The sequence below is a fragment of the Haladaptatus sp. ZSTT2 genome (assembly GCF_037081775.1).
GTDB lineage: Archaea > Halobacteriota > Halobacteria > Halobacteriales > Halococcaceae > QDMS2.
The window spans coordinates 1,925,746-1,979,046 of record NZ_JBAMHQ010000001.1 but is presented as its reverse complement, the minus strand read 5'-3'; the positions used below and the strand labels follow the sequence as shown (position 1 = coordinate 1,979,046).

Annotated in this window: 62 protein-coding genes (2 of these 62 cut by a window edge); 37 read left to right on the top strand and 25 right to left on the bottom strand. The window is 61.7% G+C overall.

The genetic code is table 11. From position 1 onward, the window contains the following. Positions 1-356, bottom strand: partial view of a hypothetical protein gene (locus V5N13_RS10865; RefSeq protein ID WP_336360774.1) — the 5' portion only. 40 nt of this gene lie to the left of the window's left edge; the window shows 356 of its 396 coding nt (coding positions 1-356); its start codon is at positions 354-356; its stop codon lies beyond the left edge, outside the window. A 193-nt stretch (positions 357-549) separates the two neighbouring features. Here V5N13_RS10865 and V5N13_RS10860 point away from each other — a divergent pair, with 193 nt between their 5' ends. The 15 genes from V5N13_RS10860 (at position 550) to V5N13_RS10790 (ending at position 14,204) form a co-directional block, all read left to right on the top strand. Next, entirely contained in the window at positions 550-1,377 is an 828-nt protein-coding gene (locus tag V5N13_RS10860) for a hypothetical protein (RefSeq protein WP_336360773.1), read from the top strand. A 97-nt stretch (positions 1,378-1,474) separates the two neighbouring features. After that, positions 1,475-2,308 carry a hypothetical protein gene (locus tag V5N13_RS10855; protein ID WP_336360772.1) on the top strand — a complete coding sequence of 278 codons (834 nt, stop codon included), beginning with the start codon at positions 1,475-1,477 and terminating at the stop codon, positions 2,306-2,308. A gap of 103 nt (positions 2,309-2,411) precedes the next feature. Then, positions 2,412-3,173: an HTH-type transcriptional regulator GlpR gene (gene glpR / locus V5N13_RS10850; RefSeq protein WP_336360771.1), complete on the top strand. Its 762-nt coding sequence runs from the start codon at positions 2,412-2,414 to the stop codon at positions 3,171-3,173. Further along, positions 3,170-4,081: a 1-phosphofructokinase gene (gene pfkB, locus V5N13_RS10845; protein ID WP_336360770.1), complete on the top strand. Its 912-nt coding sequence runs from the start codon at positions 3,170-3,172 to the stop codon at positions 4,079-4,081. Before glpR ends, pfkB begins: the two co-directional genes overlap by 4 nt. A 137-nt stretch (positions 4,082-4,218) precedes the next feature. After that, complete coding sequence (locus V5N13_RS10840; protein WP_336360769.1) at positions 4,219-5,343, top strand: PTS fructose transporter subunit IIC; 1,125 nt, start codon at positions 4,219-4,221, stop codon at positions 5,341-5,343. A gap of 34 nt (positions 5,344-5,377) precedes the next feature. Next, positions 5,378-5,842 carry a PTS sugar transporter subunit IIA gene (locus V5N13_RS10835; RefSeq protein ID WP_336360768.1) on the top strand — a complete coding sequence of 155 codons (465 nt, stop codon included), beginning with the start codon at positions 5,378-5,380 and terminating at the stop codon, positions 5,840-5,842. Further along, a complete protein-coding gene (locus tag V5N13_RS10830) occupies positions 5,842-6,108 on the top strand; it encodes an HPr family phosphocarrier protein (protein ID WP_336360767.1) in 267 nt (88 codons plus the stop codon). The genes V5N13_RS10835 and V5N13_RS10830 overlap by 1 nt, the downstream gene beginning before the upstream one ends. Positions 6,109-6,112: 4 nt before the next feature. Next, the gene (ptsP, locus tag V5N13_RS10825) at positions 6,113-7,795 is read left to right on the top strand and encodes a phosphoenolpyruvate--protein phosphotransferase (protein WP_336360766.1); all 1,683 of its coding nucleotides are present in this window, start codon (positions 6,113-6,115) and stop codon (positions 7,793-7,795) included. Next, positions 7,792-8,241: a PTS fructose transporter subunit IIB gene (locus tag V5N13_RS10820; protein ID WP_336360765.1), complete on the top strand. Its 450-nt coding sequence runs from the start codon at positions 7,792-7,794 to the stop codon at positions 8,239-8,241. Before ptsP ends, V5N13_RS10820 begins: the two co-directional genes overlap by 4 nt. A 167-nt stretch (positions 8,242-8,408) precedes the next feature. After that, entirely contained in the window at positions 8,409-9,110 is a 702-nt protein-coding gene (locus V5N13_RS10815) for a helix-turn-helix domain-containing protein (RefSeq protein ID WP_336360764.1), read from the top strand. A 179-nt stretch (positions 9,111-9,289) separates the two neighbouring features. After that, a complete protein-coding gene (locus V5N13_RS10810; protein ID WP_442905098.1) occupies positions 9,290-10,573 on the top strand; it encodes an ABC transporter substrate-binding protein in 1,284 nt (427 codons plus the stop codon). Positions 10,574-10,624: 51 nt separating this feature from the next. After that, positions 10,625-11,566, top strand: coding sequence for a branched-chain amino acid ABC transporter permease (locus V5N13_RS10805; RefSeq protein WP_336360762.1), 942 nt, complete (start codon positions 10,625-10,627; stop codon positions 11,564-11,566). Then, positions 11,559-12,722 carry a branched-chain amino acid ABC transporter permease gene (locus V5N13_RS10800; protein WP_336360761.1) on the top strand — a complete coding sequence of 388 codons (1,164 nt, stop codon included), beginning with the start codon at positions 11,559-11,561 and terminating at the stop codon, positions 12,720-12,722. Before V5N13_RS10805 ends, V5N13_RS10800 begins: the two co-directional genes overlap by 8 nt. 1 nt (position 12,723) lies before the next feature. After that, positions 12,724-13,473, top strand: coding sequence for an ABC transporter ATP-binding protein (locus V5N13_RS10795; RefSeq protein WP_336360760.1), 750 nt, complete (start codon positions 12,724-12,726; stop codon positions 13,471-13,473). Next, positions 13,470-14,204 carry an ABC transporter ATP-binding protein gene (locus V5N13_RS10790; protein WP_336360759.1) on the top strand — a complete coding sequence of 245 codons (735 nt, stop codon included), beginning with the start codon at positions 13,470-13,472 and terminating at the stop codon, positions 14,202-14,204. Before V5N13_RS10795 ends, V5N13_RS10790 begins: the two co-directional genes overlap by 4 nt. On the opposite strand, the gene V5N13_RS10785 is transcribed toward V5N13_RS10790, so the two are convergent. The 3 genes from V5N13_RS10785 to V5N13_RS10775 form a co-directional block, all read right to left on the bottom strand. Beyond that, on the bottom strand, positions 14,205-15,845 hold the full coding sequence (locus tag V5N13_RS10785; protein WP_336360758.1) for an AMP-binding protein: 1,641 nt from the start codon (positions 15,843-15,845) through the stop codon (positions 14,205-14,207). 71 nt (positions 15,846-15,916) lie between these two features. Beyond that, positions 15,917-17,227: a ribonuclease R family protein gene (locus V5N13_RS10780; protein ID WP_336360757.1), complete on the bottom strand. Its 1,311-nt coding sequence runs from the start codon at positions 17,225-17,227 to the stop codon at positions 15,917-15,919. Positions 17,228-17,284: 57 nt separating this feature from the next. After that, the gene (locus V5N13_RS10775; RefSeq protein ID WP_336360756.1) at positions 17,285-17,581 is read right to left on the bottom strand and encodes a DUF7562 family protein; all 297 of its coding nucleotides are present in this window, start codon (positions 17,579-17,581) and stop codon (positions 17,285-17,287) included. Between the two features lie 92 nt (positions 17,582-17,673). Between V5N13_RS10775 and V5N13_RS10770 the strand changes: the two genes are divergently transcribed. Further along, positions 17,674-18,153, top strand: a complete 480-nt coding sequence (locus tag V5N13_RS10770; RefSeq protein ID WP_332897922.1) for an RNA-binding protein — start codon at positions 17,674-17,676, stop codon at positions 18,151-18,153. 15 nt (positions 18,154-18,168) lie between these two features. Here the strand turns inward: V5N13_RS10770 and V5N13_RS10765 are convergent, their stop codons facing one another. Continuing rightward, the gene (locus V5N13_RS10765; RefSeq protein ID WP_336360755.1) at positions 18,169-19,344 is read right to left on the bottom strand and encodes a S8 family peptidase; all 1,176 of its coding nucleotides are present in this window, start codon (positions 19,342-19,344) and stop codon (positions 18,169-18,171) included. 136 nt (positions 19,345-19,480) lie between these two features. Between V5N13_RS10765 and V5N13_RS10760 the strand changes: the two genes are divergently transcribed. Further along, complete coding sequence (locus V5N13_RS10760; protein WP_332897920.1) at positions 19,481-19,840, top strand: cell division protein SepF; 360 nt, start codon at positions 19,481-19,483, stop codon at positions 19,838-19,840. Between the two features lie 204 nt (positions 19,841-20,044). Here the strand turns inward: V5N13_RS10760 and V5N13_RS10755 are convergent, their stop codons facing one another. Continuing rightward, positions 20,045-20,428: a DUF5611 family protein gene (locus V5N13_RS10755; protein ID WP_332897919.1), complete on the bottom strand. Its 384-nt coding sequence runs from the start codon at positions 20,426-20,428 to the stop codon at positions 20,045-20,047. Between the two features lie 25 nt (positions 20,429-20,453). Further along, entirely contained in the window at positions 20,454-21,188 is a 735-nt protein-coding gene (locus V5N13_RS10750) for a DUF7093 family protein (RefSeq protein WP_336360754.1), read from the bottom strand. A gap of 158 nt (positions 21,189-21,346) precedes the next feature. Here V5N13_RS10750 and V5N13_RS10745 point away from each other — a divergent pair, with 158 nt between their 5' ends. Then, positions 21,347-21,643 carry a DUF6432 family protein gene (locus tag V5N13_RS10745; protein ID WP_332897917.1) on the top strand — a complete coding sequence of 99 codons (297 nt, stop codon included), beginning with the start codon at positions 21,347-21,349 and terminating at the stop codon, positions 21,641-21,643. A gap of 39 nt (positions 21,644-21,682) precedes the next feature. Next, a complete protein-coding gene (gene ygfZ, locus V5N13_RS10740; protein WP_336360753.1) occupies positions 21,683-22,759 on the top strand; it encodes a CAF17-like 4Fe-4S cluster assembly/insertion protein YgfZ in 1,077 nt (358 codons plus the stop codon). Here ygfZ and V5N13_RS10735 read toward each other — a convergent pair whose 3' ends face one another. The 3 genes from V5N13_RS10735 to uvrA all read right to left on the bottom strand — a co-directional run bounded on the left by V5N13_RS10735 (position 22,760) and on the right by uvrA (position 28,013). Beyond that, the gene (locus V5N13_RS10735; RefSeq protein ID WP_336360752.1) at positions 22,760-23,851 is read right to left on the bottom strand and encodes a geranylgeranyl reductase family protein; all 1,092 of its coding nucleotides are present in this window, start codon (positions 23,849-23,851) and stop codon (positions 22,760-22,762) included. A 169-nt stretch (positions 23,852-24,020) separates the two neighbouring features. Then, positions 24,021-25,019: a WD40/YVTN/BNR-like repeat-containing protein gene (locus V5N13_RS10730; protein ID WP_336360751.1), complete on the bottom strand. Its 999-nt coding sequence runs from the start codon at positions 25,017-25,019 to the stop codon at positions 24,021-24,023. Positions 25,020-25,061: 42 nt separating this feature from the next. Beyond that, on the bottom strand, positions 25,062-28,013 hold the full coding sequence (gene uvrA, locus V5N13_RS10725; protein ID WP_336360750.1) for an excinuclease ABC subunit UvrA: 2,952 nt from the start codon (positions 28,011-28,013) through the stop codon (positions 25,062-25,064). Between the two features lie 135 nt (positions 28,014-28,148). Between uvrA and V5N13_RS10720 the strand changes: the two genes are divergently transcribed. From V5N13_RS10720 to V5N13_RS10710, 3 genes are read left to right on the top strand one after another with little or no spacing between them, the layout of a single operon-like run. After that, positions 28,149-28,598 (top strand): universal stress protein, encoded by a 450-nt coding sequence (locus V5N13_RS10720; protein ID WP_336360749.1) that lies wholly within the window; start codon positions 28,149-28,151, stop codon positions 28,596-28,598. 55 nt (positions 28,599-28,653) lie between these two features. Then, the gene (locus V5N13_RS10715; protein WP_336360748.1) at positions 28,654-29,334 is read left to right on the top strand and encodes a TIGR00266 family protein; all 681 of its coding nucleotides are present in this window, start codon (positions 28,654-28,656) and stop codon (positions 29,332-29,334) included. A 53-nt stretch (positions 29,335-29,387) separates the two neighbouring features. Beyond that, the gene (locus V5N13_RS10710; RefSeq protein WP_336360747.1) at positions 29,388-30,872 is read left to right on the top strand and encodes an LVIVD repeat-containing protein; all 1,485 of its coding nucleotides are present in this window, start codon (positions 29,388-29,390) and stop codon (positions 30,870-30,872) included. Here the strand turns inward: V5N13_RS10710 and V5N13_RS10705 are convergent. From V5N13_RS10705 to V5N13_RS10695, 3 genes are read right to left on the bottom strand one after another with little or no spacing between them, the layout of a single operon-like run. Next, positions 30,869-32,248, bottom strand: a complete 1,380-nt coding sequence (locus tag V5N13_RS10705) for a DUF402 domain-containing protein (protein WP_336360746.1) — start codon at positions 32,246-32,248, stop codon at positions 30,869-30,871. The two genes, V5N13_RS10710 and V5N13_RS10705, sit on opposite strands and share 4 nt — an antisense overlap. Further along, positions 32,245-32,619 carry a DUF7532 family protein gene (locus V5N13_RS10700; protein ID WP_336360745.1) on the bottom strand — a complete coding sequence of 125 codons (375 nt, stop codon included), beginning with the start codon at positions 32,617-32,619 and terminating at the stop codon, positions 32,245-32,247. Before V5N13_RS10700 ends, V5N13_RS10705 begins: the two co-directional genes overlap by 4 nt. A gap of 45 nt (positions 32,620-32,664) precedes the next feature. Continuing rightward, complete coding sequence (locus tag V5N13_RS10695) at positions 32,665-32,817, bottom strand: hypothetical protein (RefSeq protein ID WP_336360744.1); 153 nt, start codon at positions 32,815-32,817, stop codon at positions 32,665-32,667. Positions 32,818-32,932: 115 nt separating this feature from the next. On the opposite strand from V5N13_RS10695, the gene V5N13_RS10690 reads away from it, so the two are divergent. Next, a complete protein-coding gene (locus V5N13_RS10690) occupies positions 32,933-33,967 on the top strand; it encodes a PrsW family intramembrane metalloprotease (RefSeq protein ID WP_336360743.1) in 1,035 nt (344 codons plus the stop codon). Here the strand turns inward: V5N13_RS10690 and V5N13_RS10685 are convergent. Beyond that, positions 33,964-34,539 carry a riboflavin synthase gene (locus V5N13_RS10685; protein WP_336360742.1) on the bottom strand — a complete coding sequence of 192 codons (576 nt, stop codon included), beginning with the start codon at positions 34,537-34,539 and terminating at the stop codon, positions 33,964-33,966. The two genes, V5N13_RS10690 and V5N13_RS10685, sit on opposite strands and share 4 nt — an antisense overlap. 83 nt (positions 34,540-34,622) lie before the next feature. Between V5N13_RS10685 and V5N13_RS10680 the strand changes: the two genes are divergently transcribed. Further along, positions 34,623-34,862 carry a DUF7533 family protein gene (locus V5N13_RS10680; RefSeq protein WP_332897904.1) on the top strand — a complete coding sequence of 80 codons (240 nt, stop codon included), beginning with the start codon at positions 34,623-34,625 and terminating at the stop codon, positions 34,860-34,862. On the opposite strand, the gene V5N13_RS10675 is transcribed toward V5N13_RS10680, so the two are convergent. The 5 genes from V5N13_RS10675 to V5N13_RS10660 form a co-directional block, all read right to left on the bottom strand. Beyond that, positions 34,863-36,698 carry an ATP-dependent helicase gene (locus tag V5N13_RS10675; RefSeq protein WP_336360741.1) on the bottom strand — a complete coding sequence of 612 codons (1,836 nt, stop codon included), beginning with the start codon at positions 36,696-36,698 and terminating at the stop codon, positions 34,863-34,865. It lies immediately after the preceding gene. 73 nt (positions 36,699-36,771) lie between these two features. Beyond that, positions 36,772-36,930: a DUF7563 family protein gene (locus V5N13_RS17170; RefSeq protein ID WP_442904954.1), complete on the bottom strand. Its 159-nt coding sequence runs from the start codon at positions 36,928-36,930 to the stop codon at positions 36,772-36,774. A 99-nt stretch (positions 36,931-37,029) separates the two neighbouring features. After that, positions 37,030-37,209 (bottom strand): HVO_0416 family zinc finger protein, encoded by a 180-nt coding sequence (locus V5N13_RS10670; protein WP_332897902.1) that lies wholly within the window; start codon positions 37,207-37,209, stop codon positions 37,030-37,032. A gap of 125 nt (positions 37,210-37,334) precedes the next feature. Continuing rightward, positions 37,335-38,834 carry a carboxypeptidase M32 gene (locus V5N13_RS10665; RefSeq protein ID WP_336360740.1) on the bottom strand — a complete coding sequence of 500 codons (1,500 nt, stop codon included), beginning with the start codon at positions 38,832-38,834 and terminating at the stop codon, positions 37,335-37,337. 48 nt (positions 38,835-38,882) lie between these two features. After that, complete coding sequence (locus tag V5N13_RS10660) at positions 38,883-39,950, bottom strand: M20 family metallopeptidase (protein ID WP_336360739.1); 1,068 nt, start codon at positions 39,948-39,950, stop codon at positions 38,883-38,885. Between the two features lie 105 nt (positions 39,951-40,055). On the opposite strand from V5N13_RS10660, the gene V5N13_RS10655 reads away from it, so the two are divergent. Both V5N13_RS10655 and V5N13_RS10650 read left to right on the top strand, forming a co-directional pair. Next, on the top strand, positions 40,056-41,912 hold the full coding sequence (locus V5N13_RS10655) for a PINc/VapC family ATPase (protein ID WP_336360738.1): 1,857 nt from the start codon (positions 40,056-40,058) through the stop codon (positions 41,910-41,912). A gap of 210 nt (positions 41,913-42,122) precedes the next feature. Next, the gene (locus tag V5N13_RS10650; RefSeq protein ID WP_336360737.1) at positions 42,123-42,557 is read left to right on the top strand and encodes an ester cyclase; all 435 of its coding nucleotides are present in this window, start codon (positions 42,123-42,125) and stop codon (positions 42,555-42,557) included. A 105-nt stretch (positions 42,558-42,662) separates the two neighbouring features. Here V5N13_RS10650 and V5N13_RS10645 read toward each other — a convergent pair whose 3' ends face one another. Further along, entirely contained in the window at positions 42,663-42,941 is a 279-nt protein-coding gene (locus tag V5N13_RS10645; RefSeq protein ID WP_332897897.1) for a MarR family transcriptional regulator, read from the bottom strand. 88 nt (positions 42,942-43,029) lie between these two features. Here V5N13_RS10645 and V5N13_RS10640 point away from each other — a divergent pair, with 88 nt between their 5' ends. Beyond that, the gene (locus tag V5N13_RS10640) at positions 43,030-43,329 is read left to right on the top strand and encodes an EMC6-like membrane protein (RefSeq protein WP_332897896.1); all 300 of its coding nucleotides are present in this window, start codon (positions 43,030-43,032) and stop codon (positions 43,327-43,329) included. 2 nt (positions 43,330-43,331) lie between these two features. Further along, positions 43,332-45,146 (top strand): ribosome biogenesis/translation initiation ATPase RLI, encoded by a 1,815-nt coding sequence (locus tag V5N13_RS10635; RefSeq protein ID WP_332897895.1) that lies wholly within the window; start codon positions 43,332-43,334, stop codon positions 45,144-45,146. Here the strand turns inward: V5N13_RS10635 and V5N13_RS10630 are convergent. Together V5N13_RS10630 and V5N13_RS10625 are read right to left on the bottom strand one after the other, a co-directional pair. Next, a complete protein-coding gene (locus V5N13_RS10630; protein WP_336360736.1) occupies positions 45,134-45,442 on the bottom strand; it encodes a hypothetical protein in 309 nt (102 codons plus the stop codon). The two genes, V5N13_RS10635 and V5N13_RS10630, sit on opposite strands and share 13 nt — an antisense overlap. A gap of 56 nt (positions 45,443-45,498) precedes the next feature. Next, a complete protein-coding gene (locus V5N13_RS10625) occupies positions 45,499-46,020 on the bottom strand; it encodes an archaemetzincin family Zn-dependent metalloprotease (protein WP_332897893.1) in 522 nt (173 codons plus the stop codon). Between the two features lie 39 nt (positions 46,021-46,059). Here V5N13_RS10625 and V5N13_RS10620 point away from each other — a divergent pair, with 39 nt between their 5' ends. From V5N13_RS10620 to npdG, 4 genes are read left to right on the top strand one after another with little or no spacing between them, the layout of a single operon-like run. Further along, positions 46,060-46,467: a UPF0146 family protein gene (locus tag V5N13_RS10620; RefSeq protein ID WP_332897892.1), complete on the top strand. Its 408-nt coding sequence runs from the start codon at positions 46,060-46,062 to the stop codon at positions 46,465-46,467. An 18-nt stretch (positions 46,468-46,485) separates the two neighbouring features. After that, positions 46,486-47,352, top strand: a complete 867-nt coding sequence (locus tag V5N13_RS10615) for a TIGR01548 family HAD-type hydrolase (protein ID WP_336360735.1) — start codon at positions 46,486-46,488, stop codon at positions 47,350-47,352. A gap of 25 nt (positions 47,353-47,377) precedes the next feature. Continuing rightward, a complete protein-coding gene (locus V5N13_RS10610; RefSeq protein ID WP_336360734.1) occupies positions 47,378-47,575 on the top strand; it encodes a DUF7534 family protein in 198 nt (65 codons plus the stop codon). A gap of 51 nt (positions 47,576-47,626) precedes the next feature. Continuing rightward, positions 47,627-48,295, top strand: coding sequence for an NADPH-dependent F420 reductase (gene npdG / locus V5N13_RS10605; RefSeq protein ID WP_332897889.1), 669 nt, complete (start codon positions 47,627-47,629; stop codon positions 48,293-48,295). 31 nt (positions 48,296-48,326) lie between these two features. On the opposite strand, the gene trxA is transcribed toward npdG, so the two are convergent. Beyond that, on the bottom strand, positions 48,327-48,593 hold the full coding sequence (gene trxA / locus V5N13_RS10600; RefSeq protein ID WP_332897888.1) for a thioredoxin: 267 nt from the start codon (positions 48,591-48,593) through the stop codon (positions 48,327-48,329). Between the two features lie 115 nt (positions 48,594-48,708). Here trxA and V5N13_RS10595 point away from each other — a divergent pair, with 115 nt between their 5' ends. The 5 genes from V5N13_RS10595 (at position 48,709) to V5N13_RS10575 (ending at position 51,417) form a co-directional block, all read left to right on the top strand. Next, on the top strand, positions 48,709-48,867 hold the full coding sequence (locus V5N13_RS10595) for a preprotein translocase subunit Sec61beta (RefSeq protein ID WP_332897887.1): 159 nt from the start codon (positions 48,709-48,711) through the stop codon (positions 48,865-48,867). A 51-nt stretch (positions 48,868-48,918) separates the two neighbouring features. Next, positions 48,919-49,506: a pyridoxal 5'-phosphate synthase glutaminase subunit PdxT gene (pdxT, locus tag V5N13_RS10590; RefSeq protein ID WP_336360733.1), complete on the top strand. Its 588-nt coding sequence runs from the start codon at positions 48,919-48,921 to the stop codon at positions 49,504-49,506. A 34-nt stretch (positions 49,507-49,540) separates the two neighbouring features. Then, on the top strand, positions 49,541-49,987 hold the full coding sequence (locus V5N13_RS10585) for a bifunctional nuclease family protein (RefSeq protein ID WP_336360732.1): 447 nt from the start codon (positions 49,541-49,543) through the stop codon (positions 49,985-49,987). Further along, a complete protein-coding gene (gene hisE, locus V5N13_RS10580; RefSeq protein ID WP_332897884.1) occupies positions 49,984-50,271 on the top strand; it encodes a phosphoribosyl-ATP diphosphatase in 288 nt (95 codons plus the stop codon). Before V5N13_RS10585 ends, hisE begins: the two co-directional genes overlap by 4 nt. Before the next feature lie 189 nt (positions 50,272-50,460). After that, positions 50,461-51,417, top strand: a complete 957-nt coding sequence (locus V5N13_RS10575; RefSeq protein ID WP_332897883.1) for an NOG1 family protein — start codon at positions 50,461-50,463, stop codon at positions 51,415-51,417. On the opposite strand, the gene V5N13_RS10570 is transcribed toward V5N13_RS10575, so the two are convergent. Continuing rightward, positions 51,414-52,124 (bottom strand): SIMPL domain-containing protein, encoded by a 711-nt coding sequence (locus tag V5N13_RS10570; RefSeq protein ID WP_336360731.1) that lies wholly within the window; start codon positions 52,122-52,124, stop codon positions 51,414-51,416. The two genes, V5N13_RS10575 and V5N13_RS10570, sit on opposite strands and share 4 nt — an antisense overlap. A 37-nt stretch (positions 52,125-52,161) precedes the next feature. Next, positions 52,162-53,301, bottom strand: the 3' portion of a protein-coding gene (locus V5N13_RS10565; protein WP_336360730.1) for a TIGR00341 family protein. The gene runs 153 nt beyond the window's last position; the window shows 1,140 of its 1,293 coding nt (coding positions 154-1,293); the start codon falls outside the window, past its right edge — the gene reads right to left on this strand; the stop codon is at positions 52,162-52,164.

The following is a 53,301-nucleotide window of genomic DNA, read 5'->3' as shown; positions in this document are numbered from 1 at the left end:
ACGTAGTGCAGTGTCCAGCAATCGGAGCGTTGAGTGCCAACTTCGTGGCCGTTTTCGCAGACGACGTTCGGGTCGTCGAGGCCGTCGAGTCCGCAACAGCCAGCAGTTCGGCTGTGGTTGTGGGACATGACTGTTCCCGGCGCACTCTGGATGTTGACGATGAAATTACCAACGTCGTACTCGCGAGGATTCGTTGTCTCGGTGGCGACGAAATAGACGCCTTCGGGGAGGTATGCTGTGGCGCCGGTTTCGTCAAACGAGACAGAATCGTGGTCGAAGAGACGATCGGTGTCAGTGAGCGTTTTGACGGCGGTTGTAAGTCTCGAACCGCACGACACACACACGAACCGAGTCATTAGCGTTCGTTCAATGAACTGAGATAAAGTGGTTACGGAGGGCGCGATTTGGGCGTAGAGCGGTGTAACAACCCGCCAACGACGAGCTATCACAGAAATAACCAGTTAAACGTGATAATTCGTGAATTATTATCTCCTCATCGGGCAAATCAGCACGGGTAGGTGAATTACAGTGGCAACTTCAGAAACTTCGATGAGTGAAACGGGTGGCATGACGATGAGCAGAATCAAGCTGGGGGCGTTCTACCTCGCGGTACTCATCACACTGGGCATGTTCGTGCTGTTTACGGGTGAGCTGTTCATGCTCCTCGGGCTTGGCTTCGGCCTCGGCCAGGAACTCGGTATCCACCAACTCCACGTCATGGGCATTGCAATCGTCGTGTTCTTCGGGGCACTGACGATGCTCGTTCAGTTGTACAAGCCAGTGACGCGCGTGGCGGCGTTCCAAGCGGGTGCGGTGATGATCGCCATTGCCACGCTCATCCTCGCGCTCACGGGCAACGCCTCGCTGAGTGAGGTGCTCCCGTTCTTCGTCGCGTTCGTCGTGGTCGGGCTGCTCCACCCCGCGGGCAGGAAGCTCCTCACGGTCGGGAAGAAGTACAGCCCGGCGCTGCTCGGGTTGACAATCGTGGCGGCCATCCCGCTGCTCGCGTTCGTTATCAACCAACTCGGACTCCAAACTGGGGCGGGTGACGAGCACGCGCTCATGGGCCACTACGCCATGATGGCGACGCTGTCGCTCACCATCGTCATCGCCGGCCTGCTCGTCGCGTTCGAGTCGATTGGCTTCCGCCTGCTCGCCTGGCTCCTTGGGGTGCTGACAGCATACTTCGGCCTCCTCTCGGTGGTGCTCCCGATTCAGGCGTCGAACGTTGGCGTCCTCTGGGGTGGGCTCGCCATCGTCTGGGCAATCGTGTTCGTCGCCGCCGCGGAGATGAGCGCCCGCGAAGACGCCTCGCCGTACTTCAGCCGCGAACTGCGCGAGCGTGACGACCTGATGCCCGGGAAGCCGGCCGGATAAAAACCAGCCGTTTGTTCCAGAAATAGCATCTTTTTCCAGACAATCGAACCATTATTATCCCCTCACCGGCCGTCCGTACGCCTACTGAGTGATAATAATGACAGTTACAGAATCGTCAGTCGACCAATCCACCACAACCACGATGCAGCGTGCGAAGCGCGTGGCGTTCTACCTCGTCGTTATCGCAACGGTTGGCATATTCGTATTAACCGTCGGTGAGTTGTTGTTGTTCCTCGTCCTTGGTTTCACGATGGGTGCGGAACTCGGCATCCACCAGTTCCACCTCATCGCGCTCGCAAGCCTCGTTGCGTTCATTACGCTCGGCGTCCTCGTCCAGCTCTACAAGCCCGAAACGAGAGTCGCCGCATACCAGGCGACGTTCCTCGCGATGGCGTCTCTGACTGTCCTTCAGGTCATGATGGGCGACCTTGGCGTTGTGGTGTTTTTCATCCCAATCGTACTGATTGGACTCCTGCACCCAGCGGGTCGCAGACTATTCACCGTCGGGGAACGATACAGCCCTGCTCTACTCGTGCTCACCGTCGCAGCGGCTGTTCCGCTGTTGGCCTACGCTGGAAACCAGTTCCAACTCCAAGCCACTGGTGACGAACACGCCTTGTTCGGCCACTACATGCCAATGGTAGCCCTCGCGCTCACCATAATCGCAGCAGGCCTGCTCGTCGCGTTCGAGTCGATTGGCTTCCGCCTGCTCGCCTGGCTGGCTGGGATGTTTGCCGCGTACATAGGTTTCGCTTCGATCGTCCTTCCGACGCTCACGTCGAGCGCGGGGACACTCTGGGGTGCGCTGGCCGTTGTCTGGGCCATCGCCTTCGTCGTGATGACTGAACTGAGCGCCCGTGAAGACGCCTCGCCGTACTTCAGCCGCGAACTGCGCGAGCGCGACGACCTGATGTCCGGGAAGCCAGCCTGAACGCTGTACCCGGTTCCGTCTTTTTTGCACGCACAAACGCACAGAGATACAACACAAGCAATTAACAAGTATGCCCGTTAATGGCTAGTCGAACGACACACGCATGTTACCCGCCGAGCGAAAGCGAAAAATCGTCGAACTGGTCACCGCGCACGATGGCTGTGCCGTCGATGAACTCGCAACGAACCTTGAGTTTTCGAAGGCAACGATTCGGCGTGACCTCCGCGAACTCGAAGAGGAGGGACTCATCGAGCGGTCACACGGCGGTGCGGTTCCGGTGACCGCCGTCGGGCGCGAACAGAGCTACGGCCAGCGCGACGTCCAGCGGTTAGAGGAAAAGGCGGCCATCGCGGAGGTTGCGACGGGTCAGATTCACCCCGGACAGGTCGTGTTTTTCGACGCCGGGACGACGACGATGCAGGTCGCAAAGCGCGCGCCGAAAGACGGCTCGTTTCTCGCGGTGACGAACTCGCCGTTGCTCGCCATGGAACTCATGAGCGACGAAAACGAGGTGAAACTCACCGGCGGGACGCTCCGGCGGCGAACCCGCGCGCTTGTCGGCCCGAGTGCGACGGGCTTCATGGAACGTATGAACTTCGACCTGCTGTTTCTCGGGACGAACGCCATCGACAAAGGAGGCGGTCTGAGCACCCCAAACGAGGACGAAGCGCTCGTCAAAGAGGTCATGATAGCGCGCGCAGAGCGCGTCGTGCTCGTCGCAGACGGGTCGAAACTCGGCAAGCGCAGTTTCATCGAGTTCGCCACGCTCGCGGACATTGACGTGTTCATCACCAATCAGTCGCTCAGTGCAGTACACCAAGAAGCGTTCGACGCGGCAAACGTAGACGTTCTTCAGACACAATGATACTGACCGTCACCCTGAATCCCGCAGTTGACCACACGCTCACGCTCGACCAGCCCCTCCGCCACGGCGAAGTGGCGCGAACAAACGACGCCCAGTACGACGCCGGTGGCAAGGGCATCAACGTCTCGAAATACCTCGGCGAATGCGGCGTCAAGACCTGTGCGACCGGTCTCGTCGGCGGCTTTCTCGGCCAGTTCATCGAGACACGACTCGACGAAACCGGCGTCTCAACAGACTTCGTCGAGATTACGGGACTCACGCGGCTGAACACGACCCTGCACGCGCCAGACGGCGAGTTCAAGGTGAACCAAGACGGCCCGCACGTCGGTGTGGCTGCCATAGAGCACATCATCGACACCGCACAGCAACACGACCCTGAAACGGTCGTTATCGCGGGCAGCCTGCCGCAGGGACTCGATGCGAGCGCGATAGACCGCATCGCGCAAGCGGGCGCGTGGGAGACCGTCGTGGACGTCGGCGGCGACCTGCTCACCGAGCTATCTGCGGAGTACGCACTCTGTAAACCGAACCGAGAAGAACTCACTGTGGCGACTGGGGTGGAGACGGAGTCGCTCGAAGACTGCGTCGCGGCGGCGAAAGCCCTGCGCGAACAGGGCTACGAGCGCGTGGCGGCATCGCTCGGTGACGACGGCGCGCTGCTCGTCACCCCAGAACGCGTGTTCCACGCGGCCGCACTCGACGTGGACGTCGTAGACACCGTCGGCGCGGGCGATGCGTTCCTCGCGGGCATGCTGTCGGCGTTCGCGCGCGGGGTGGGAGACGAAGCAGCTCTCAAAGAGGGAGTCGCCATCGCGTCAGAAGTGGTCACTACCCCCGGCACACAGGTGCCAGTGTTGTCAAACGTGCAACGCAACGCAGGCCGCGTGACTGTTTCTGCACGACAGTAAGAGCCGGGTAAACGGCTTTCTTCCGTGCATTATTTTGTCAATAGAGAGAAGTAGCCAATAAATTCCGTTACTAAATATACATAAATAATCATATTCGAAACATCTTTTGAACACAGTCTCTAGCGTTCGAGCAGACCATGTCATCTAGCGATTCAGTAGAAACGGCGCTCCGAACACACCTCACTTCTGTGAAGGAAGACCTGATGACCGGGGTCTCGTTCATGATTCCGTTCGTCACGATTGGTGGTATTTTCCTCGCCCTCGGGTTCGCCGTTGGCGACACACAGACTGTGTTCGACAACACGGGTTCACTCGGTTGGTTCCTCGCCCAGATTGGCGTGGCCGGGCTGACCCTGATGGTTCCGGTGCTCGGTGCCTACATCGCGTACGCAATCGCAGACCGCCCCGCACTCGCTCCCGGGTTTGTGCTCTCATATCTGCTCCAGCAGGGCACGGTCGTCACCGAGGCAGGCAAGTTCATCGGCTTAGACGCCGGTGGCCTCGGTGCTGGCTACCTCGGCGCGCTCGTGGCCGGACTGCTCACCGGCTATGTTGCACGCTTCTTCAAGAACCTGAACGTCCCGAAAGAGATTGCTCCGATGATGCCGGTGCTCATCATCCCCGTCCTCACGACGGCGGTGCTCGCCCCGGTCGTCCTCTTCGGCATCGGCGCACCCGTCGCCATCGCAAACCAGTCGCTCACTGCCTTCCTCAAAAGCTTACAGGGCGGACAGGCGCTCGTCATCGGTCTCATCCTCGGCGGGATGATGGCGTTCGACATGGGTGGACCCGTCAACAAGGTGGCCTACCTATTCTCGGTCGGCCTCATCAGCGAGGGCGTGTACGCCCCGATGGCCGCCGTCATGATCGCTGGCATGACGCCGCCGCTCGGCATGGCGATTTCGAACTTCATCGCCCCACAGAGGTACGCTACCGAGATGAAAGAGAACGCGAAAAACGGCGTCCTGATGGGCCTGTCGTTCATCACGGAAGGTGCGATTCCCTACGCTGCCGCAGACCCACTTCGGGTGATTCCCGCCCTCGTCGCCGGGAGCGCCGTCGCCGGTGGTGCCTCAATGTCTCTCGGCGTGACGATGCCCGCCCCACACGGCGGCATCTTCGTCGTCCCGCTCTCGAACCAACCCCTGCTGTTCATCGGCTGTGTCCTGCTTGGCTCGCTCGTGACCGCGGGCATGGCAACCGGCCTCAAGGCAACTGTTGGCGAGTCTGCCACAGGAACTACATCACAATCGTCCGATTGAGCACACACAGAACGCGTCCACCTTTTCATCAACAATGCACTCAGAAACCATTGACACCCTGCTTCCGGAGACGCACATCTCGCTTTCCGGAGCCCCGACAGAGAAGCGCGCATGCATCGAATACCTCCTCGACCTCGCGGTCTCCGGCGGCCGCGTAACCGACCGCGATGCAGCCCTCACAGCCCTCCTCGAACGCGAAGAACAGACGACGACCGGCGTCGGCATGGGCATCGGCATCCCCCACGCGAAAACCGACGCCGTAGACGAGCCTCTCGTCGCCTTTACCCGCTCTGAGGCGGGAATCGACTTCGGCGCGATGGACGACGAACCGGCCCACCTCATCTTCATGATTCTCGTCCCGGCCGAGGGCAGCGACGACCACCTCCAGATTCTGAGTTCGCTCTCTCGGGCGCTCATGCACGAGGAAGTGCGCGAATCGCTGTACGACGCAGAGACAGAGGCGACCGTCCGCGAGACGCTCAAGGAGGCGGTGGCGTAATGGAGCGCACCGTCACCGTCGTCCCCGAAGACGGCCTCCACGCCCGCCCCGCCGCGAGCTTCGTCGAGGCCGCGGGAGAGTACGACTCGGAGATTACGATTGCCCCCGCAGACGGCGATGCGGTCAACGCCCAGAGCATGCTCGCGGTGACGAGCCTCGGCGTTGCCTCCGGCGACGACGTGGTGCTCACCGCCGAGGGCGCGGACGCAGAAGCCGCCCTCGACGCGCTCGAAGCAATCCTTACAACCCCCGAAGACAGTGCCTGAACAGATGTCTCGAACCGTCACTGGAACCGGCGCGACGCCGCTTTCCGATGTCGGAACTGTCCGCTGGTATCGCCCAGACGAGAGCCTCCCCGAGACGACCGACGCCGGGACGCCCGAAGAGGAGCGTGCCAACTTCGAGGACGCAAAGGAGACCGCTCGTGAAGAAATCGAAGCAGAGCGCGAACGAACCCGCGACCTGGTCGGTGAGGACGAAGCAGGCGTGTTCGACGCCCACCTCCAGTTCCTCGCAGACCCGCAAATCGAAGCCAGCGTCGAGGACGGTATCGACGACGGCCTCGCTGCGACCGCCGCCGTCCGCGAGGCGTTCGCAGACCCCATCGCACAGTTCGAGTCGATGGACGGGATGATGGCAGAGCGCGCAGACGACCTGCGCGACGTTCGCAACCGACTGGTGCGCATCCTCGCCGGGAGCGAGCGCATCGACCTCTCTGCGCTCCCCGCGGGAACGATTCTCCTCGCAGAGCGCCTCACGCCGAGCGACACGGCCCAGCTCGACCCCTCGCGGGTCGCGGGCTTCGCCACCGTCGAAGGCGGGCGCACCTCACACGCCGCCATCTTCGCTCGCTCGCTTGGCATCCCCGCGGTCGTCGGCGCGGGCGCGGGCATCGAAGATATTCAGGAAGGAACGGAAGTCGTCATTGACGGCAACGCAGGCGAGATCATCGTTGACCCCGACGAGGCCGTGAGAGCCGACGCCGCGAGTGGCCGCGACGTTGAGATCCATACGGACGCCGTCGAGACCACCGACGGCGTGTCCATCGAAGTCGCCGCAAACGTCGGGACGCCCGCAGAAATCGAGAGCGCGGTCGAACACGGCGCAGACGGGATTGGCCTGTTTCGCACCGAGTTCCTGTTTTTCAACCGCGAGTCGCCCCCAAGCGAAGACGAGCAGTACGAGGCAATCGCGGAGACGCTGTCTGCGTTCCCCGACGGCCGCGTCGTCGTCCGGACGCTCGACATCGGTGGGGACAAACCGATTCCGTATCTCGACCAAGCGCCCGAAGAAAATCCATTCCTCGGCGAGCGCGGCATCCGCCGGTCGCTCGACTCCGACGCTGACCTGTTTCGCACGCAACTGCGGGCGCTCATGCGTGCGGCGGCGAGCGAACACGGCGACGGTCTCTCGGTCATGTTCCCCCTCGTCTCGACCGTGGACGAACTCGACCGTGCGCTCGAAGCCGTAGACGAGGTTGCAGCCGACCTTGAGGAAGCGGGCGTCGAGTGGGCGCGCCCCGAGTTCGGCGTCATGGTAGAGACGCCGAGTGCGGTGTTCATGGCAGAAGAACTCGCCACGCGCGTGGACTTCTTCAGCATCGGGACGAACGACCTCACGCAGTACGTGATGGCGACCTCCCGCGAGAACGACCGCATCTCCTACCTCCACGACCCACGCCACCCGGCCGTGCTTCGGGCCATCCACCGCATCGTACAGGTGGGCCACGAACACGACTGCTGGGTCGGGATGTGCGGCGAGATGGCGGGCGACCCAACGCTGCTCAAACTGCTCGTCGGCCTCGGCTTAGACGAGCTATCGATGAGTGCCATCACCATCCCGGATGTGAAAGCGGGCGTCGCCGCAACATCGCACGCAGACGCCGCCACACTCGCCAGCGACGCGCTGGCCGCAACGACTATCTCAGACATCACACAACTGCTCAACCAATGAAATTCGTCGCCGTAACCGCCTGTCCGACGGGAATCGCACACAGCCAGATGGCCGCCGAGAACTTAGAACAAAGCGCCCCCGAGCTGGGCCACGAAATCAAAGTCGAGGTCAACGGGGCCATGGGCACGGAAAACGAACTCACTGCAGACGATATCGCCGCGGCCGACGCAGTCATCGTCGCCGCAGACACCAAGGTTCAGACCGACCGCTTCGAGGGGAAACCGCTCGTAAACGGCACGGTCAAAGACGCCGTGAACGACGCGGGTGCGATGATTGAGGAGGCCGTCTCGATTGCCGGTGACGCGTCCGCAGCGGAGACGGTGGACACCGATTCCGAGCCACCGACCGAGGAAGCGTCCACGGCAGACGGCACAGCAGACACGACCGACGACACCGACGATGACGACGGCGGGCTGTTCGGCAAAGTGAAAAAGCGGTTTTCGTAACGCCGAACTACCGCGCTGCTTGCATTTTTCGTGGGCCAGTGAGACACCACCCAGCGGCGCATTCGACCCGTTTATTGCGGAATCAATCAAGACAATTACCTGTCCAGAATCTGTGACAGGAATTTATACCGAATGACCATGTGAGTAGGCACAGACAGGCTTGGGCCATGATTGACCTCACTCTCGATATGACGCAGTACGACTGCCCGTTCATCGACACCACCGACGACCACCCAGTCTCGTTTACCGCCATGCAGTGGGACTTCAACAACCGCTCTCAAGAATTAGAAACTCGGATGTTGGTCGAAGCACCGGACCGGTCAACGCTCGATGACGGCCTCCACGCCCTCGCAGACCACGACCACATGCACACCCTCGAACTGCTCTCGAAGCGAGGCGACCGCGCGCAAGTGAAAACGACGATTGGCGAGACACAAGCGATGGCGACGGTGCGCGAGTACGACGCCTACATCACCGGCCCGTTCCACATCGAAGACGGCTCTGAGACGTGGCACGTCGGCGTCGATGACGGCGGTCTTGCGGACGATTTTCTCGCGGAGCTCGAACGCCACAACGAGTTCGGCATCGACTCACGGCGAACCTACGAACTCGGCGAGTTGTTCGACTTGCTCAGAAACGCTGGCCCGGCAATCTCGTTGCTCGAAGGCTGTCGCAATCTCTCGACGGTCGAACGTGAGACGCTTTCAACGGCGGTCGAAGCGGGCTACTTCAACAGCCCGCGCGACGCGAATCTCTCGACTCTCGCCGCGGAGTTTGACATCTCGAAAACCGCCGTCTCGAAGAATCTCAGGCGCAGTCAACAGAAACTGCTCGAAAACGTCATCAGGGCGATGGCCGACCTCGAATGAGGCGCACGTTCACATATTAACCCGGTGCTATTTTTCGGTTTATGAGGAACAGTAGTCCGTGACAGTGGCCAGCACGGGAGGCCGTGACGTGGTTCGAGACCCCCTCCCTGCAGGCGCACGACTATGATACAGCTATGACTCACAAAACTTCTCCAGACGACGGAATGGACCGACGGGCCATGCTCAAGGCCGTCGGCGGAACGGCACTCGCGGCGGCGCTCGCCGGGTGTAGTTCGCTCATCGGTGCAGGCACGAACCAAGACACCTCGGGTGAGGTAAGCGACGTACCGGACGAACCGATTCAGGCGGGCCTCCAGACGTTCACCGAAGGCCCGGCGGCCGTGCTTGGCCTCCAGTCGCAGTACGGCGCGGAACTCGCCGTCGAACGCATCAACGCCGCGGGCGGGATTGCCGGTCGGGAAATCCAACTTGATGTGAAACACGAAGCAGACGCCTACGTCGAGAACTACACGCAGTTCGTCTCCGAGGGCAAGGAAGTCACGTTTGGGCCGGTCTCATCGGGCGGGCACGCCGCCCTTGCACCGGAAGTCGAAGCCCAGGGCGTCGTGAACGTCTCGACCGACGGGACGGTCACGACGCTGTACGAGGAGACGGTTCCAGACCCGACCTATTCGTTCAGATTCCAGAACTACGACGTGATGGAGTGCGTATCTGCGGCCCGCGAGACGGTCAACCGTCTCGGTGCGGAGAACGTAAACACCGTCGCGGGAATCAACCCGAACTACGCCTTCGGGAAAGACGAGTGGAAGGTGTACACGACGGCGCTGCAGAAGCTCACCGACGTGGAAATCGTCTATGAAGGTTTCCCCGACCTGCTCGCAGACGACATGTCCACCCACATCACCGAAATCAACAACCAGCAGCCGGACGTGACGTTCTCCAGTCAGTGGGGTGGCGACGTGGTGACCATGATGAATCAGGCCGCCGCGAACAACATGTTCGACAACACCCAACTCGTCGGGACGGTACTCTACAGCGCCGTCAATGACCTGAGTCAGGACATCGTCGAGCAGGCACAGGCGTTCTCTGGGTCGCGCAACTACTACTGGGGCGAGCCGGAGCCCTCCCGCTGGAGTCCCGGCCAGAAGATGCTCGACGATGCCCGCAGCAAGTGGGACATCATCCCGAGTGGCCACTTCATGAGCGGCTACGGCGCGGTTGCGTCGTGGGCGACGGCCACCGAAAAAGCAGTCAACCTCCTCGGTGGCTGGCCAAGCCAAGAGCAGATTGCCATGTCCCTCGAAGGCCACGGCTTCTTCACGCCCGCCGGCTATCACGTCATGAGCGAGCGCCACCAGGGCCTCTCGACGACGTACTTCGGCGAGATGGGCTGGTCGGGCGACGTTGGCGCACCCGTCTTGAACGACATCAACTCGTACAGTCCACCGGACGTGTCGCCACCGCCGGGCACGAAGTCCATCGACTGGATCGAGAGCTGGTAACCCGAGTTCCGCTTTCATGACGAAAATTCAGCAAACCACGAACAGCGACCTATGAGTGTCCTCACAAACTTCATCACACACACGCTCCACGGCGTCCAGTACGGGTTCATCCTGTTTCTCATCGCGTCGGGACTGACCATCATCCTCGGCATCCTCGACGTGTTGAACCTCGCCCACGGCGAACTGTACGCGCTTGGAGCCTACGTCGCATCGAGCGTCCTCGGCTACGTCGTCGGGCTGGTGCCGCCACCGACCGACGCGGCGTCACAGGCCGTGTTCGTCGCCGTCGTCCTCGGGGGTGCGGTGCTCACCGCCGCTGTCCTCGTGCCCGTTGGCGCAGCCATTGAGTCAGTTCTCTTGAGACCGATTTACGACCGCAACGAGGTGTACCAACTCGTATTGACGTTCGCACTGTTGCTCATCATCAAAGACGCCATCAAGTTCGGCTGGGGACCAACCCCTGTCCGGCTGCAGAGCGTCTACAGCGGCATCAACGGCATTCCCGCCGCCTCACTCGTCGGCCTCAACTACCCGACGTACAATCTGGTCATCATCGCGGTGGGCGCTGTCGTCGTCGTCGGGCTGTTTTACTTCTTCAACCGGACGAAAACCGGCCGCATCATCCGCGCGACGGCCATCGACCGCGAGATGGCGACGGCAATTGGCGTGAGCACCGACCGGACCTTCACGCTCGTGTTCGCCGTCGGCGCATTCTTCGCTGGCTTCGCCGGCGCGATGGCGCTCCCACCGACGAACGCGACTCTGGAGATGGGCGCAAACCCACTCGTCCTCTCCTTCGTCGTTATCGTGATTGGCGGCCTCGGGAGTCTGCGCGGGGCGTTCGTCGCCGCACTCGTCGTCGGCATTCTGAGCAAGTGGGCGACGTGGCAGTACCCGCCAGCCGAACTCGCCGCACCGTTCGCCATCATGGCCGTCATCCTGCTCGTGAAGCCGGACGGCCTCTTTGGCACGTGGGGTGAGATGGATGCGTAATCGACTGCCCGGCCTCGTCTCGCGCGACGGCGAGCGCAAGGTCAGAGTGATGCGCGGGCTCGAACTCACGTTGCGCCAGACGGCGCTTGCACTCGTTGGCCTGCTCTTTCTCTTCGCACTCCCGGACATCGCGCGGCTCTCGCCCACGATTCAACTCAGCGTCCTCCACCAAGGGGTCGTGTTCGGGCTTGCGGCGGTTGGCCTCAACCTGCTCGTTCGCCACACCCAACTCGTCTCGTTCGGGCACGCCGCCTTCTTCGGGACGGGAGCCTACACGACGGCGCTGCTCGCCGCGAAGTACAACGTGACCGAGTTCGCCCTCTTACTCATCGCAGGGATGCTGCTTGCGACGCTGATGGCGATGCTGATTGGCTACCTCTCGCTTCGCCACACGGGGCTGTACTTCTCGCTGCTGACGCTCGCCTTTGGGCAGTTGCTCTACGCGCTCGTTCAGGGGCAGGCCTTCTTTGGGTCGAGCGACGGCCTCCCCGTCCGTCCGGGGCCGAACATGCGTCCCGACATCTTCGGGTTGGCGCTCCCGCCGGACGCCTACGAGGTGCTGATGTACTACCTCACCGTCGTCCTCGTCGTCGTGTCGCTGCTCGTGATGTGGCGACTCATCAACTCGCCGTTCGGCGCGGCGCTCGACGCGATTGGCCAAGACCGCACCCGTGCTCAGTTCATCGGCATCCCCGTCCGCCGGTACGTCTGGCTCGCGTTCGTCGTCTCCGCGGTGTACGGCGGGATGGCCGGCGCGCTCTACGCGATGGTGCAACAACACGTCAGGCCCGGCCCAGTGCTCTACTTCCTCCGGTCGGGGGACATCCTGTTCATGGCCATCCTCGGCGGGTATCAGACCCTGCTCGGGCCGCTCGTCGGCGGTATCGTCCTCGTGCTCTTGCAGGACATGGGTCGTGACCTGACCAACTACTTCGACGCGCTGACCGGCCTCGTGTTGCTGGCGCTCGTCTTCGGGTTCCCACAGGGTATCGTGGGGTCGCTCAAGAAAGGCGGGCGCGTCAGAAACGCCGCGAGCAGTTTCAAAGACGATCCGGCTGTCATCGGGTCGTGGCTCTCGTCGTTCACAGAATCGCTCGTCACCGCCGCAAGCCGGTCGGTACAGAACGTCAAAGTCCTCGTCTTCGGGGTGAAGTGAGATGCTAGAAGCCAAAACCTTGAGAAAGCAGTTCGGCAGTCTCGTAGCGACCAACGACGTGTCCGTCGAATTCGGCCGGCACGACGGCGAAATCGTGTTCATCGTCGGGCCGAACGGCGCGGGGAAAACCACGCTCGTGAATCTCCTGACTGGCCTGCTCTCGCCCGATTCAGGGAGCGTCGTCATGGACGGGAAAGACATTACCAGGATGGCTCCCGAAGACCGAGTCCACGCCGGACTCGTCCGCAGTTTCCAGGTCGTGCAGGTGTTCGACGAGATGACCGTCCGCGAAAACGTCCGGACGGCGGTGCTCTCGAAAGAGAAGAAATTGATGAGCATGTTCAGCCTCCGCGACGAACACGCCGAGGTCGAACGAAAGGTCGACGACCTGCTTATCAAGTTCGGCTTAGACGAGCACGCAGCCCACGTTGCCGCAGAGTTGCCCCACGGCACGCGCAAACTGCTCGACGTGTGCATGTCCTTCGGCCTCGAACCCGATTACCTCCTGCTCGACGAACCCACCGCCGGGGTTTCGACCAGCGAGAAGGAGTACGTCATCGAGACCATCGCCAGCGTGAGCAAAGAAGAGGGCGTGACGACGGTGACAATCGAACACGACATGGACATCGTGAAGGGGTATGCAGACCGCGTCGTGGCACTCCATCAGGGAGCCATCCACGGACAAGGCGACCCGTCAATTCTCGAAACCGACGACGAACTCCGCCGCCTCCTGTTGGGGGTGGAGAAATGAGCGACTCACTCCTCTCGGTCAAAAACGTAAACGCCGAAGTCGAGGGCTTTCAGGTGACCCACGACGTCTCCTTCGAGGTGAACAAAGGCGAGGCGATCGGCCTCGTTGGCCGCAACGGTGCGGGTAAGACCTCCACCTTCCGGGGAATTATGGGCCTCACCAACCTCCAGAGCGGGTCGGTGCGGTTTGCAGGCGAGGAGCTCACCGACCTCCGCGCCGAACTCATCCCGAAACGCGGGATTGGCTACCAGCCAGAAGACCGCAAACTGTTCACCGGGATGACCGTAGAGGAGAACCTTCGACTCCCCATCTGGACGGCCGGAAAAGCGCGGGGAATCGACGACGAAGACGCCGTAATCGAGGAAGTGTACGACGTGCTGCCCGAACTCGAAGAACGCTCGAACGCGAACGTCGAGAACCTCTCTGGTGGGCAGGCGAAGATGGCTGCGATTGGTCGCGCCCTCGCGCTCAAGCCCGACTTGCTCATCTTAGACGAACCACTCGAAGGGCTTGCTCCAGTTGTGGTCGAGAACCTGAAAACCCACATCAAAGCCATCAACGAACAGGGCATTGCCGTGCTCATCGCGGAGTCGAACGTGACGCACGTCCCCGACATCGTAGACCGCATCGTCGTCATCGAACGCGGTGAGGTGGTCGATTCGGGCGACCCACACGAACTCAAAAAGAAACCTGCGATTCAAGAACTGATGCAGGGAAGCGGACAGGAATAATCAGTTCGGAAGCTCCGATTCACGGAGCGTTTTTCGCTGGATTTTCCCCGTCGTCGTCTGCGGAAGTTCGGTGACGAACTCAAGTTCGCGTGGATACTCGTATTTCGCCAAATTCTGTTTGACGAGCGTTTGAATCTCTGTTTTAAGCGCGTCGCTCGGTTCCGTCCCGTCGGTCACCTGCACGAACGCTTTGATGAGTTCGCCTCGGCGGTCGTCCGGGACGCCGACGACTCCGACCTGTGCGACGGCTGGATGTTCCAAGATGGCGCTCTCGACTTCGCCCGGCCCGACGCGGTAGCCACTCGTCATGATAAGGTCATCGTCCCGCGATTTGAACCAGATGTAGCCCGCGTCGTCGCGCTTGCCGAGGTCGCCAGTGAGGTGCCACGGGCCGACGCGCGCCTTTTCGGTTTTCTCGGGGTTGTTCCAGTACTCTTTGAACACGACAGGGTCGCCCTCTCGACGCACCGCGATTTCGCCGATGTCGCCCGTGGCACACTCTGCGCCCGTGTCGGGGTCGACGATGGCCACGTCGTGGCCGGGGACGGGTTTACCCATGCTTCCGGGGAGCGCGTCGAACCACTTTCGGCAGTTCGTGACGAGCAGATTTGCTTCAGTTTGGCCGTAGAGTTCGTTCACCGCGACGCCGTCGAGTTCGGCGTCTGCCCAGTCTAAAATTTCGGGCGTGAGCGGTTCGCCACCCGAACAGATGGCGGTAAGCGAGAGGTCGTACTGTTCTGCAGGCGAGTCAACATCCATCAGCATGCGGATGGCAGTCGGCGGGAGGAACGAATCGGTGACGCCGAACTCCGCCATGAGCGAGAACGCGGTCTTTGCATCGAACTTCCCCATCGGGTAGCCAACGACGGGACGGCCGTAGTGCCACGCGGGAAAGACGAGGTCACCGAGCGCGCCAATCCACGCCCAGTCTGCGGGTGTCCAGCAGACGGCGTCGTCTAAGTCGAGTTCGAAGTACATCTGGAACGCCGGGCAGTGGCCTACCCAGACGCCGTGGCCGTGGAGTGCGCCTTTCGGCGGGCCGGTCGAACCGCTCGTGTAGATAATAATGGCGGGCGTTTCGGCGTCGGTTTCGACGATGTCGAAGGTGTCTGGTTGCCCGGCGAGTACGTCTTCGAACGGCGTTTCGGGGCTGTCCGCTGCTCTATCGACTTCGATGACGTGGGCAAGGTCGGGGCAGTCGTCACGAATCTCCGTGACCACATCGCGCACGCTTTCGTCTACGACGATGGCTTTCGCCTCGCTGTCGCGGAGGCGGTAGCCGACGGCGTCCGGGCCGAACAGTTTCGAGAGCGGAAGCGAAATTGCGCCGAGTTTCCAGCAGGCGAGGTGCGTGAGCAGGTTTTCCGGTTTCTGTGGGACGAGGACGGCGACGCGGTCACCGCGTTCGATGCCGCGAGCTTCGAGGCCGTTGGCGAGTTGGTTCGACAGCCGGTCGAGGTCGGCAAACGAGTAGGTCTCGCGTCGTCCGTCAGGATACGCCTGATACAGTGCTGGGGCGTCTCTATCTTCGTGTTTTCTCACGAGGTCGTGAGCGAGATTGTAGTCATCGGGAAGGTCCCACTCGAACTGGTCGCGCGCGGTGTCGTAGCTCTCCGTTGGAACCGTGACGTGCCAAGCCATGGCGCAGACTACGGCTGGCAGCGCCTACTAACCGGAGGTTCACATATGAAAGCGCGAGAAAGCGGGTGGGGTTACTCGTCTATTGACTCGTCGGCTTCGTCGTCATCGTCCTCGATGACCACGAGCCCGCGGCTGTTGACCGCGTAGGGGTCGAGGCCGACTTCTTCGAGGAACTGCTTGTATTGGCGTTCGCAGGTTTCTGCGGCCTTCTGGCGGTCGGAAGCGCGGTCACAGAGTTCGATGAGATTTTCGGGGACGTCGTTCTGGTAGACAATCCAGTGGTTGATGAGGTCTGAGAGCCGTCGGATGGGGCTCGTGAAGTGGCCGTAAATCTCGAAATTGAGCGCGTGGTGGCCGCCGAACGGGTCGTTCATGTACTTCGCCCGGGGCATCACCTTCATCACGGCCCACTGAATCTTGTTGAGCTGGCGGCCGGGGGCGTTTTCGATGGTCGCGTTCACGGCCTTGCGCGGGTCGTCCCACGTGCTGCCGGGGATTTTCACGCCGTCAAGGTCTTGGATCTCTTGGAGGGCTTTGTCCCACTCGTCGGGAGTTGGCTGGGGGTGGACGCGGTACATCGCCTCGACCCCACGGCCCCACATGAGTTCGTGGGTGACGGCCTTGTTCGCCTTCAGCATGCACTCCTCGATGATGGTGTGAGCGCGGTCACGGCTCGGGTTGAGCACGAGCGAGCCGTCTTCTTTGCGCTGTTCGTGGAGTTGGTTTGCGAGTTCGAAGACGAGCGAAATCTCGTCGTGGAGGTCTGCGTCTTCGTCGTCTAGGCGCTTTTCTGCCTGCGAGTAGGTCAGGCGTTCGTCGGATTCGATGACAGATTTGTAGATGTCGATAGACTCGTAGGAGAGTGTCTCCTTGCTGATGTGCATCTCGACGGTGTGAGCGAGGCGTTCCTCGTTGGGCACGAGCGAACAGACCGTCTCTGCGAGCATCGGCGGGAGCATGTGGATGGTGTACGCGGGCAGGTACACTGTGTTCCCGCGTTTGACCGCCTCCTCCCACATATTCGACTCGGGGTGGACGTAGTGGGTCACGTCCGCGATGTGTACCCACAGCGTGTACTCCTCTTCTCCTTCCTCGATGCTGATGGCGTCGTCGAAGTCCTGGGCGTCCACCGGGTCGATGGTCCACGTCGGCATGTCCCGGAGGTCAGTCCGATTGTCCACCTCGGCGTGGATTTCCTCCTGGACGTCGGTGGTGCGTTCTTCTGCTTCGGCCATGACTTCCGGTGGGAAGGCATCGCGAATCTCGAACTTCTCGAAGAGTTCCTCGCGTTTGTTCGCGAGGTGTCGGGCGAGGTCTTCGTCGATTTCGACGGGACCTTGTCCCTCGGCCGTCCCGGCGTAGGCCTGGGCGTCGTCAGTCATACCCGGGGCTACGGAAGTCGGACAGAAAGACGTATCGACCCGAACAGGGAGGGTCGGTCAGCGCTCACCGAGCGAATCGTACCGGTCTCTGACGGTCTGGGTGTAGCGTGCGAGGAACTCATCTTGTGAGACTTCGCCCGCGCCACACTCCGTGAGCAAAGTTTCGAGGCCGCCGCGTGGCTGGTGGCAGAGGTCTGTGTCGCATTTCTTACAGAGGTGTTCGAACTGTTTGCCATCGCGATCCCAGCGGTTGCCGTACTTGTCGTATTCACGCGCTTCGTTGCGAAGGACAGTCTTGCCACACGCGGTACAGGTGACAACCGTGCTGGCCCGGGACTTCCGGGAACCCCACATGAGCGGGGCTTAGACGCGGGAATATTTAGCTGTTGTTGCGGGCGCAAATCTGCGGACGGACGATTTAATGTCCGGCAGTGACAGTCTCCGATATGGAAGTCAAATCTCGCCATCACCTCCGCAGTGACGAGGTAAAAGCCGTGACAGAAGCCCTCGCAGACGGACTCGGTGTTGACCTCGACGCGGACAGTTTCGAGCTCGTTGAGTTCAAAGATTCGGACTTCGAACTCATCCTCGTAGACGGCGCGGCAACGGTTGGCCGTCTCGATGGCACACCGTTTCTCACGGTTCGAGGCGCAAACGACTACCCGCCAGAGCGAAACGTCGTGACGGTCGATGCCGGCGCCGTCTCGTTCGTCTCAGACGGCGCAGACGTGATGCGCCCGGGCATCGTCGAAGCCGACGACTCCATCGAAGAAGGTGACGTCGTCGCCATCGCAGAGGAAACCCACGGCAAAGTGCTCGCCATCGGCACGGCGCTCACCGCGGGTTCGGACATGGTCGGTGACTCCGGCAAAGTCGTCAAATCCATCCACTTCGTCGGCGACGAGTTGTACAACTTTACCGCATAAAAGAGAAGTTGCGTTTTAGTTATCCGACGAGTCGAGGCCGAGCGCTGTGGCCACGTCGAGCAGGCCTGCGCCAGACTCGTTCGAACCGAGTCCAATATCTTCTGCCGCGCTCGCAAGCGACGAGCGCGTCTGCGTGTTCGAACTCCCGCCCGCCATGAGTTGGGCGGCCGCGCCCGCGACGTGCGGCGTCGCCATCGACGTGCCGGAGAAGGTGTCGTACCCGCCGACGACCGAGGAGTAGATGTCCGTCCCGGGTGCGGCAATATCGACTTCTGGCCCCTGTGAGGAGAACCCGGAGAGGTTGTCAGCGGAGTCAGTGGAGGAGACGGCCATGACCGTCGAGTAGGCTCCGGGGTAGCCAACGCAGTTCGTACACGGCCCGCTGTTTCCGGCCGCGCCGACGAGGAAGACGCCGTTGTCGACGGCGTACTGGCAGGCGTCTTTGAGCGTCTGTGCGCCGCTGCTCGCGCCGAGGCTCATCGAGCCGACGTCGTAGCCTTGGTCTGCGACCCACTCGATGCCTGCGGCGACGTCAGAGAGGTAGCCGCTGCCGCGCTTGTCGAGGACTTTGACGGCGTGGAGGGTTGCCTCGGGGGCGACGCCGACGACGCCTTCTGCGTTGTCGATACCGGCGGCGATACCGGCACAGTGGGTGCCGTGGTCGTTGTCGTCGTCCCAGTCGTAGGCGTAGTTGCCTTTTGCCTTCGTGAACGCTTGGCCAGCCCCGATGTTCGCGGCGAGGTCGGGGTGGTCTGAGTCGATACCCGTGTCGATGATGGCGAGGTCTGCGCCGCTACCGGTGTAGCCGTTTGCGTGGGCGACGTCTGCGTCTACGCGGTCGATGCCCCACGGCTGGGTCTGGGACTGTGTAGTGACACCGTCGCCCGGTTTGCCGATGGCGTACATCGTAATGTCGTCTTCGACGTAGCGGACCTCGCTGTGTTTTTGCAGTTGCGCAACGGCTTGGTCTGAAAAGCGCCCGGCAACTGCCTGCCCATGTGCGCCAAAGTCGAGCGTGCGGTGGACGGTGTGGGCTTGCCCGCGCGCTTCTGCGCTTGCGCCGGGGGAGCTCGTCCCGACGATGCGGCGGGGCGGCTTTTCAGCGGCCGCACTCCCAACGAAAAGTGTGCCAACTGCTCCAACAGCAGAGGTTTTTAGCAATGTTCGTCGCGTTAAATTTATATCACTCATATATGCAATATTTACGACCCAGCCACAGTATTTAATTCTTGGCCTGTGTTGGCATGGCGCAGCGACCCGGGCGCATGGTGTCAAGCAGACCACGTCTGACGTAACACCTATACTCGAAGCAACCGGTGTGTGTTCTATGGGATTTATGAACAAGCTGCTGGGTGAGCGTGGGTCTCGAAAGACCGACGACTACCTAGAGCTCAACATAGATGACTTCGAGGCCGCGGCTGGCGATGCGAAGATGCGCGTCCACATCGCCAAGATCGGCAATCAACAGGACGTTATCGCCATCAAAGACGCCATCTATGACGGCGACCTCGTCATCGCGGACATCACGCGCCACGCGACCGAGGACCGCACGATGCAACGCATCAGCGACGAACTCCAGCAGGTCGCCCAGGAAGTCGGTGGCGACATCGTCCAGAAAGACGACGACCAGCTTATCCTCACGCCAACGGGCGTCTCTATCAGCCGCCAGAAACTCGGCGGCCGCTAAGCGCGCTCGACTTTTCTCTCTGCGGGCAAAAAGGGCCCGAGAGTATGAAAGACCATGACAGACAGTGCGGCCTCACTCCGTGCTATTGACTCCCACCATAGTAGCACTCACGGAAGGCCAGTATGTTACTACGTACCATACGACGATAAATCTAGGTATTATTTGCGGACTGTCCGAAAAATCTGAACCGACGTCGAATCGGGGTTAGAAGTCCGGCGAGTCGTCTTCGACTTCGCGCTTCATCGACTTTCGGCGGCTCTTTGCGTCGCGACCCGTGGCTTCAAGGAGGAAGTCGTTTTTGGCGCTCACGGCGTCTGCGGCGTGGTCTGCGAGGCCTTTATCGAGAATCTCTTTTGCGTCTCGCTCTTCGAAGTGGACGGCGAGTTTGTCCTTTTTGCCGCTGTATTTGACCGCACCGGCAATGATGCGCGTGAACACTGGGTTCTTGGGTTCGCCAACGACGAAGAGGTCACTTCCTTTGAAATCTTCCGTCCCCGTGATTGTCCCAAAGTAGTCTTCGACGGTTGCTTTCATGTCGGGGATTCGCTCTTCGAGCGTCTCGCCACGGCGCATCTTATACTCCTTCATGAACAGGTGTTTGCGTAGCCAGGTTTTACTCTTTTCGCGTCGCAACCCGGTCGAGATACCCCTGCTTGCACGACGGACAGATGTCACCTTCGCGCAGTGGGGATTCGCGCACCTCGGTCTCGAAGTCGCACTTCGGACAGTGGAAGTGGCCATCGCCCGGCCGCGTGGCCGGAGCAGGCTCGTCAAGCTCCGCTGCAGCATCGTCGCCGTCGCCGTTTCGCACCCAGCTCGTGTCCGTCGGGTCGACGTGCTCTGGTTCGTCCGGCCACTCGCCGGGTTTGCGCTGTGGCACCTCCTCTTCCTCGTCGGTGAGGATGATGCCGTCGTCCTGTTCGGGGTCTAAGTCGTCCAGTTCCTCGTACTGCTCGACTTCCGCTAAGTTCGGGGCCGAATCGTGCCCCACGTCTGCGGCTTCGTGCTCATCGATGATTTCGACATCTTCGTCTGCAGGGTCTGACGGGACGGCCTCCTCGTCGCCTGTCTCGTCGGTCGATTCGAAGTCGGCGGGTTCCTCGTCGGGTTCTGTGACAGCGGCTGCGTCATCGGAGACGGGTTCGTCCTCGACGGGTTCTGGCGCTCGTTGCGCCGTCTCCATCGTCGTGACCTCTTTGGCTTCAGAGCGCACCTGCGTGCCCCCACAGCGCTCGCACACCTCGATTTCACGCACCGTCACCACGACTTCGCTCCCGCGCTCCTCTCGCTCCCGTTCGACTTCCAGTTCGCCGTACCGGTGGCCGAGGAGCGAACACTTGAGACTCATTGGCAATTGCATCCCAACGTGCGAGTATAAGAGTACTGTTTCCTGTACTCCAGACGGCCACGTGGGAGCGAAATGACCCCCCGTTTCGGGGGGTGAAACAACAAACAAGCTGACAGGTGGGGGACAAGGGTAAGATGTATCCCGACATACAGTGGCGTATGAGGGCAAAGCGTGAGTATCGGAACCGCGACGCGACGGAGGTTGCGGTGCTCGACGCCTTGGTCGATAGAAAGGGCGAGGGGCTGACCGTGTTCGAACTGCGGGCGCACGCAGACATTTCCATCGACGAACTCGAAGACGCACTGGCGAGCCTGAAAGACGCCGGGCTCATCGAGGTAACCGACGAAGGGGCACGAACCGTCATCCTCCCAGACGACAAGGTCGTTCCAGAGCCGGGAGAGGCAGAAGACGAACCGTCACTGATAGACCGGATTCTCGGGAAGTTCTCGCCGTAGAGGGCGAGGTTTATTCCCGGCCAGCAAATACCACCAGCCATGACTGTCGTCGAGGGATTCCACGAAGACCACGGCGCAACGTTCACAGAGCGCGGCGGCCGTCGCGTCGTCCGTCACTACGGGCGACCCGCACAGGCGCACAAGGCCGTCCGGAACGTCGTTGGCGTCATCGAGATGGGCTACGGCGTCGTCCTCGTCGAAGGCGACGACTGCGTCGCGTTCGTGGACAACGCCATCTCGAACTCCGTCCCGACCGACGACGGACAGGGCGTCTATTCACTGCTTCTCGACCCGCAAGGCCGCGTCAAGCTGGACATGTACGTCTACAACGCGGGCGAGCGCCTCTTGCTGTTCACGCCGCCTGACCACGCACAAGCACTCGCAGACGACTGGCAAGGCAAGACGTTCATCCAAGACGTGGACATCAGCGTCGCCACCGACGACTTCGCCGTGTTCGGCGTCCACGGCCCGAAAGCCACCGAAAAAATCGCAAGCGTCCTGACTGGTCCCGGCGCGCCCGAAGGCCCACTCTCGTTCGACCGTGGGTCGATGGGCGAGGCGGGCGTCACCGTCATCGCAACCGACGCCCCGACTGGGGAGGAGGGCTACGAGGTAGTCTGCACCGCAGACCAAGCAGAAGAAGTGCTCGACGCGCTGCTCTATTTCGGCATGGCAGCCAGTCCCTTTGGCTACGAGACGTGGGACTCGCTCACCCTTGAAGCCGGAACGCCGCTGTTCGAAACCGAACTCGACGGCCAGATTCCGAACGTCGCCGGCATCAGAAACGCTCTCAACTTCGAGAAGGGCTGTTTCGTCGGCCAAGAGGTCGTCTCTCGGGTCGAAAATCGCGGCCAGCCAAGCCGCCGACTCGTCGGCATTGTCTGTGAAGAACTTCCCGAAGCGGGAGCTACCGTCTCCGTCGATGGCGAAGAAGTTGGAACCGTGACCCGCGCCGTCGAAAGCCCCTCGCGCGACGAACCGCTCGCGCTCGCCTACGTCGAATACGGGCTGACAGAATTCGACCTCAAAGTCGGAAAGACGACTGGAACCATCGAACGACTTCCGTTTGTGGAAGGGAGCCAGAAATCCGGGCGACTGCCGACGTATCTCGACTAACTACTTTCTCGACAGGAGCGCCTTCAACTGCTCGCGCGAGGCAATCGTGGTGGGCTTGTCCATGTGGACGCCAATCTCGCCTGCGAGCGTCCCAAGTCCGGCATTCTGCACGGGTTTCGGCAGCGAGTACGCCTTGCGAATCCACGCACCGAGACGAATTTCGGTACGTAAATCATCGCGCCACGCCCGCTCGTAGTCGCCAAGCGTGCTCGGGTCGTCGGGGTCAACCGTCGCCGCGGCGTGGTCTGCGGCGGTCATCCCGTACACAATTCCGCCGCCGGTGAACGGCTTGGTCTGGGCGGCCGCATCGCCAATCAGCAAACTCCGGCGGCCAGTCACGCGCTTTGGCGGGCCAATGGGAATCATGCCCGCACAGAAATGCGAGGTTTCGACGTCGTAGCCGGAGACGAACTCGTCGAACAGTTCGCGTGCGGTCGGCTCCGAACCCGGTGGCGCGGCGAGTCCGTACTCGACACCCGCCTCACCACGGGGGATGCGCCACGCGAAGAAGGTCGGCGCGGTCAAGTGCACGTCCACGTACTCGCCGGGGTCATCTTCCTCGGAGAAGGCAAGCACGCCCTGCAGTTTCTCCTTGGGTTCGGGGAGGCCACACTCGCGGCGCACCCGCGAGACGGGACCGTCACACCCGACGACGATTTTTCCCTCGAAGGTTTCCGTACCGTCTGGCGTTTGTGCCACAACCGAAACGCGGTCGCGGCGTTCGGTGACGCCCGTGACGCTGTGATTCTCGCGCAGGTCGGCACCCGCCTTGCGGGCCGTGTCTGCGAGAATCTTGTCAAGGCCGACGCGGTCGATGACGTTCGAGATGACCTCGTGTTTGTAGAAAAGGTGGGCGTCGCTTCCGGGGCCGCCCGCGTGGAATCGTGCGCCCGAGATTTCGTTCTGCAGAAGTTGCTCGCGCGCACCCGGCGGCGTGAACTCCCAGAGGTCGGTGCTGACGTGGCCCGAACAGGCGAGGGGTTTGCCCACCTCACCGCGTTCGAGGACGAGCACGTCGTGTCCGGCCTCGGCGGTACGACGGGCAAACCGCGACCCGGCAGGGCCAGCACCGACGACGACGAAATCGTACATTGCCTTCGCCTAACTTTTCCGCCAGTATATACTTCCCGGCCTCTCGGCGTCCCGTGCGAGCACTTATCAGTGAACACGCGGCCAGCACGGGCCATGTGAGAACTGCCGCGAAGCCGCCGCGGGTGTCCAGCAGCCGGCTTCGTGAGCGTGCTGTGCTGGCTGTGTGCCCCTATTCGATGACCGCGAAGCCGCGTGGTGTCAGTCCGGTGTAGCGGTCGCTCCACGGAACCGAGAGCGAGTCCCACGATTTTCCGGCATCCGACGAGCGCGAGATGCCGCGGTTCGAGAACGCGTAGACGACTCCGGGCTCGCCGACCGTCGCCAACTCAGGGCGAACCAGTCCGTCTCCTTCTCCGAGATCTGTCCCACAGCGTTCCCACGCACCGTCGCCCTCGCGTCTGTAGACGAAGGACTCAGCAGACGATGGGTTGTGCGCCGAATACGGCCCGGCGGCTGCGGTGAGAACCACCGTGTCCGGGTCGCCCGGGTCGGGTGCGACGCTCCAGCAGTAGCGGTGGCGCAACCCGTCCTGTAGGTGGCTCCACGATTTCCCGCCGTCTCGTGACTCGGCGTAGCCGTCGCCGGCCGCCGCATAGACGCGTCCAGGCGCATCTGGGTGGACGGCCAGCGAGTGGTTGTCATAGCGCGAGCCGGAGGGGCGTTCGTGCCACGACTCGCCGCCGTCTTCGGAGTAAACGAACGCTCCGGCCTCAATGCCGACGTAGAGGAGTTCTGGGTCTGCCGGGTCGACCTCAATCCACCGAACGTGGTGGGTGTCTGGACGCGGCGGGAAGTACCACTCGTCTGCTGAGGGAAGGTCGGTGAGCGGCGAGAGCGCCGTCCACGAATCGCCCCCATCAGTTGAACGATAGACGGCGCTTGGTTCAGTGCCGACGTAGACCGTGTCAGGGTCGTGCGGACTCACCCGCGCCGACATCACGGCACCCTCGATGACGTCCCCACCAACCTGTTCCCACGTGTCGCCAGCGTCGAGACTGCGCTGCAGTCCGTCGTCGAAGGTTCCGACGAACACACGATCGGGTGCGGCCTGCGAGACGGCCACGCATTCGAGTGCATGGCCGTCGAGGCGTTCGGTTGCCTGCCAGTCCTCGCCACGGCCGGTGGCGACGACGAGCACCTCACGGAATGGTGCGTAAATGGCGGTCATAGTGAAAGCTACGCGCTCTCAGCAGAAAGAGATGTAGCGTCGTTAGTCGTCGTCGGTCGTCATCGCCGGAGCGACGCGGTCTGCGCGCGGCCCGTCGAGTTCGATGTCCGGAAGCAGGTCACGGAGGTAGCGACCGGTGTGAGAGTCGTCGGTGCGGGCGATTTCTTCGGGCGTGCCGCGGGCGACGATTTGGCCGCCTTTCTCGCCGCCTTCCGGCCCGAGGTCAATGATGTGGTCTGCGTTTTTGACGAGGTCGAGTTCGTGTTCAACGACGACCACGCTGTTCCCGTTGTCCACGAGTCGCTGGAGCACCTCGATGAGTTTGCGCTCGTCTTCCGAGTGGAGGCCAGTCGTTGGCTCGTCGAGCAGGTACAGCGTTTCGCCGGTCTGTTTCTTACCGAGTTCTTCGGCGAGTTTGACGCGCTGGGCTTCGCCGCCCGAGAGCGTGGTCGAGGGCTGGCCAAGGCGCATGTAGTCGAGGCCAACGTCGGAGAGCAGTTGCAGACGGCGCTTGATGCGCGTGTCCGCCTCGAAGAATTCGAGTGCTTCCTCGATGCTCATATCCAGCACGTCAGCGATGGTCTTGCCCTTGTAGGTCACGTCGAGGGTCTCGTCGTTGTAGCGGTCGCCTTCACACTCCTCGCACGGGACGTACACGTCTGAGAGGAAGTTCATCTCGATTTTGACGGTGCCCTGTCCGCCACACTCCTCACAGCGGCCGCCTTTCACGTTGAACGAGAAGCGTCCCTTCTCGTAGCCGCGCTGGCGGGCGAGTTTCGTCTTTGCGAACAGTTCGCGGATGTAGTCGAACACCCCGGTGTAGGTCGCCGGATTCGACCGCGGGGTGCGGCCAATCGGACTCTGGTCGATGAGGCGCACCGTCTCGATTTGGTCAAGGCCCTCGATGGAGTCGTGCTCGCCGGGGTCAACGCTCGTGTTGTTGTTCATCGTCCGCGCGAGGCTCTTGTAGAGAATCTCGTGCATCAGCGTCGATTTCCCGGAGCCAGAGACGCCCGTGACGGCGGTGAAACAGCCGAGCGGAATGTCCACGTCGAGGTTCTTGAGGTTGTGCTGGCGCGCGCCGCGAATGGTGATCGAGTCGGCCGCTTCGCGTCGCTCTGTTGGGACGGGAATCGCTTTCCGGCCGGAGAGGTACTCCGCGGTGATGGTGTCAGCATCGAGGATTTCGTCGTAGGTGCCTTGGAAGACGACTTCGCCGCCGCGTTTTCCGGGACCCGGTCCCATGTCGATGATGTTGTCCGCCCGGCGCATCGTCTCCTCGTCGTGTTCGACGACGAGGAGCGTGTTCCCGATGTCGCGGAGTTCACAGAGCGTGTTGAGCAGGCGGTCGTTGTCGCGCTGGTGGAGGCCAATCGACGGTTCGTCGAGCACGTAGAGCACGCCGACGAGGCCGGACCCGATTTGCGTAGCGAGACGAATCCGCTGGCTCTCCCCGCCCGAGAGGGTCGCCGCCTCGCGGTCGAGCGTGAGGTATTCGAGGCCGACTTCGCACATGAACCCGAGCCGGGCGCGAATCTCTTTGAGAATCTCCGTGGCGATGGTTCGCTCGCGGTCGGTGAACGTGTCTTCGAGGCCTTCGAAGTAGGAGAGTGCATCACCGATGCTCATCCGGTTCACCTCGGGCAGCGACGTACCGGAGACGAGCACCGCGCGCGATTCGGGTTTCAGGCGCGAGCCGTTACACGCCGGGCACGTCGTGACGGACATGAACTTCTCGATGTGCTCACGAGCGCGCTTGCTGTCGGTTTCGACGTGGCGGCGTTCGAGATTCGGGATGACGCCCTCGAACGGCTGTTCCTTGCGGCGAATTCCATTTTTCGTCTTCCACTCGAACAGCACGTCCTCGCGAGTGCCGTAGAGAAAGCCCTGCTGGACTTCCTCATCGAGTTCTTCAAATGGCGTGTCAAGCGAAACGTCGTAGTGCTCGCCCATCGAGTCGAGCTGGCGGCGGTAGTAGTTCCGGTTGTAGCTCCACGGCTCGAAGACGTGTTTCAACGGCTGGTTCGCATCTTGAATCACGAGTGCTTCGTCGATTTCTTTCGTCTCCCCAAGTCCGGAACACTCCGGACACGCCCCGTACGGGCTGTTGAAGGAGAAACTCCGCGTCTCGACTTCGCTCAGGTCGATGCCACAGTGGGTGCACGCGAGGTCTTCTGAGAACTCAACGACGAGGCGGCCGTCTTTCTCCGCATCCGCGCTAAGCGACCCGGTCGAACGCGTCTCGGAGCCGAGACGGACGCCCTCTGGCGGGTTCGGTAGGATGACTTTGATGATGCCGTCGGCTTCGCGGAGCGCGGTTTCGACGCTGTCGGTGATGCGTGAACGCGCCTTCTCTGCGATTTTTACGCGGTCTACGATGACATCTACGGTGTGACGGAAGTTCTCGTCAAGCGTTGGCTTCTCTGTGGTGAGGTCGTACTCCTCGCCGTCGACTTCGACGCGCGAGTAGCCGTCGCTCACGAGGTCCGAAAACAGGTCTGCGAACGCGCCTTTCTGGTCGCGGACGACCGGCGCGGCGATTTTCGCCTTGGTTCCGTCGGGCAGTTCGAGAATCCGGCGCACCATGTTCTGGGCGCTCTGTTCGCCCACCTCACGGCCACACTCGGGACAGTGAGGAATCCCGACGCGGGCGTACAGCAGCCGCAGGTAGTCGTGGAGTTCGGTCACCGTTCCGACCGTTGAGCGGGGGTTGTTCGCCCCGTTTTTCTGGTCGATGGAGATAGCCGGTGACAGCCCTTCGACGCTCTCGACTTGCGGCTTGTCCATCTGCCCGAGGAAGTTGCGGGCGTAGGCGCTCAGACTCTCGATGTAGCGCCGTTGACCCTCGGCGTAAATGGTGTCGAAGGCGAGCGACGACTTGCCCGACCCCGACAGTCCGGTGACGACGGTGAACGTCTCGCGTGGCACGCGAACGTCGAGGTCTTTCAGGTTGTGTTCGTTGGCCCCCCGAACCTCGATGTAGTCCTTGCTCATCTACGTCTGCGTATGGACGGAAGCAGTGAAACGCTGTCGGTTAGGGTGTGAGACGGTGGCACGCGAGCGGGGTAGAAAAGCAGTCGCTCATTGATGGCCGTACGTTTTAGCCGGTCACGAAACAACCAGCCGAGCATGGCACTTGACACCATGTTACTCGCGGTTGGCCCCCGCGACGCAAACAGCGTGAACAAACTTGCACAGACCGTTATCGAGGTGGCGAAGCCAACCGGCGCGACCGTGGTACTCGGCCACGTGTTCACCGAAGACGAGTTCGAATCGGTGTTAGACCAACTCGACTACACACCGCAAACCCGTGCAGAGCCCGGTGAAGTCGCCCGACGGCACACGACGATTCGAGACCTCGCGGCACACTTTGACGACGCGGAGGTATCGTACGAAATCGAAGGCGCAGTCGGAAACCACGGCGACGCTATCGTCACCCTCGCAGAGAACGTCGATGCAGACCGCGTCGTCATCGGCGGGAGAAAGCGTTCCCCGACGGGCAAGGCCGTGTTCGGCTCTACGGCACAGGAAGTGCTCTTTGCCGCCCCGTGCCCGGTGACGTACGTCCGGCGAGACTGACGCGACCCAAACGGGGCAAATCTCCTTAGTGGAGGCAAACTAACACGTAGGTGTAATGCACCACGAAATCGACCACCGCCCGTCGTTCGCCCTCGTGACCGTTCACCTTGATACAGGCGAGGCAATCGTCACCGAAGCTGGTTCGATGGTCAGCTACACAGACGGCGTCGAAATCAAGACCGCGGCGAACGGGGGGATTCTCGGGTCGCTGAAGCGTTCGGTCCTCGGCGGCGAGAGTTTCTTCATGAACACGTTTACCGCGAACACCGCCGGGCACGTCACGCTCGCTCCGCCGCTTCCCGGCGACGTGGTGAACCACGACTTAGAAGACGAAACGCTCTACGTCCAGTCGGGGTCGTTTCTCGCCGCAGACCCGAGCATCGACATCGACACGAAGTTCGGCGGCGGGCGGACGTTCTTCGGCGGCGAAGGCCTGTTCTTGCTCAAGCTCACCGGGACGGGTGAAACCTTCCTGTCGAGCTACGGTGCGATTCAAGAAGTCGAGTTGGATGCAGACGAGAGATACATCGTCGACACGGGTCACGTCGTCGCCTTCGAGGAGACGGCGAACTTCACGGTGAACAAAGTCGGCGGCCTCAAGTCGACGCTGCTGAGCGGCGAAGGCCTCGTCGTGACGTTCACCGGTCCCGGACGCATCTGGATGCAGACCCGGAGCGAAGACGCGTTCCTCTCGTGGCTCATCCCGCAGTTGCCCACCAACAACAACAGCAATTGAGCCACGAATGACCTGACCAAAACCATCATATATGTAACGGGTTTACATGGGGCATGCGCCGCAGACAGGTCCTCCAGGCTGCAGCCGCAGGCGCCGCCCTCCCCCTTTTCAGTCATATCGGCACTGCGCAAGAATCCGGCTATGCACCGATTGCGCGCCTTGACCTTCCTCGCGCAAAAGAGGTCGTCGTGAGCGCCGACGGCGAAACCGCCTATGTGGCCCTGACCAACGGCTTCGCCATCGTGGACGTGAGTAGCCCCGCAAACCCGACGGTGCTCGCAGAAGAACGGGGGTTGCTGAGCGACGTTGAGGGTGGGCCACTTCGCGGTATCTACGACGTGAAAATAGACGGCGACACGCTCCTCGTCGCCGGGCCGGCGAACCCCACGGCGAGTCAGAACATCAACGCACTCGTCATCTACGACGTCTCAGACCCCGAGAATCCGACCCAGCGCGCTGTGTACGAGACGAACTTCTTCCACCACAACGTCTACCTCGAAGGCGACACCGCCTACCTCGGCGACAACGAACACGCCGACATCGATACGCGAAGAAACGAACTCGTCATCGTTGACGTGAGCGGCGAACCGGAAGAAGTCGGCCGCTGGTCGATCGCCGACCACGACGAGCGGTGGGCCGACATCAACACCAGCGTCTGGACGCTCCACGACCTGTACGTCAAAAACCCGATTGCGTATCTCGTCTTCTGGGATGCCGGGACGTGGATTGTCGATTGTTCTGACCCGGCGAACCCCGAGTATCTCGGCAACGTGCGGACGCCAGACCCGGACGAACTCGCCCAACTCACCGACGACCAGCTCAGACAGATGGTGTTCGAGCCGCCGGGCAACGACCACTACGTCACGGTCAACGACGACGCGACGGTGATGGGCGTCGGCGGCGAGTCGTGGGACGTAGACGCCGCTGACGATACGGGCGGGCCGAGTGGCATCGAACTGTTCGACATTTCCGATAAAACCGCGCCGGAGTCGCTCGCCATGATTGCGCCGCCGGAGACTGCAGATGGCACCTTCCAAGGGACGTGGACCACCTCGCACAACTTCGACATCGCGGGCGACCACCTCTACACCTCGTGGTACCAAGGCGGCGTGAAGATTCACGACATCGCAGACCCGGCCACCCCCGAGGAGCTCGCGTGGTGGCGCGAACCCGACGAAACGAGTTTCTGGACGGCACAACTCGCCGTCCCGGGCGAATTTTTCGTCGCAACCAGCCACGAGAACCCGAGCGGCGACGGTGCCAATGGCACGGCACTCTACACCTTCCCCGACCGGGCGGGCGAGCAAGCAAATCCGCCGTCGTTGACGGAAACGGAAACCCCGACGGCGACACAAACTGCGACGCAGACGACGACCACCCAAACCACGACCCAGACCACCACGACGACGCAATCGACCACCACGACAGAAGAGACGACAACCGACACCTCCGGTCCGGGCTTTGGCGTGCCCGCAGCGATTACCGGAGTCGGTCTGGGCGCGTGGCGCTATCTGCGGCGAGAAGAGCAGTCTGATTAGAGCGCGTTTTCGATGGCGCTCGCGACGCGTCGCGCTTTTTCTGCGAGTTCGGGTGAAATGTGTCCGGCGGAAACGGCGTCGTCGAGTTCGTCGTCATCGACGCGCTCGACCGTGCCATCTGCGTGTTTGATGACATCGACGTGTAAGTCCACGTAGCGGACGCTGTCGGGGAACAGTTCGACCGGCGTACAGATGTTGACGTAGGTGCCCCGGCGCTCGCCGTCCTGACTCTTGTACACCGTGGGATACCACCATTTGCCTTCAGTGAACTTCGTGACCGCCACGTCCCCGGCGCGTCGGGGCACGTCTAAGGCGTCGTAGGAGCCACCGGGCGACATTTCGCGGGTCAGAGTGATGCGCTGTTTGTCCACGTCTCGGTCGGTGACTGTTCCTGACCCAAGCGTGATGAGCCGACCTTCGGGTTTGCCGTGGCCAATCGCCAGTCGGTCGCCCGTCAGCGGGCCGAACTGTCGAGTGACGGCAGCGAAGGGAAAGCCCCCGCTCGGGTCGCAGATGGCCTCTGCGAAATCAACGGCGGCGCTCGCGCGACGGTCTGCGGCCTTCGTCCGGTGGTGGCCGGGCATCGTCGTCGTCACGGCGCGGCGGTGGTCGTCGAGCGCGAACCGGGAGTCGCGGCCGAACCAAACCCAGCGCGTGGCGTCGCCCGTGTAGTGCAGGTGCGGAGCGTCGTCTTCGGGTGCGGGTGCCGACGACAGCGCCTGCTCGATGGCCGTTGCCTGTTCGACCGCTCCCGAAAGCGCGTCGTCGAGGGCGTCGAGGCTGGCGTCGTCTGCGTCCCGTCCCCAGTTCATGTACCAGCCCTCGGGTGGGTCGGTCGGGAGCAGGTCGCCGAGGGCCATCGGGCGGGTCCCGGACGGTTTGCTGCCTCGGACGAGGGTGACGAGGCCGCCCATCACTCTGATGCGGGTGTCAACGACCGGCCGGTCGTCGCTCCACGGGGCGGCGGGGTCGCGCACCTGTACGCGGAGCGCGTCGCCTTCTTCGACGCGGTCGTCAACCTTCGAGTACGGGAGAAAGGCGTCGCATTCGCCCACATCCACGATTGCGCCGCTCTTTTTCGTCTCCATCACGACGGCGTTGCAGATGGCCCCCCTCGGGGCCGGGTCTGCCCACGAGAACGTGTCGATATCCACCGAAAGCAGGTCTGTGAGGGCGAAAACAGCGTCCTCGGTGCCGATGACCGAAACACCTTGGCGGTCGGCGGTGGTCTCGACGGTTGCGTCGTATTCGGCGTCGGGGAACGATTCGTCAAACCGGTTCTGGATGGGTTCTGAGGCGAGCACCACGTCGTGGCCCGCCTCGTGGAGCAGGTGGGTGATGGCGGTCGTGTAGATGCCGCGGACGCGGACGTTCATAGCGCGTCGCGCGAGGTGGCAAAGCGGACGCGGTCGTGCACCGTCGCGCCGAGGTTCAGTTCGACCACGTCGTCGCCAAGGATGCGCCCGCCTTCGACGGGGACGCCCCACGAGTCAAAGCGGAGGTAGCCGCGGATGTCCGCGCCGTGGGTGAACAGGTCGCAGTAGGACACGGTGTGTTCTGGAAAGTCGTCGCGGCTGTGGGCGAGATCCATGTCCGAGTAGACGGTGTCGTGTTCCTCGAAGAAGGCACGGAGGCGGTCTGCGTCAGCCTGCGTCGTCTCGACGATATTGCGAGAGACCGTTTTCAGGTCGTCGAGCGAGAGGCCAGCGTCACGAAGGGCCGCCTGCGTTCGCTGGTCGAAGTGCATGTTCCACGGTTGGGTGGGCGGGATTGAAAATAGCGCGGTCTGTGCTCAGTCGTCTGCGGGGGCGGCCGTCGGGGCGTCGTCGGTGACGGTCGGGAGGTCTTTGGCTGTCGTCGGTGCGTGTTCTTCGGTTGTGGTCCGTCGGTCGGTTTTCGGTGGGGCCGTGTAGAGCAGGCCTCTGCTCGTGCTGTACCGTGCCATGACCCAACACTCGGCACGAAGGCAGTGATAAAACTACCCCTAACACCTGTATTAGGTGTTTGAAGGAGGGCTAGTAGGCAGAACAATTAGGGTCGGGGATGGCATACATCGGTGCATGACGGATAGACGCGACCCGATTCAGGCGCGCGCCGACGGGTCACAAGATCTCTACGATGTTGCGACGTGGGAGGTGCGGTCTCGGCTCGACCGCGTTGCAGTCTCCATTTTCCGCGGGCTCAAGTTCTCCCTTCGTGCCATCGTCTTTCTGATGGCACTGATCATCTTTGTCGCCCAGTTCGCTCTCGGTGGTGTTGGTGCGATTACCGAGCCAGCCGTTGGCGCACTCGTCGTGCTCTCTGCACTCCCCGCCCTTGGGCTTGCATGGTACGTGCGACGCGAAGATGCGACGAGCGAAGAGCCACTCGAACTCATGGTTGCGACGTTCGTCCTCGCCGTGTTATTCGCGGGCTTTGCGGGCATATTGAACACCTACGTCGGCAACGGCGTCCAAGCCATCGGCTCCGGCTTTGGCACCCTCCCCGTGCTCGGCCTCGTGTTCATGTTCTACCTCGTCGTCGGTCCCGTCGAAGAGACCGTAAAGTGGCTCGCCATCCGGCTGTATGCCTACCGCTCAGAGCGCTTCGACGCGGTCATTGACGGCGCGGTGTACGGCGCGATAGCCGGACTCGGCTTCGCCACCATCGAAAACGCGCTGTACATCACCCAGAACTTGAACGCCGCCTTCCTCGCGAGCGGGAACATCGTGGGCGCAGGCTCCGACATCACCGCCGTGCGTGCGCTCGCCGGGCCGGGCCACGTCATCTACTCTGCGTTCGCGGGCTACTATCTCGGACTCGCCAAGTTCAACCCCGAAAATCGCGGCCCAATCGTCGTGAAAGGCCTGCTCATCGCAGCACTCATCCACGCAACCTACAACACGCTCGTCACCATCGTCCCCGACCTCATCAGCGTGCTCATCCCGAGCGTCTCGCCGTTCGTCGTGTTCCTCGGCTTCGTCATCGTCTACGATGGATTCTTTGGCTACATCCTCCTGCGCAAACTCCGCCGATACAGCCACACCTACCGCGACCTACACGACACGCCCGACGCGAGCGAGATGAAAGTCGAGAAAACAGAATACGACGCCTAAAGCAACTGTTCTACGTACTTCGCGATGACATCCACTTCGAGGTGGACGCGGTCACCGACCTGTTTCTCTGAGAGGTTCGTGAGGTCGTAGGTCGTCGGGATGATGGCAACCGTAAACGAGTCGTCCTCGCGCGAGGCGACCGTGAGCGAGATTCCATCGACGGTAATCGACCCCTTCTCGACGACGTATTTGGCCGAGTCTTCGGGCAGCGAAATTTCGAACTCCCAGTCGTCGCCGAGCTGGTCGATGCGGCGAATCTCGGCGGTGCCATCGACGTGCCCTTGGACGATGTGGCCGTCAAAGCGCCCGTCTGCGGGCATGGCGCGCTCTAAGTTGACCACGTCGCCTTCTTCGATGGCATCAAACGCGGTACGCGAGACGGTTTCTCTGAGGAGGAACACGGAGAACCAGCCGTCGCCAAATTCTTCGACGGTGAGACAGGCTCCGTTGACGCTGATGGATTGGCCGTGGTGGAGGTCAGTAAAGGGCGCGCCGAGTTTCAGCCGTCGGCCGCCGTCGGTGTCGGTGACGGCGAGTACGTCACCCGTCGTTTCGACGATTCCGGTGAACATAGGGGCAGATAGGGAGGGGAAGCGAAAGAATCCCCCGCCTTCAGCCGAGGCGTTTTTGCACGCGCGAGCGAAACGCTCTTCCAATGGGAAAGGGCATTCTCGGAACCATCCAGTTGGCCATCGCGCTCGCCTTCGCCATCCCCGTGGGCTTGCTCGGCCTCGATATGCTCACGAGAGGAGAGCACCTCATCGGCGGCGGCTTCATCGGCCTCGCGATTCTAATGATTGCAATCGAGGAGTACATCACGACGCCCGGCGACCTGCCAGGGATGGCTGCAGAGAAGGTCGCGGGCGCAGTGGTCAAAGAGAAAGACGACGAGTAATCAGTCGGCAGACAGCGGTTCTGTGGCTTCTTCGAGCAGTTCTGCGAGCGGCTTTTCGACCGGACGGTTGTGGAGCAACACGTCAATCGGGAGTGTCGGCGCGCCGTCCACGAGATTTTCCATCATGACGAGGCGTTCGCGCGCACGGCTCATCCCGACGTAGAACACACGCCGCTCGTTGTCGGTCATAATCGGAATTGGACTCGTGCGCTTTGTGAACTCGATGCCCTCGGGGATGCGCCCCTCTTGTTCGAGGAGCGCGGCCATCTGTTCGACGACCTTCTCGGTGAGGTCGGTGGCGACGAACACGTGGTCTGCCTCACGACCTTTCGCGGAGTGGATAGTGCCCACACGAACGTTCTCGCGGTCTAAGTGCTGGTAATCACCCGCGAAGTAGGCTTTGAGCGAGCGCCTCTGGAAGGACGTCACTTTCCGGAGCATGTCTGCGGCAGACACGGGTGCGGGGACGAACGGCGCGAATTCGCGGATGAAATCCGGCTCGAATTCGAGATTCGTGAGGTCGTCTTCGTCGTGTTCCTCTTTCGCGTCCTCAATGGCCTCGAACAGCGCATCGCGGTCGTTCGTGCCGAACGCCGAATCCGCGAGCATGTTGGCGAGTCGGCGTGCTTGCAACCCATCTACGTTCTCGCCCGCGTCGATGGCTTCGACCGCGGTGACGTACTGATGGAGGCGGTCGGTCCACATGCGCTGGTCGGTGAGGACGCGAAACGGAATCCCTTCGTCGATGAACTCGTCCATGAACTGGAACATCTGATAGCGCGCCCGGAACAGCACCATGATGGTGCCTTCCTCTTCTTCGATGGTGCGCCGGAGTTCGCGCACGAGGTCGAGCATGGAGGGCGAACTCATCGCTTCGACGATGCCGCCTTCCTTCCGCGGCCGAAGCTTCTTCTCCTGGCGCTCTTCGATGTGGCGAATCTCGTGTTGGACGACGTTCAGAATCTTCGACGGCAGCCGGTAGGAGTTCGGGAGAATCACGTCTTCGCCCTCCTCTTCGAGCAGGAGTTTCGGGTCTGCGCCCTGCCACGCGTAGACGACCTGGTCGTCGTCACCCGCGATGAGGACGTGTTTCATGTGCTGTTTCCACTCCTCGTACACCGCGTACTGGAGCGTCGTGATGTCCTGGAACTCGTCGATAACGAGGTAGTCAACGCTCGGGAGCAGCGACCGCTGGTGGACGCGTTCGAGCATGTCGGCGAAGCCGACCTTGTTTTGCTTGCCCTTGTAGGACTGCCACGCGCGGATGGCCTCAGGGATGTCGATGCGCTTGTCGTCAGACGGCCACGTCGGGGTGTACTTGTTCCCCTCTTGGGCGTTCGGGTCGATGTCCGGTGGGAGGCGGACTTTCTCTACGTTCCACTGGAAGGGAACGTCGTACCAGTCTGCCACCTCGCGGCGGGTGCGCTGGAGCCACTGGCTCGTGGCGATGATTTTGTTCCCAATCGTGGTCGAGCGGGCGGTGCGGCGGCGTGAACTCGAATATTCGTCTTCGAATTCGAGGCCGTACTCCTCACAGAACTCCTTTTTTTCCTTCTCGCCTACCACGTCCTTGCGCGAGAGGTCGAGCAGTTCGTAGGCCTTTGCGTGCATGGTTGAGACGTTCCCCTTGAGCGACCGCGGGGTGACATCGAGGCGCTCTGCGAGGCGTTCTCGAATCTCTGCTGCTGCAGCGCGGGTGTAGGAGACAACGAGCACGTCGTTGATTTCGACACCCTCCTGTGCGAGGATGTCCTCAACTTCGTCGAGAAGTGCCGTCGTCTTCCCGCTCCCCGGCCCCCCAAAGAGACGAGTGACCGTGGGTTCGGCGTCAGTCATTGTCCATGTGGTAGAGACGGTGATGGATAAACCTCTGGGTTAGCCTCCAAAAGCCCGCGTAGAAGCCCACAGACTACGGATTTCGGGGCGAACGGGCGTCCCGAACGGACGCGCCCTCTCTGATTTTGTCGGTACATCGCGGGCAGACGCGAGGGTCGCTGATTCCAGTCGGTGAAAAGACGCGGACGTAGGCGTCGGTCACGAAAGAGCCGCAGTTCTGGCATTCGGGCATATTTCTCATTTATCGTTATGGAAATAATACAATAAATCAGTATCCCTGATAAGCGGTATCAACGGCGCATCTGTGCAAAAAATGAATCAGCGACGGGTTCTACGCGGTTCGCGGGGACCAACCGCATACCGAGCACTCCGTTGCTCCTGTATCGTGGAGGCCCATACACTCTGGGCACTGGAGTTTGTTATAGTTCTGCTGCCATCCAACAACAGCAGTTTCGTGGCCACGTTGCGAGAGAAACTCGTCGAATACAGTGTCGTTCGGTGCTGAGGCCATACATGGTATGCTATACCACGACAGTACTTAGTGTTTCTGGCTTTGACAGTGTGAAGATGGTAGCCGAATAACCAGACAGTTGTAACTATTGTGGGCGAAAAACGGGAAAACGAATAGTTTGCGGCTCAGTCGAGGTCGTACAGGTCGCTGTACTTTTCGGTGGCGTAGTCGATGAAGTAGTCGGCCGTGTACTCCTCGCCAGTCGCTTCCTCCACGAGGTCGGGCGTGGTGTAGCGCTTGCCGTGGGCGTGGACGTTCGTGGTGAGCCACGAGTGAAGGTCGTCGAACGAGCCCTCGCGCACCTTGTCGTACACGTCCGGGATGGCGTCTTCGACGCTCGCAAAGAGTTGGGCGGAGAGCACCGAACCCAGTGAGTAGGTCGGGAAGTAGCCGAAGCTACCGTGGCTCCAGTGAATGTCCTGCAGACAGCCCTCCGCGTCCGTCTCGGGGCGGATGCCGAGGTACTCTTCCATTTTGTCGTTCCAGACCTGTGGCACCTCTGAGACCTCGATGTCGCCGTGGATGAGCGCTTGCTCGATTTCGTATCGGAGTACGATGTGCATGTGGTAGGTGAGTTCATCCGCCTCGACGCGGATGTAGTTGTCATCGTAAACCCGGTTGACGGCGCGGTAGGCGTCGTCCGCGCTCGCGCCGCCAACCTGCGGGAAGCGGTCTTTGAACGACGGCAGGAAGCGCTCCCAGAACGCCCGCGAGCGACCGATGTGGTTCTCCCAGAGGCGCGATTGGGACTCGTGGACGGTGAGGTCGCGGGACTCCCCAAGTGGGGAGCCGTACTTGTCCTGTGGCAGGCCAAGCGTGTAGGTTGCGTGGCCGAACTCGTGGATGGTCGCGGTGAGCGCGTCGATTGGGTCGGCTTCTTTGAAGCGCGTCGTGATGCGCGAGTCGAACTGCGTCCCCGTCGAGAACGGATGACTGGAGGAGTCGAGGCGGCCACGATTCCAGTCGTACCCAAGCAACGAGAGCGCGTCCCGGGAGAGTTCGTTTTGGGTGCTCGTGTCGAACGTTCCGGCGAACGGACGCGGTGGCTCTACGTCGCTTTCCCCGACGGCTTCGATGAGCGGGACGAGGTTGTCACGGAGCCGCGAGAGGACGCGGTCTGCGGTGTCGAGTTCAAGGTACGGTTCGTAGTCCGCAAAGAGGACGGCATACGGGTCTTCGTCCGGGTCGATGTGGGCTGCGTACTCGCGCTTTAGCTCCACCATCTTTTCGAGCGTCGGCGCGAAGGCGTCGAAGTCGTCGTTGGCCTTTGCCTCCTCCCAGACGGGCAGCGCCTCTGAGGTGGCAATCGAAATTTGTTCGACCAACTCGGTCGGGACGCGTGTCGCCCGGTCGTACTGGCGGCGAATCTCGCGGACTGCGGAGGCTTGCTCGCCCGAGACGTTCCCCTCGACCGAACCGAGCAGGTCGCCAATCTCGTCTGCGGTGAGCAGTTCGTGGCTGGTCGCAGAGAGCGCCGAGAGTTGGCGCGACCGCGCACCGGTGCCGCCCGGCGGCATCATGACCTGCTGGTCCCACGAGAGCAGTTGGCCCGCGTCCTGCAGGCCGGAGATTCGGCGGTACTTCGAGAGAAGGGCGTCGTACGCATCGGGTGTGTCCGGTGCCATACTGGAACAAGGAAGCCGCCGCCTATCAATCCTCTCACACGAGGTGGCTCAGACCGATTCGGCTACCTCGCGGTAGATTGCTTCACACGTTTCGAGCGTCGCGATGGAGACGCTCTCGTCTTTGGTGTGGGCCTCGCCCTGTTCTGCCGCCCCACAGATGACGCAGGTCGTCCCGGCCTGTGCGAGCCACCCCGCGTCGGTGGCGTGGGGTTTCGTAACCTGCTCTGGGCCGACGTTCTGTGTGTCCTCGGCCGCCCGGAGCACCAGAGCGGCGAAGTCGGCGTCATCACACGCCATCGGCGGTAAGTCCTGGTCTACGGCCCACGAGACGCCTTCCACGTCCTCGACCTGTTCGAGCGGCGCGTAGCCGCCGGGAACCGTGCGCTCGTCTACGGTCACCGAACAGGACGCAGGGATGACGTTCCAGCCGCTGCCGCCCTCGATTTCGGTGACGGCGACGCTCCCCATCATGTCGTGGCCTAGCACGGTCGCGGTCGGGAAATCGAGGTCGCGCACGATGTTCACGGCGTCGCAGGCGCGGTAGATTGCGTTCTCACCCGACTCCACTTCGCTCGCGTGGGCGGCTTTTCCCGCCGCCGTAATCGTACTCCCACGTCGGCCTTTGTGGGCGACCGCCACGTCCGTGACGCCCGCGGCAGAGTACCCGGTTGAGCCTTCGCCGACGATGGCGAAGTCGGGGGCGAATCCGCCGTCGATGGCGGCGCGTGCGCCGGTGCCGCCGACTTCTTCGCCAACGAACGAGGCGAACACGAGTTCACAGGACGGGTCGGCGTCGCGGAAGGCGTACATGGCGGCGGCGACGGCTCCTTTCATGTCTGCTGTGCCTCGGCCGTAGAGCCGGCCGTCGCGTTCTTCGACAACGTACTCGTCGCCGTTGAGTTGGGAGGCGTCGGGGGCGACCACGTCGTGGTGGCCAACGAGCGCGAGCGAGCGGTCGCCCGACCCTTTTCGAGCGATGACGTTGCCTGTTTCGTCTCGCGTGACGGCGGCGTCTGTTTCTTCGCGGAGCCAGTTTTCGATGAAATCTCCGGCGGCGGTTTCGTCGTCGTGGCTCGGAATCGAGACGAGGTCGCGGGTAAGGGCTGCGACGGTCATGAGCAAAGAGTTGCGGGCGAGGGCCTTACCTCTCAGGGGTCGTGTGCGTCCACGCGCGACCGCCTGTTGAACAGTCTTATCAGGGTTCGCGGGCGTACCTCTGGTATGAATGTCGTACCGGATACGAGTGTGGTCATCGACCACCGCGTGTCCGAACGAGTCGAAAGCGGCGAGTTCGCTGGCGCGACCGTCTACGTCCCGGAAGCTGTCGTTGCAGAACTTGAGTCGCGGGCCAACGACGGCCACGAGAGTGGCTGGGCAGGCCTCAGCGAACTCCAAAAACTTGCAGAGTTAGCCGACGCCGGTGAGGTGACCATGAAGTACGTCGGACGACGACCGAGTACCGGCGAGCGAAGCCGTGCCAAACAGGGTGAAATCGACGCGCTGATTCGTGACCTCGCGGCCGAGTACGACGCCACGTTCGTCACGAGCGACGTCGTCCAGAGCAAGGTTGCGAAGGCGAAAGGCCTCGAAGTCATCTACTTAGAGCCGACCATCCGGCAGGTCGGCACCCTCGAAATCGAGGAGTACTTCGACGACCAAACGATGTCCGTCCACCTAAAGGTGGGCGTCCGTCCGATGGCAAAACGCGGCTCTGTCGGCGAGATGTCCTTCGAGAAAATCCGCGACGAAGTGCTCACGCAAGGCGAACTCCGTGACATGGCGGCGGAAATCGAACACGGCGCAGAGGACGACGAAGAAGGCTTCGTTGAACTCTCAGAGCCGGGCATGACCATCGTCCAATTCCGCGACTATCGGATTGCGATTGCGTCCCCGCCGTTTTCCGACGCACTCGAAATTACGGCGGTCCGGCCAATCGTCAAGACGACGATGGACGACTACGACGCCGCAGACACCATCAAAGAGCGCCTGCTCGAACACCAGCGCGGCGTGCTCATCGCCGGGGCTCCCGGGGCGGGGAAGTCCACCTTCGGCCAAGCCGTCGCCGAGTTCTTAAACGACACCGGCTTCGCCGTCAAAACGATGGAGAAACCGCGCGACCTGCAGGTCGGCCCCGAAATCACGCAGTACACCGAACTCGCCGGGTCGATGGAGAAGACCGCGGACTCCTTGCTGATGGTGCGCCCCGACTACACCATCTACGACGAAGTGCGCAAAACGAGCGACTTCTCGGTGTTCGCGGACATGCGTCTCGCCGGGGTTGGGATGATTGGTGTGGTCCACGCGACCCGCGCCATCGACGCCCTCCAGCGCCTGATTGGCCGCGTCGAACTCGGCCTCATCCCGCAGGTGGCAGACACGGTCATCTACATTGAGGCCGGACAGGTGGCGAAAGTGTACGACGTGACGACGGAAGTCAAGGTGCCGGAAGGCCTCATGGAAGAAGACCTCGCCCGGCCCGTCATCATGATTCGAGACTACGAGACGGGCCAGCCCGAGTACGAAATCTACACCTTCAACCGGCAGGTCGTCACCGTGCCCGTCGGCGCGGGTGGCAGCCGCGACAAGGGCGTGAACAAACTCGCAAAGAAGGAAATCGAACGTGAGATTCGCTCCATTGCCCGCGGCCACGTTGACGTGGAAATCAAGAGCCAATCGAGTGCCGTCGTGTACGTCGAAGACCGCGACATCTCCTACGTCATCGGCAAAGGCGGCGGTCGCATCCAAGACGTCGAAGACCGCCTCGGCATGAGTATCGACGTGCGGACGCTCGACGAACGCCCAGAAGAACGCAACGAGTCTGGACAGGGAGCCCAGGCAAGCACCCCGAAAGAGACCAGCGACGTTGTCACGCCTGAGATCTCCTCGCGCCACGTCGTCATCCCCATCGGGAAGGACCGGGCCGGAGAGACCATCGAAGTCCAGGCAGACGGCGAGTACCTGTTCACTGCAACCGTCTCCCGAGGCGGCGACATCCAGGTGTCGCGCGGCAGCGCAATCGCAGAAGAGTTAGAGCGCGCCATCGACCACGGCCAACAGATTTCGGTCATCTCGTCGTAACCTGTTGTCGGCAGAACCTTTTTCGCGGTGAGCTAAATTCGAAAGCGTGGTTTCGAGCCGCGCGAGAGCGGGTGGTTCGGTGGTTGAAAACGGCTGGCGAACCGGATCGAACGAGCGAATAGTTAACACGATTTGCGGCCAAGATACTACGTGAGCGCGAGACAACTGGCTGCAATTATCGGCCGAATCGAGCTCACAGAGAGGTTGGTCATGGCAACAATAGCTGGACTTGAGAAGAACAAACAGATTGCGCGGCGCTTCCCCGAAGAGATCGCCACGGAAGGAAACATAGCACTAATCGACGAGTACTGTGCAGCCGACATTATCGATCACAGCCCATTCGGAGACGTAGAAGGGCGCGACGCGGTAAAGAAACAAATCGAAGAATTGCGCACTGCATGGGCTGATTTCTCGGCGACGGTTGAGGAAGTCATCGCCGAAGGAGACATGGTGGCGATGCGCGTGACGCTCCGTGGAACCCACGAAGGGGCGTTCATGGGGCTCGAGCCGACGGGCAAGCGGTTCGAGGTTCAGAACATGGTGTTTACCCGTATCAAAGACGGGAAAATTGCAGAACGGTGGGTGCAGCCGGATACACTCGGCATGATGCAGCAACTCGGTGTGGTCGACCTTCCGACCGAATGACCGGATTGTAAGCGCTCAAACACCACCGTTACAGTGTTCCTTTTTCCTAACACAAGATACAGCCGCGGCTCAGCGTTCAGAAGCACAAAGAAAGTGAGTATGGAGTTAGTCGTCGCAGACAGCCGGGTCCGCACCGCCATCTGCCGCGATAAGTTCTGACGGAATTTCGTAGAGATTCTGTCGTGCGTCTGCGAAATACACATCTTCGCTCACTGCGCCGATTTCTTCGAGCCGTTCGAGGGCGTATCGGACGGTGCGCGCAGAGAGCATCGACTCTTGGACAATACCTTTCTGCGTCAGCGGCCCGTTGTATTCGAGCACTTTAAACACCAGCTTCGCGCTCGGTGGAAGGTCAGAGAGCCCCTCCCCAGTAGTTTCAGCCATTACTATAAATGACTGTGGCGCTGGAAGCATAAAGATTGAGGGCGCACGAACGAACGCCTTTTTACGCTCCATAGCCGAACACTGCTGTATGGCAACCGAAACGCTCGACCGCCGTAAAGCCCATATGCGTGGGGTTACGGTCACGTCGGTCTCGGCACTCGCGGGGGTGGCCGGTGCAATCATTTCCGCGATGGTCGCGACCGGACCACAGGACACGACGGCAGTGTTCGCCCTCGTTGGTGCAATCTTGGTGCAGCTGCCGCTGTTGCGCCTGCTCGGCATCGACGTACAGGACTTCTCGACGAAGGACTACCTGTACGTGGGCTTCATGACCTTCTCGCTGTGGTTCGTTTCTTGGACGCTCCTGTTGCAAGGCCACGTCTTCTAAACATGGCGGATGACAGCATCGCGGTCGTGGACTTAGACCGGTGTTCACCCGACCGCTGTAACTACGAGTGTGCAAACTACTGCCCGCCAAATCGAACGGGCAAAGAATGCATCACCCAACGCGGCGAGGACACGCTGCAGGGCAAACCGGACCAGATTCGTATCTCAGAGGAGATCTGTCTCGGTGAGACCTGCGGTATCTGCGTCTCGAAGTGTCCGTTTGACGCAATCGAGATTATCAACCTCCCCCAAGAGCTCAACCAGGAACCGACCCACCGCTACGGCGAGAACGCCTTCTCGCTCTACGGCCTGCCGGTTCCAGAAGAGGGCCGCGTCACCGGGATTCTCGGACCGAACGGGATTGGTAAATCGACCGCCGTCAAGATTCTCTCCGGCGAACTCGAACCGAACCTCGGCCAGTTCGGCAATGCGCCCGGCTGGGACGCCGTCATCGACGAGTATCGCGGCACCGAACTACAGGATTTCTTAGAAGACCTGCGCGAAGGCGACCTCACGGTTGCCCGCAAACCGCAGTACGTAGACCAGATTCCAAAGACGTTCGACGGGAACACGCGCGAACTGCTCGAACGTACCGACGAACGAGGCGTTCTCGATGAACTCGTAGACCGCCTGTCGATTCGCCCGGTGATGGATCAGGACATCGACTCCATCTCCGGCGGCGAACTCCAGCGCGTCGCGCTTGCGGCGACGCTCGCCCGCGACGCCGACTTCTACTTCTTAGACGAGATTACGCCGTATCTGGACATCGGCCAGCGCATGACCGCCGCGCGCCTCATCCGCGAACTCGCCGAGGAAGAGAACCGCTCGATGCTCGTGGTCGAACACGACCTTGCAATTCTCGACATGCTCGCAGACACCCTCCACATCGCCTACGGTGAACCCGGGGCGTTCGGTGTCATCACGAGCAACAAATCCGTGCGAAACGGCATCAACGAGTACCTGCAGGGGTATCTCAACAACGAGAACATGCGGATTCGCCCGAACGCCATCAAGTTCGAAGAACACGCGCCACGGGAAACGGCGAAAGGCGACCTGCTCGTCTCGTACCCCGACCTGAAGAAATCCTACGGCGACGGCGAGTTCAGCTTAGAAGTCGAAGGCGGGAACATCTACAAGAGCGAAGTGCTCGGCATCGTCGGGCCAAACGGGATTGGGAAATCCACGCTCGCACAGCTGCTCACCGGCGACCTCCAGCCAGACGAGGGCGAACTCGACTGGCGGATGGACATCTCGTACAAACCGCAGTACATCGAAATCGACCAGCCGATGCGCGTCGACGTGTTCCTCTCCTCTATCACCGACGACTTCGGCTCGTCGTACTGGCAGACGGAGATTGCGGGACCGCTCCAACTCGACCGCATCATGGAGCAGAACCTTACGGACCTCTCGGGCGGGGAACGCCAGCGCGTCGCCATCGCCGCGTGCCTCTCTGAGGACGCAGACCTCTACCTGCTCGACGAACCGTCTGCCCACCTCGACGTCGAACAGCGAGTTCGCGCGACGACGGCGATTCGCCGGTATGCAGAAAATCACGACGCGACGGTCATGGTCATCGACCACGACATCTACATGATCGACCTGCTCGCAGACCGCCTCATGGTGTTCGACGGCGAACCGGCGATGCACGGCCACGCCGCGCCGCCACTCGAAATGCGCGAGGGGATGAACGAGTTCCTCTCGAATCTCAATATCACGTTCCGGCGCGACGAGCGCATGGGCCGTCCGCGCATCAACAAACTCGACAGCCAACTCGACCGCGAACAGAAGAAAGCGGGCGAGTACTACTACGCGCCCTGAACTGCCGGACTCGTTTTTCGCCAGTGGTCGATAATCAGCATGCCCACCCTGACGAGCGTGTAGAGCGCCACGTTGGCGGTTGCGGCTTGGAGGACGAGCGGGAGCACGAACTGCATTGACTGGCTGTGGAAGAAATAGAACGGTTCGAGGTTGAGCATCAGCGCGACGTTGGCGACGACGCTCAACAGGAGGGTCAACGCGAGCAAGGCGACCAGCCAGAAGCCGAGGATACCTCCGATGATGGCTCCCTCGCGGATGGCCCAGCGTGCGCGTGACCGGGCAGATTGTTCAGACATTGCAGATAGTCAAAAGTTCCCGATAGAAGATAACCTTCTCGGAAGTGTATGCTACGTTACAGCACTTGCCGCTGGCACGTGCCACAGAGGTTCTGTTCTTTCACGTCGACTTCGCGCACCGTGGGAGAGAAGTTCATGACGCATCGGCTGTTGTCACAGTGTTCGAGGCCGAGGGTGTGGCCGATTTCGTGGACGACCTCCTTGCGGACGCGGTCTGCGAACACGTCTTCTGAGGAGCGATTCGAAAAGCCGCCGTCGGAGGAGGTTTGGAGGCGGTACGTCGAGATGACGCTGCCGTTGCCAGAGAGATAGGCGAGGCCAAAGACGTAGTTACGCCGACGATAGTAGAGGTCTTGGGCGGTGATGGCGATGTTCTTGTTCCCCGACCCCACGCGGCTGGCGAGTTCGATAAAGTCCTCGGCCCGGTACTGGTTTCGGCTCGAGTCGAAGGCGCTCTCGGGGATGTCGAGAGCGTCGTGGAGCGTGACGTCACAGCCATAGACAGACCGGAGCCCGGCTGAGGCTTCACGCTTGACCAGCGCCGGCACCTCGCCGACCGGCACGATGTCGACGTGCATGGCAACACATTTGTCTGCGTCAATGATAAACACACCGACGTGGACAACTCGACCGAGGCACTCGTCTCCCGATTATCCCGCTACGACCGGTTGGTCGAGGTGGGAATCGGCCGCCGCACCGACGTTGCGGCGGGCCTCGTCGCCTCCGGCAAGGATGTGACGGCGGTAGATATCGACGACGTGCCAGTGCCGGACGGCGTGACGTTCGTACGAGATGACATTACCAACCCCGGCCTCGGCGTGTACGATACCGCAGAGTGCATCTACGCGCTCAACTGCCCACCCGACCTCCAAGGAGCGGTCGCGGAGGTCGCAAAGCGCGTCGGCGCTGACTTTTATTTCACGACCCTCGGCACCGACCCCGCAGTCATCCCTGCGAAACCTGAAATGCTTCCTGGGGACACCCTTTTTCGTGCGCTCGAACGCGGACGAACCCGTTATGACTGACCGGGCAAAGTGTGTGATATGCGCGTAGACACGGTCGTCCTCGACATCGACGGCGTGCTCGTTGACGTGGCCGACTCCTACCGACGGGCCATCGTAGAGAGCATCGAGACGGTGTACGGCGACACTATCGAGAAGGCAGGCATTCAACTGTTCAAGGACGCAGGCGGGTTCAACAACGACTGGCAACTCACCTACGCGGCGGCACTCTACATCCTCGCCCGCCACGAAGGCCTCGATTTGACGCTCGAAGAATACACCGACGCAATCGCCCGCGAAGGTGGGGGTCTCGGCGCGGCAAAACACGCCGTGCGAGTCATCCTCGACGAACCCGACGCCGTCTTCGACGAGTGGGAGCCAGAGCGTCTGCGCGACGTGTTCCAACAGCTCTATCTCGGAAGCGACCGCTATCGAGAACTCGAAGGTCAAGAGCCGACGATGGAGACGCGCGGGTTCATCAACGACGAACCGGTGCTTCTCGAACCCGAAACCATCGAAGCCCTGACCGAGCGCTTCGACGTGGCCGTGCTCACCGGTCGTCCCGAAGGCGAGGCGAAAATCGCCTTAGAGCGCGTCGGCCTCGACATCCCCGACGACCTGCGCTGGACGATGGACGACTGGGAAGCAGGCAAGCCTAACCCACGCGCGCTCATCCGACTGGCCGACCGAACCCGGGCGGCCCACGTCGCATTCGTCGGCGACACCTTAGACGACGTGAAGACCGCCCTGAATGCAGACCGCGGCGACGGCGCGCGCGTCTACTACGGGATTGGCGTCCTTACGGGCGGGCTTACCGGCGACGCAGGCCGCAAGAAATTCGCTGACGTGGGCGCAAGCGCCGTGCTCGAATCGGTCAACGAGCTACCGAACCTACTCCGCAAAAATTGATGGGTTAGTAACACGAAGTGCGGATGTGAATCGCTTCATCAAATTTTTTCTCACGACGTGGGTTCTCTCGTTTTTCACGATTGGGCCAATGGCACTCCTCCTCCCGCCGGACCCGCTCACGCAACTCCCGTATCTCCCGTTCGCGTTTGGTCTCCCACTTGTTGCGGCCTACTGGCTCGTCTACCGCGACGGCTTTGCAACGGTTCGCGCGCAGTTTTCCTGAAACACCCTCCGCTCTCCAAACGTTTAATCGCCCAACACCCGAGGGTCAGCTATGCGAATTGCACTCCTTGGTGGAACCGGCGATATCGGTGAAGGGCTCGCCCTGCGCTGGGCGTACGACACGAACCACGAGGTCGTCATCGGGTCGCGCGACCCCGAACGCGCCCGTGGGAAGGCAGAAGAGTACATGACCGAACTCGACAGCCGCGGCCGCGACGTGAAGGTCACCGGCTTCACCAACCAGATGGCCGCAGACCGCGCCGACGTGGTCGTGCTTGCGGTTCCGGCGTACCACCTCGTCGACACCATCGAGTCGGTCGCAGACGGCTTAGACGAGAATACCGTCCTCGTGAGTCCCGCCGTCGGGATGAAGCGCGACGACGACGGCTTCCACTACAACGCACCGAGCGCTGGCAGCGTGACCCAGTTGGCCGCCGGTGCGGCCCCCGAGGGCACGCCGGTCGTCGGCGCGTTCCACAACCTGCCCGCCGCACGGCTCGCCAATCTGGATGCTGAATTGGATATCGACACGCTGCTCGTGGGTGACGACCCGGACGCAAAAGAGACGGTTCGGATGCTCTCAGACGGGATCGAGGGACTCCGGCCGGTCGATGCGGGCGGCCTCGCAAACGCGTCGGAAGTCGAAGCCATCACGCCGTTGCTCATCAACGTCGCCATGAACAACGACGGGATGCACGACCTCGGCGTTACGTTCCGCTAAACAGTCGGTGAAGTCGGAGAGAAGTCGGCGTTTATGCGCTCGCCTTTTCGAGGGCTTGTTCGATGTCTTCGCGCTGGGTGACACCGACGAAGCGTTCGACGACGCCGCCGTCGTTTTCGATGATGAGCGTCGGGAGCGAGCGAACCTGATACTCGTTTGCGATGTCCTGTTCTTCGTCTACGTTCACCTTCTCGAAGGAAACGTCGCCCCAGTCCTCTTCAAGCTCGTCGAGGATTGGGTCTTGGGTCTTGCACGGGCCACACCAGTCTGCGTAGAAATCCTTGAGCGTGACGGTCATAGGTAGGTCTATCCGAGGTTACTCAGCCTCGCGCATAAGGGTTTCCACTATCGCCAAACCCCGCTCACAACCGCCTGTCGAAACGTTTAGGGCACTCGCTCGTTTTGTGGTGAGTATGAGCAAAGGCCAGAACTCCGGCGGTCTCATGTCAAGCGCCGGTCTCGTGCGCTATTTCGACGCAGAAGACCGCAACGCCATCCGCATCGACCCGAAGACGGTCGTTGCCTTTGGCATCTTCTTCGGCATCATGATTCAGGTGCTGAACGCACTGTAACACCGCCCACGAAACCGGGTCTTTTTCGCCGCGTCTTTCCTACCGTGAGCTATGAGTCTGAAAGCCGGCGTCATCGCCGTGCAGGGCGACGTCAGCGAACACGCAGCGGCCATCGAAAAGGCCGCCCAGTCGCTCGGTGAGCGCGTCACCGCCGTCGAAATCCGCAAAGCGGGCATCGTCCCCGACTGTGATCTGCTGCTCCTCCCGGGCGGGGAGTCAACCGCCATCTCGCGGCTGCTCGAAAAAGAGGGCATCGACGAGGAAATCAAGGCCCACGACGCAGCCGGAAAGCCGATTCTTGCCACCTGCGCCGGGCTTATCGTCGCCTCAAAAGACGCCCACGACGAGCGCGTGAAAACGCTCGATATCATCGACGTGACCGTCGAGCGCAACGCCTTTGGCCGCCAGAAAGACAGCTTCGAGGCCCCCCTCGACGTAACCGGCCTCGACGAACCGTTCCCGGCCGTGTTCATCCGCGCGCCGCTCATCAGCGAGGTGGGCGACGGGGTCGAGATACTCGCCGCGTGGGACGGTCGCCCCGTCGCCATCCGCGACGGCAACGTCATCGCCACTTCATTTCACCCCGAACTGACCGCCGACGCGCGCATCCACGGACTGGCCTTTTTCGACCGGCAGTGACACCCTTTTTACTCGCCCCCGCTTGGGTGTGAGTATGAACGCCAGTATCGAGGCCGTCCGCGTCGCCAACACGCCCGACGGCCCCGTGCCCGTGGTCTTACTCGCCGTGGAGGACGAAACCGACATCCTCCCCATCTTCATCGGCTTCGAGGAAGCGGCGAGCATCGCCCGCGGGATGGACGCCATCGACATCGGCCGCCCGCTCACCCACGACCTCATGTTAGACCTCGTCCAGGAACTCGGCGGCCACATCGACCACGTCGAAATCAGCACGCTCGAAGACGAGACGTACATCGCAGACCTCTATCTCAACACCCCGCGCGACACCACCGTCATCGACGCCCGCCCGAGCGACACCCTCGCGCTCGTCTCGCGCACGAACGCACCCATCCACATCTCAGACGCCGTGTTCGAAGACGGCCGCCGCCCGCTCGCAGACTTCGACGAACTGAGAGACATTCGTGAGGTCGGCCAACTATGAGCGACGACGTTATCGACGAGCTGTTCGACCTCATCGAATCGCGCAAAGAAGAGCTTCCCGAAGGGTCGTACACTACGTCGTTGTTCACCCACGAGAAGGGAGAAAACGCCGTCCTCGAAAAGCTGGGCGAGGAAGTCACCGAACTCATCCTCGCGGCGAAAGACGACGACCACGACGAACTGGCCCACGAAGCCGCGGATATCGTCTACCACATGCTGGTGCTCCTCTCGATGAAGGACATGGACCTCGAAGACCTGCGTGCGGAACTAGCTGACCGACGCTGAGCGAGCGAACTTTTATCAGCAAAGCCGCGGCCACCGCCCGTATGTCCTGACTGTAAACCGCGACGAGGACTGCGATAGTCCGGCCACGCTCGTCGCGTAAACCACTGGCTGGCTGTTCGCCATGACACGGAGACACGCTCGGAAACGCCAACGAACGGGCTTTTATGTTCGGCTCGCATAGCGAGGCACATGATTTTCGAGGACCTCCCGACCACGCCGCGGTCGGACGAACTCATCGATAAGGCCTTCTCGCGGGCAGCGCGAGCGGGTCGTGCCAAGAAGGGCCTCGACGCCCAGCAGTCGATGCTGATGACGGCCGCCAACATTCTCTCTGACAATCTCCAGAACGTCGGCACGTCGTGGCCCGACTTCAATGACGTCGACCCCTTCTACTACGAGCTCGCAGACGCGCTCGTAGACGTAGACGAACTCAGAAAGAGCCTCTCCGAAGTGATGTGGGCCGGACGCAAGTGCGGCGACATCAGAAAGGAGTACCAGCGCCGCGTGAGCGGCGATGTTGACACCGCGCGCAAGGTGAGAAAACAGGCGTTCGCCCGCCTCGCAGACGTGACCGAAGAGGTTGACGACGACTTAAAGCGGCTCAACGAAGCCCGCGACATCCTCCGCAAACTGCCGGACATCCGTCCCGAGGAGCCGACCATCGTCGTCGCAGGCTACCCGAACGTCGGCAAATCGTCGTTCGTAAACGCCGTGACCAACGCCCGCAACGCAACGGCCACCTACCCGTTCACGACGACGCAAGTCCACGTCGGCCACATCGAGCGCGACCGCATCCGCTATCAAATTGTGGACACCCCCGGCCTGCTCGACCGCCCCGCAGACGAACGCAACGACATCGAGGCCCAAGCCGTGAGCGCGCTCGAACATCTCGCCGACGTGGTGCTCGTCTTCGTTGACGCGAGCGCCTCGTGTGGCTACCCACTCGCAGACCAACTCGCCCTGCGCGACGCGCTCGTTGCGCAGTTCGACCAACAGCCAGTGCTCACCGTCGCCAACAAAATCGACCGCTCAGACGAGGTCGAAGCCGACTGCTACATGAGCGTCACCGAAAACGAAGGCGTCGAAGAAACGCTCGACGCGGCCGTCGAAGCCATCGGCTACGAACACGAGTTCACCATCCGCTAGACAGTCGCGTTGTACACCACCGTTACCTGCGCCGTGACGGTCACTGGCCCGGGTTCGATGGTCGTCTCCGCGCTTGCGGCGACATCTCGGAACACCGGCCCGACCGAAAGTTCCCCCGTTTCTACCGACTGAACCCCGCTAATCGAGAGTGACGCGGCCGCGGCGAGCGTGTCCGCCTGGTTACGTGCATTCGCCATAGCGTCTTCGAGCGCCACAGCTCGCAGTTCGCGCGACCGATCGGTCGAGAGCGTAAACTGGACACTTTGGACGTTCGTCGCCCCGTTCTCGATGGCCGTATCGATAATTGCGCCAACCGACTCGGTATCCGTGAGCGTGAGCCGGAACAGGTGCGTGGCGCGGAACATCCGGGAGTCGGTTTCGTCGGTTAGCCGTTCTTCACCGATGAAAAACGAGGCTGTTTGGAGTTGGTCGTCAGCCACGCCCGCTTCGCGGAGCGCGGTTCGCATCGTAGAGACGTCGGCAGCAACCTGCGTTCGAGCGTCGTCTGCGGATGCAGCGACCGCGCTGACGCCGAGCGTTACGACTGCCTGGTCTGGTTCGCCAGTGGCTTCGCCCACAGCCGAAATCTGAATCGTTCGCTGTCCGGTGGCAGAATCAGCGCCCGGTGAATCAATCGTCCCCAAACACCCTGCGAGCACCACAAATGCAGCGAGTGCGAGGGTGCGCGTCATGAATCGGTACCCCATACCCCTCCTACGTCAGACAAGGAAAAATAGCGAGCGCTCAGCTGGCTTGGAGTTCGACGAACTGCACCTGTACGGTAACGTCGTAACCAAGATTCTCCGCGATTGCTGCGTGCAACGTCGTGGCGAGCGGTGGCTTTTCGGTATCCGGCGGGACACCGACAGACACGATGATATCAGAAGGGCGCTGTGTGATGATGTTATCCGTGAACTCCACCTGCACGTCGAGCAGCGTCACCTGCTCGTAGCCGGGTGCGGAAAGCGTCTGTTCGATTTGGTTCTGGATGTCCTCTTCTGCAGTTGCGCTCGTGAACGACGCGTAGGTCACGCCGCCAAGGAACACAGAGAGAATGAGAATCGCACCGAGAAGGACGCCAATCCGCTTTATCGTCGTCGTGCGGGCCGCATCGAGTTTGAACCAGCGGTCTGGGCGATAACCGGTGTACCAGAGCGTGGAGATCGCGGCGAGATTGATGGAGAGTGCGTTGACGAGCGCGAGGATGCCAGAGCCGAGAACGACCATCGGAAGCCCCCACGCGATGCCGATGCCGACGGTGGCGGCGGGCGGGACGAGTGCCACGGCAATCATCACCCCGACGAGCGAGGCGGAGACGCCAGACGAGAGGCTGAACGCGCCCGCGATACCAGCACCGAGGGCGACGACGAGCGAGAGGAAATCGGGCGACAGGCGTTCGCTGACCTGCCCGATTTCGGTCGGGTCGATACCCGGCGGAATTAGGTGAATCGTCTTGATGAGAAAAGCAAACAGGGCGGCCGCGGAGATGGCGAACGCAAAGCCGATGAACTGCAACTTCACGCCGCGAAGGAACAGGTCGCTGTCGTCGATAACCGTCCCCACACTCGAAGCCATCGCCGGGCCGATGAGTGGTGCAATGACCATCGACCCGACCACGACCGCTGGTGAGTCGAGCAAGAGTCCGGCGGTGGCGATGACCGCGCTCACCACCGTCATGGTGACGTAGATGACCATCGAGGGCGCGAGGTCTGTTGCAGTTGCGACCAACTCTTCGCGGGCGATTCGTTCGTTGCCCGCCTCGCTCTCGTCGTACTTTTCTTTGAGCGCCTCGAAGCGCCGTGAGATGACGGTTTCTGCGTCGATGACGACGGTGTAGGCGTGCTCTTCGACGCCGACTTCGCGGAGGCGAGAGAGGACGTGTTC

What these genes read in the sequence shown, in the direction of transcription:
- V5N13_RS10860 (WP_336360773.1), top strand. Translation starts at nt 550, where the DNA reads ATGAGTGAAACGGGTGGCATGACGATGAGCAGAATCAAGCTGGGGGCG.
- V5N13_RS10855 (WP_336360772.1), top strand. Translation starts at nt 1,475, where the DNA reads ATGACAGTTACAGAATCGTCAGTCGACCAATCCACCACAACCACGATG.
- glpR (WP_336360771.1), top strand. Translation starts at nt 2,412, where the DNA reads ATGTTACCCGCCGAGCGAAAGCGAAAAATCGTCGAACTGGTCACCGCG.
- pfkB (WP_336360770.1), top strand. Translation starts at nt 3,170, where the DNA reads ATGATACTGACCGTCACCCTGAATCCCGCAGTTGACCACACGCTCACG.
- V5N13_RS10840 (WP_336360769.1), top strand. Translation starts at nt 4,219, where the DNA reads ATGTCATCTAGCGATTCAGTAGAAACGGCGCTCCGAACACACCTCACT.
- V5N13_RS10835 (WP_336360768.1), top strand. Translation starts at nt 5,378, where the DNA reads ATGCACTCAGAAACCATTGACACCCTGCTTCCGGAGACGCACATCTCG.
- V5N13_RS10830 (WP_336360767.1), top strand. Translation starts at nt 5,842, where the DNA reads ATGGAGCGCACCGTCACCGTCGTCCCCGAAGACGGCCTCCACGCCCGC.
- ptsP (WP_336360766.1), top strand. Translation starts at nt 6,113, where the DNA reads ATGTCTCGAACCGTCACTGGAACCGGCGCGACGCCGCTTTCCGATGTC.
- V5N13_RS10820 (WP_336360765.1), top strand. Translation starts at nt 7,792, where the DNA reads ATGAAATTCGTCGCCGTAACCGCCTGTCCGACGGGAATCGCACACAGC.
- V5N13_RS10815 (WP_336360764.1), top strand. Translation starts at nt 8,409, where the DNA reads ATGATTGACCTCACTCTCGATATGACGCAGTACGACTGCCCGTTCATC.
- V5N13_RS10810 (WP_442905098.1), top strand. Translation starts at nt 9,290, where the DNA reads ATGCTCAAGGCCGTCGGCGGAACGGCACTCGCGGCGGCGCTCGCCGGG.
- V5N13_RS10805 (WP_336360762.1), top strand. Translation starts at nt 10,625, where the DNA reads ATGAGTGTCCTCACAAACTTCATCACACACACGCTCCACGGCGTCCAG.
- V5N13_RS10800 (WP_336360761.1), top strand. Translation starts at nt 11,559, where the DNA reads ATGCGTAATCGACTGCCCGGCCTCGTCTCGCGCGACGGCGAGCGCAAG.
- V5N13_RS10795 (WP_336360760.1), top strand. Translation starts at nt 12,724, where the DNA reads ATGCTAGAAGCCAAAACCTTGAGAAAGCAGTTCGGCAGTCTCGTAGCG.
- V5N13_RS10790 (WP_336360759.1), top strand. Translation starts at nt 13,470, where the DNA reads ATGAGCGACTCACTCCTCTCGGTCAAAAACGTAAACGCCGAAGTCGAG.
- V5N13_RS10785 (WP_336360758.1), bottom strand. Translation starts at nt 15,845, where the DNA reads ATGGCTTGGCACGTCACGGTTCCAACGGAGAGCTACGACACCGCGCGC.
- V5N13_RS10780 (WP_336360757.1), bottom strand. Translation starts at nt 17,227, where the DNA reads ATGACTGACGACGCCCAGGCCTACGCCGGGACGGCCGAGGGACAAGGT.
- V5N13_RS10775 (WP_336360756.1), bottom strand. Translation starts at nt 17,581, where the DNA reads ATGTGGGGTTCCCGGAAGTCCCGGGCCAGCACGGTTGTCACCTGTACC.
- V5N13_RS10770 (WP_332897922.1), top strand. Translation starts at nt 17,674, where the DNA reads ATGGAAGTCAAATCTCGCCATCACCTCCGCAGTGACGAGGTAAAAGCC.
- V5N13_RS10765 (WP_336360755.1), bottom strand. Translation starts at nt 19,344, where the DNA reads ATGAGTGATATAAATTTAACGCGACGAACATTGCTAAAAACCTCTGCT.
- V5N13_RS10760 (WP_332897920.1), top strand. Translation starts at nt 19,481, where the DNA reads ATGGGATTTATGAACAAGCTGCTGGGTGAGCGTGGGTCTCGAAAGACC.
- V5N13_RS10755 (WP_332897919.1), bottom strand. Translation starts at nt 20,428, where the DNA reads ATGAAGGAGTATAAGATGCGCCGTGGCGAGACGCTCGAAGAGCGAATC.
- V5N13_RS10750 (WP_336360754.1), bottom strand. Translation starts at nt 21,188, where the DNA reads ATGAGTCTCAAGTGTTCGCTCCTCGGCCACCGGTACGGCGAACTGGAA.
- V5N13_RS10745 (WP_332897917.1), top strand. Translation starts at nt 21,347, where the DNA reads ATGAGGGCAAAGCGTGAGTATCGGAACCGCGACGCGACGGAGGTTGCG.
- ygfZ (WP_336360753.1), top strand. Translation starts at nt 21,683, where the DNA reads ATGACTGTCGTCGAGGGATTCCACGAAGACCACGGCGCAACGTTCACA.
- V5N13_RS10735 (WP_336360752.1), bottom strand. Translation starts at nt 23,851, where the DNA reads ATGTACGATTTCGTCGTCGTCGGTGCTGGCCCTGCCGGGTCGCGGTTT.
- V5N13_RS10730 (WP_336360751.1), bottom strand. Translation starts at nt 25,019, where the DNA reads ATGACCGCCATTTACGCACCATTCCGTGAGGTGCTCGTCGTCGCCACC.
- uvrA (WP_336360750.1), bottom strand. Translation starts at nt 28,013, where the DNA reads ATGAGCAAGGACTACATCGAGGTTCGGGGGGCCAACGAACACAACCTG.
- V5N13_RS10720 (WP_336360749.1), top strand. Translation starts at nt 28,149, where the DNA reads ATGGCACTTGACACCATGTTACTCGCGGTTGGCCCCCGCGACGCAAAC.
- V5N13_RS10715 (WP_336360748.1), top strand. Translation starts at nt 28,654, where the DNA reads ATGCACCACGAAATCGACCACCGCCCGTCGTTCGCCCTCGTGACCGTT.
- V5N13_RS10710 (WP_336360747.1), top strand. Translation starts at nt 29,388, where the DNA reads ATGCGCCGCAGACAGGTCCTCCAGGCTGCAGCCGCAGGCGCCGCCCTC.
- V5N13_RS10705 (WP_336360746.1), bottom strand. Translation starts at nt 32,248, where the DNA reads ATGAACGTCCGCGTCCGCGGCATCTACACGACCGCCATCACCCACCTG.
- V5N13_RS10700 (WP_336360745.1), bottom strand. Translation starts at nt 32,619, where the DNA reads ATGCACTTCGACCAGCGAACGCAGGCGGCCCTTCGTGACGCTGGCCTC.
- V5N13_RS10695 (WP_336360744.1), bottom strand. Translation starts at nt 32,817, where the DNA reads ATGGCACGGTACAGCACGAGCAGAGGCCTGCTCTACACGGCCCCACCG.
- V5N13_RS10690 (WP_336360743.1), top strand. Translation starts at nt 32,933, where the DNA reads ATGACGGATAGACGCGACCCGATTCAGGCGCGCGCCGACGGGTCACAA.
- V5N13_RS10685 (WP_336360742.1), bottom strand. Translation starts at nt 34,539, where the DNA reads ATGTTCACCGGAATCGTCGAAACGACGGGTGACGTACTCGCCGTCACC.
- V5N13_RS10680 (WP_332897904.1), top strand. Translation starts at nt 34,623, where the DNA reads ATGGGAAAGGGCATTCTCGGAACCATCCAGTTGGCCATCGCGCTCGCC.
- V5N13_RS10675 (WP_336360741.1), bottom strand. Translation starts at nt 36,698, where the DNA reads ATGACTGACGCCGAACCCACGGTCACTCGTCTCTTTGGGGGGCCGGGG.
- V5N13_RS17170 (WP_442904954.1), bottom strand. Translation starts at nt 36,930, where the DNA reads ATGCCCGAATGCCAGAACTGCGGCTCTTTCGTGACCGACGCCTACGTC.
- V5N13_RS10670 (WP_332897902.1), bottom strand. Translation starts at nt 37,209, where the DNA reads ATGGCCTCAGCACCGAACGACACTGTATTCGACGAGTTTCTCTCGCAA.
- V5N13_RS10665 (WP_336360740.1), bottom strand. Translation starts at nt 38,834, where the DNA reads ATGGCACCGGACACACCCGATGCGTACGACGCCCTTCTCTCGAAGTAC.
- V5N13_RS10660 (WP_336360739.1), bottom strand. Translation starts at nt 39,950, where the DNA reads ATGACCGTCGCAGCCCTTACCCGCGACCTCGTCTCGATTCCGAGCCAC.
- V5N13_RS10655 (WP_336360738.1), top strand. Translation starts at nt 40,056, where the DNA reads ATGAATGTCGTACCGGATACGAGTGTGGTCATCGACCACCGCGTGTCC.
- V5N13_RS10650 (WP_336360737.1), top strand. Translation starts at nt 42,123, where the DNA reads ATGGCAACAATAGCTGGACTTGAGAAGAACAAACAGATTGCGCGGCGC.
- V5N13_RS10645 (WP_332897897.1), bottom strand. Translation starts at nt 42,941, where the DNA reads ATGGCTGAAACTACTGGGGAGGGGCTCTCTGACCTTCCACCGAGCGCG.
- V5N13_RS10640 (WP_332897896.1), top strand. Translation starts at nt 43,030, where the DNA reads ATGGCAACCGAAACGCTCGACCGCCGTAAAGCCCATATGCGTGGGGTT.
- V5N13_RS10635 (WP_332897895.1), top strand. Translation starts at nt 43,332, where the DNA reads ATGGCGGATGACAGCATCGCGGTCGTGGACTTAGACCGGTGTTCACCC.
- V5N13_RS10630 (WP_336360736.1), bottom strand. Translation starts at nt 45,442, where the DNA reads ATGTCTGAACAATCTGCCCGGTCACGCGCACGCTGGGCCATCCGCGAG.
- V5N13_RS10625 (WP_332897893.1), bottom strand. Translation starts at nt 46,020, where the DNA reads ATGCACGTCGACATCGTGCCGGTCGGCGAGGTGCCGGCGCTGGTCAAG.
- V5N13_RS10615 (WP_336360735.1), top strand. Translation starts at nt 46,486, where the DNA reads ATGCGCGTAGACACGGTCGTCCTCGACATCGACGGCGTGCTCGTTGAC.
- npdG (WP_332897889.1), top strand. Translation starts at nt 47,627, where the DNA reads ATGCGAATTGCACTCCTTGGTGGAACCGGCGATATCGGTGAAGGGCTC.
- trxA (WP_332897888.1), bottom strand. Translation starts at nt 48,593, where the DNA reads ATGACCGTCACGCTCAAGGATTTCTACGCAGACTGGTGTGGCCCGTGC.
- V5N13_RS10595 (WP_332897887.1), top strand. Translation starts at nt 48,709, where the DNA reads ATGAGCAAAGGCCAGAACTCCGGCGGTCTCATGTCAAGCGCCGGTCTC.
- pdxT (WP_336360733.1), top strand. Translation starts at nt 48,919, where the DNA reads ATGAGTCTGAAAGCCGGCGTCATCGCCGTGCAGGGCGACGTCAGCGAA.
- V5N13_RS10585 (WP_336360732.1), top strand. Translation starts at nt 49,541, where the DNA reads ATGAACGCCAGTATCGAGGCCGTCCGCGTCGCCAACACGCCCGACGGC.
- hisE (WP_332897884.1), top strand. Translation starts at nt 49,984, where the DNA reads ATGAGCGACGACGTTATCGACGAGCTGTTCGACCTCATCGAATCGCGC.
- V5N13_RS10575 (WP_332897883.1), top strand. Translation starts at nt 50,461, where the DNA reads ATGATTTTCGAGGACCTCCCGACCACGCCGCGGTCGGACGAACTCATC.
- V5N13_RS10570 (WP_336360731.1), bottom strand. Translation starts at nt 52,124, where the DNA reads ATGGGGTACCGATTCATGACGCGCACCCTCGCACTCGCTGCATTTGTG.